Raw genomic sequence first — 56320 nt, 5'->3', positions numbered from 1 at the left:
AGGGCTATCTTGCCACTGGCGATCAACACGATCGCGCCGATGTTGAGTGCTACCGTCAACCAGAACATGAACTGGAAGCTCTGCTTGCTGGTCTTGTGCCGGAACAACCCTTGGCCGATCAGCGCACCGGGCCAGCCGCCGAGCAGGGAGAGCAGGTGCAAGGTGTTTTCCGGCACCCGCTGTTCCCCACGCGCTGCTGCGCCTTTGTCGTGCAGGTAGAAGCCCAGCGCGACGACACTCATGCCGAGCACGGCAAACAGCGTCCAGTCCGGAACCAGCTTTACGATCCATAGCCCGGACAGGCCAAGCAGGGCGCCTACGCCCAGGCTGACATGCGGCAGGCGCGCAGTGGCTGCAGCGCGTTTCGGTGCAACGGCGGCCTTGCTGGCGGTGGCCGAGCGTACCGCGATGGCGTTGAGGCGGCCGCGCTCATCGGTGCGCAATTGGTAATTGATCAGCATGCCGTTGCTGGGCCGCTGCGAGCGTTGCTCAAAGGCTTTGATATGGACAAAGGCCCGCTCGCCACCACCATTGGGCAGGACAAAACCGTAGCCCTTGTCATCGTTCCAGTCCTGCAGCCTGCCTTGGTAGCGCATCGGATTCCACCCTGTTCGTTGGCGCCATTGCAACGTAAATGTGGGGAGGTTGGAAGTGCCAGGCGTGCATAGCTGCTCGGGTCGCCGTCGCGCGGCATGTGTAGCGACAGATGCTTCAATCTCGCGGGGCTCTCCAAACATCCCCGGCTGGGCGCGGTGCACTTGTAGGAGCGGCGTAAGCCGCGAAGCTGATGGCGCTGAAGACCTGGGCATCTCTGGATCTGATGGTGCAGTTGCTTCGCGGCTTATGCCGCTCCCACAAAAGCCCGGTTGAACCGCATCATCCACCAGACCGTTCCTACCCGAGCCGTACGCGCAATATTCAGCCGCAGGCAAGCAGGTTTTTTTTGTGGGAGCGGCATAAGCCGCGAAGCTGGTGGTGCTGAAGATCTAGGCATCTGTGAAGCCGATGGTGTATTTGCTTCGCGGCTTATGCCGCTCCTACAGCTCCTGGCCTATCCCGCTGCAGTTCTTTGCGGCTGCTTCAACAAGCAGTCGAGGGCTGCTCAGGGTTCGTCGCGCACGCGCAGGAAGCGCGGAAAGCGTGGCAGGCCGTGTACGGTCAGGCCGTTGTATCGATAGGTGACCTGGCTGCCGATGGCCGGTGGATCAATGCGTTGTGCGTCGCTCAGGCCGCTGCCTATGCGGAATTGTGCGCCGCTATCGCTGCGCATCAGCAGCGCACCGACCATGCCGCTGTATTTGCCTTTGCCGGGGGCGTAGCCGATCACCCGGGCTTCGGCGTCGTCGTAAAGCTTGAGTTTGAGTAGTCGGGGGCTGCGGCCGTCGCTGTACGGGTTGTCCTGGTGGTGCAGCATCAGGCCTTCCGCACCTGCCGCGACCACGGCGCGCAGCTGCCGGTGCAGGCCTTCGCTGTCAGGCAGACGCTGTTGTTCTATGGCCAGCAGGTGAGGGCTGCGCTGTGCGGCGATCATCCGCTTCAGTTGCGCATGACGGTCAGCAAAACCTCCGGCGGCATCGGGCAGGTCGAAGGTCATGAAGCGGAGCCTGCGCCATTGCGCCTCGTCGCCGGGGCTGCTGCGGATCAACGCGCTGGTCGCTTCGAACTGGCCGCGTGCCATCCATAGTTCACCGTCCATTGCCTGACCGGGCCAGCCTTGCGTGAACCAGACAGGTGCGGCGATGCGGTGGCCGGCGCGTGTCCACAGCGCCTGCCCATCCCAGCGGGCGCGCACGCCATCGAGTTTTTCGCTGACCAGATAGAGTGATACATCCGGGCCGTCCTGCCATGTGCCGGCCAGCATCAATGGCGGCGGAGCGGCATGTGCGTGGCCGAGCACGCTGCCCAGGCAACACAACAGAAGCAGGAGTAGGCGCATCATGGCTGGCCTCCGGTTGTCGGAGGTTCCAGCGTGGGGCACGGCCAATACCGGTGCCCATTGGCGGGCGCCGGTATCGGTTGTCGGCGCGCGGTTTATGCGGCTGTCGGTAGTGTCTGCAGGAACTGCGCTACAGCGGGGCCGAAGCGGTCGTAATCGACCAGGAAGGCGTCATGGCCCTGCGGCGAATCCATGCCGATGAACTGGGTGTCGGCACCGCCTGCGCGCAGGCCATCGGCGATCTGCTGCTGCTGTTCCACCGGGAACAGGATGTCGGTATTGGCGCCGATGGCGAGCGCGCGTTCGACGCGGATCCTGGCCAGGCCCGCCAGCACATCGCCGTTTGCGTATTCGGCCAGATCGAACCAATCCATGGAACGGCCCAGATAGAGATAGCAGTTGGGATCGAAGCGGCGGACGAAACGGCGTGCGTGCCCTTCCAGATAGCTTTCCACCTGGAACTCGAGGCCGAACGGGTCTTCGTCGGTCTGGTCCGAGTCCAGCCTTACACGGCCGAAGCGGCCATCCCACTCCAGCGCCGAGCGATAGGTGATGACGCCGAGCTTGCGTGCCATGCGCATGCCCGATTCCGGGTAGCGCAGTTCATCGTAGTCGCCGTTGTTCCAGGCCGGATCCAGGCGGATGGCTTCGCGCTGCAGGGAGCGGATGGCGATGGAGAACGGCAGGGCGCGGGCACTGCCGGAAATATTGATATGGGTACGGGCGATGCCGGGGTGCTGCAGCAGCACGGCCAGCGCGGTCATGCCGCCCATCGAGTTGCCGATCAGGCAGGCCAGCTGTTTGATGCCCAGTGCGTGCACGACTTCGGCGGCGGCGTTGGCCACGTCTTCGATCGACAACTCGGGGAAGGACAGCCGGTAGGTCTTGCCGGTGGCGAGGTCCAGCGAGGCCGGCCCGGTGGAGCCCTTGCAGCTGCCCAGCGAATTGACGCAGATGACGAACCAACGGTCGGTATCGATCGGTTTGCCAGGGCCGAGCATGGGTTCCCACCAGCCCGTGGCGGGATTGTCGGCGTTGCTGGCGGCGTGCGCATCCGGCGACAGGCCAGTGACGATCAGGATGGCGTTGCTGGCGTCCGCTGCCAGCGTGCCCCAGGTTTCGTAGGCGACGCGGGCGCCGATCAGGCTGCCGCCGCGCTTCATCGGGAACGGGGACGACAGCGCGTGGAAACGGCTGCCCTCGGGAATGAATTCAGTCATCTGCCAATTTTAGCGGGGATGCCGGACGCATCGTCGCATGGATGATAACCGCTGGTTATCTGGGTATTTCCTCGGGGCGATGCTGTGGCCATATCGCGTGGGACGGGCCCCAGTTTTTTGTGGGGGCGGCGTGAGCCGCGAAGCAAGAGGGCCAGTCAGGTGGCACTGTGCCGTGGGCTTCAGCATGGTTAGCTTCGCGGCTTATGCCGCTCCCACAACGCTGCCTGCGGGGCGTTGTCTGTGGCGTCGAGTTCCCCGGGTGCGCTGCGCTTACCCGGGCTACGGGGCACGGCGATATCGCGCAGGGCGAGGCCCAGCTTTTGTAGGAGCGGCGTAAGCCGCGAAGCAGGTGCGCCAGTCAGGTGGCACGGGTGCCGTGCGCTTCAGCATGGCCAGCTTCGCGGCTTATGCCGCTCCTACAAACGCCGCTCCCGCGAAGCTGGCTACCGGGCTTTATTGACCCAGGGTGATCGTCAAGGGCTTGTCGGCAGGCAGCTTGATCTTGATCGGTGCCGATTCGACGTCGCCTTCGCCGCGCATCGCGGTGCCACTGGCGGAGAGGCGGGCGAAGACTTCCACTTCCTGCAGGGCTGACAGTTTCTGTGTCGGCATCGGGCTGTCGGCATCGTCCAGGGTGACCGTCAGCGGCTCGCTTTGCGCCGGGTGGCGTTCGACTGCCACCGGCATCGGCGGACCACCGGGGATGCGGGCGATGACGAACACGGTGTCCTTGCCGGAGGCGGCGCGGGCGGCCAGCGCCGGCGCCAGGCTTACGGTTACGGTGAGGCTGTTGCCGGCGCCACTGGCAGGCGTGCTTGCCGCGTTGGCGCCGTGGGCGGTGCTCGGGGTCTTGCCACGGGCGATGTCGATCTGTTCCTGCAATGCGCTGGCGGCAGCGGGCTCCAGCCGCGACAGCAGGCTTTCCCAGGTCTGTGCGGCCTGTTCGTTCTGGCCTTGCTGGCGTTGCACGATGCCGGTCAGCCAGATCGCGCGTTCGTTGTCCGGCGCGATCTGCCGCGCATGGGCAAGCCACTGCTGTGCGGTGGCGTCGAACAGCAGCTTGGGGTCGGCCTGGGCGCGGGTCTGTGCAGCTTCAATCAGCAGCGTCGGCTCATCCGGTGCCAGCTGCGCGGCGCGCTGATAGGAGGCGGCGGCGTCGGCAACCTTGCCGATCTCCAGCTGCGAGCGTGCCAGCAGTACCCAGCCGTCGACGCGCTCGGGGTTCTGCTGCAAGGCTGCCTGCAACTGGCTGATGCCTTCTTCGATGGTCTGCGGTGCCGCGGCGGCTTCAGCGTGCGGCTGCAGGGCTGCCGGTGTGCCCAGCCACTGGTACAGGCCCAGCGTGGCGACCAGCGCCAGCGCAACCAGGCTGCCCCAGATGCGTCGCTTGCCGGCGCGCCACAGCGGCCACAAGGTGATGCCGGTGGCAAGCACGGCCAGCAGTCCCGCACCTGCCAGGAATCCAGCATTCACCATTCGCGTTCTTCCTGACTGGCATCGTCATTGGTGGCAACAGGCACCGCGCGGCCGCGGCGGCGCACGTGCATGATCAACAGCACCGCCCCGGCCAGCAACAGCAGGCCCGGGCCGAACCAGAGCAGGGCGGTGCCGGGCTCCAGTTGGGGCCGGTACAACACGAACTCGCCGTAGCGCTCGACCAGGAACTGCTTGATCTGTGCGTCACTGCGGCCTTCCTGCATCAGCTTGAGCACTTCGCGGCGCAGGTCGTGGGCGATCTGCGCATTGGAATCGGCCAGCGACTGGTTCTGGCATTGCACGCAACGCAGCTCCGCGGTCAGTGCGTGGAAACGCACTTCCTCGGCACGGTCGCGGTAGTGCAGCGGGCTGGGGTCGCCGGCCGGTTGTGCGCTGGCGGTGAACGCCAGGCACAGCCATAGCAACACGCCAGCCCAGGTTTTCATCGGGTGGCTCCAAGGTCAGGTGCACCGTGCGCACCGCCAGCTGCGGCTTCGACTTTTTCCAACGCCGGGATCAGCTGCTGGTCCATGACCTCCTGGGTGATGGCGCCGCTGTACTTCCAGCGGACGATGCCACTGCCATCAACCAGGAAGGTTTCCGGCGCGGCGGCGATGCCCCAGTCCAGCGCTGTGCGGCCATCCTCGTCGGCCAGCACCACCATGTAGGGATTGCCCAGCTGTTCAAGCCAGCGCAGTGCTTCGCTGGGCTCGTCCTTCCAGTTGTAGCCGATCACGCGCACGCGCTTGGTTTCGGCAAAGCGGGTCAGGATGGGGTGTTCATCGCGGCAGGTCGGGCACCAGCTGCCCCAGACGTTGAGCAGATAGGGCGCGCCGCGCAGTTGTTTATCAGTGACATGCACGCTGGGGTCATGCAGCACCGGCAATGAGAAGGCAGGCGCTGGCTTGTTGAGCAGGGCCGAGGGCAGGCTGTCGCGGTCCGGTTTGCCGGAGCGGCTGACGCCATACAGCATCAGGCCCATCAGGCCGACGAAGAACAACACGCCCAGGGCGATGGCGACTGGCGGCAGCCGATGTGGGGCTTTGGGTGAGGGACTATTCATTTCGATTTCTCAGGCATCCGGCGGAAACGGCGGTCGACGGCGGTGATGAAACCGCCCAGCGCCATCAGCGCCGCGCCCAGCCAGATCCAGCGGACAAAAGGTTTGATCTGTACGCGCACGGCCCACGAGCCGTCGCCCAGTGATTCTCCCAGTGCAACGTAGATATCGCCACCCAGGGCGGGATGGATGCCGGCTTCGGTCATCGGTTGCCCGCCACTGGCGTACATGCGTTTTTCAGGATGCAGGCGGGTGATCAAGGTGTCGCCGCGCAGCACCTGCAGGTGGCCGCGGTCGGAGTGGTAATTGGGTCCGTCGGTGGCGTCCACGCCCTCGAACAGCAGCGTATAGCCGCCGGCCTCGACGCTCTTGCCCGGCGCCAGGGCGACTTCATGCTGCACATGCAGCGCCTCCACCAGCAAGGCGCCGACCAGGAACACGGCAACGCCGAAGTGGGCGATCAGCATGCCCCAGGTCTCGGCATTGAGGCGGCCACCCTTGCGCAGCCGCGTCCACAGGTAATAGCCGGTACCGCCGGCCACCCATGCGGCACCGGCGATGCCGACGGCGGTCTTGAACTTGCCCTGCGGCGCCATCCACCAGCCGATGATGCCCAGCAGCAGCGCCAGCCCGGCCCAGGGTGCGAGCAGCGCCAGCGTGCGCAGGCCCTGCTCGCGCTGCCAGCGGCTGAGTGGGCCGAACGGCAGCAAGACGATCATCGGCGCCATCAACACCAGGAACAGCGTGCCGAAATACGGCGGGCCCACTGATACTTTGCCCAGATCCAGGGCGTCGGCCAGCAGCGGATACAAGGTGCCCAGCAGCACCATGGCACAGGCGCAGCTGAGCAGCAGGTTGTTGACCAGCAGCAGGCTTTCGCGCGAGTTGAGGGCGAAGGCACGACGCGGATCGTCGCTGTTGCCGCCAATGCCGGGCGCGCGCAGCGCATACAGCAGCAGCGAGCCGCCGACGACGATGCCCAGGAAAATCAGGATGAACAGGCCGCGCGAGGGATCGGCGGCAAACGAATGCACGCTGGTCAGCACGCCCGAGCGCACCAGGAAGGTGCCCAGCAGCGACAGCGCGAACGCGGCGATGGCCAGCAGCAGGGTCCAGCCGACAAACACGCCGCGTTTTTCAGTGGCCGCTTGCGAGTGCAGCAGGGCCGCGCCCACCAGCCATGGCATGAAGCTGGCGTTCTCCACCGGGTCCCAGAACCACCAGCCACCCCAACCCAGCTCGTAGTAGGCCCACCAGCTGCCCAGGGCGATGCCGATGGTCAAAAAGCCCCATGCCGCATTGGTCCACGGCCGGGTCCAGCGCAGCCAGCGCACATCAATGCGGCCATCGATCAATGCGGCAATGGCGAAGGCAAACGGCACCGCGAAGCCGACATAACCCAGATACAGCAGCGGTGGGTGGATGATCAGCCCCGGGTCCTGCAGCAGCGGGTTGAGGTCGTGGCCCTCAGCCGGCGCCGGCAGCAGGCGCGCAAACGGGTTGGAGGTGAACAGCAGGAAGGCGAGGAAGCCAACGCTGATCATGCCCATTACCGCCAATACCCGCGCCACCACTTCCGCCGGCAGCTGCCGCGAGAACTCGGCAACGGCGGCGGTCCATAGCGCCAACACCAGCGACCACATCAGCAGCGAGCCTTCGTGCGCGCCCCACACCGCCGAATAGCGGTAGATCATCGGCAGCAGCGAGTTGGAGTTGTCGGCGACGTAGCGCAGCGAGAAATCCTGGCGCACGAAGGCGATGGTCAGCACCACGAAGGCGGCCAGCACCATGGTCAGCTGCAGCATCGCTGCCGGTCGTGCGATCGCGGTGAGCGCGGGAATGCCGCGCTGGGCGCCGATCAGTGGCAGGACGCTTTGCAGCAGCGCTGCCAGCAGGGCGAGTATCAGTAGTACCTGTCCGATTTCACCAAGCACTCAGGGTGTTCCCGTCGTTGGGGTGGTGGCCGGGACCTGGTGCTTGTCGTGCGCCACGCCCATCTTGTCGGCCAGCTCCTTGGGCATGTAGGTCTCGTCGTGCTTGGCCAGCACATCCTCGGCAACGAACACGCCGTTGGCCATGCGCCCGGTGGCGACCACGGCCTGACCTTCGCGGAACAGATCCGGCAGGATGCGGTCATAGGATACCGGCAGCACCGCGTCGCCATCGCTGACCTCGAAGCGTGCCAGCAGGGCGCCGGGTTCGCGCTTGAACGAGCCTTTGGCGACCATGCCGCCGAGCCGGAAGCGGGCATCGGGCGCGACCTTGCCGGCTTTGACCTCGGCCGGGGTGTACAGGTAGGCGATATTGCGTTGCAGGGCGGTGCTGACCAGGGCGACGGCGGCGGCGGCCACCAGCACCACCAGCAATACCCACAGCAGGCGGCGGCGTTGGGTCGGGCTCATCGGCTCAGTTCCTCGTCAACGACTGCGCTGCTGGTACGGTTGGCGCGCTGGATACGCGCGCGTGCTTGACGCAGCTGCTGGCGGATCTGCAGGCGCGGCACGATGAAGTCCCAGGCCAGCACGATGAAGAACACCGCGTAGGCCAGCGCCACGTATTTGAAATAGCTCATGCCGATTTCTCCAGCCGTTCGCGCAGCCAGGCCTTGCCAACCTCACGGCGCAGGTTGTCGGCGCGTGCACGCGAGAGCAGCGAGCCGGCGAACCAGAACTTGGTGGCCAGCACCATGATCCACAGCGGCAGGATCATGCTGCTGTCCATGCTGGATTCGCCGAATACGCGGATGGTCTGGCCCTGGTGCAGTGAGTTCCACCACACCACCGAGTAACGGATGATGGGCAACATCACCACGCCGACGATGGCCAACAGGCCGGCCGCGCGCGCGGCGGCGCGGCGGTCATCGATGGCGCCGTACAGGCCCATCACCCCCAGGTACATGAACAGCAGGATCAGTTCGGTGGTCAGGCGCGGGTCCCAGTCCCACCAGGTGCCCCACATGGGTTTACCCCAGATGCTGCCGGTGAGCAGGGTGATCAGGGTGAATGCGGCACCGATGGGCGCGCAGGCCATGGCCAGGATTTCGCAGAGTTTGATCCGCCAGATTAGTGCGATGGCGCTGTACAAGGCCATCAGCCCGAATACGAACAGGCTCATCCATGCCGACGGCACGTGGATGTAGAGGATGCGGAAGCTATCGCCTTGCTGGTAGTCGGCCGGCACCACCGCCAGTGCCTGCCACAGGCCGAAGCCGAACAGAGGCAGGGCGGCGATGTAACACCAGGTGGACCAACGGGCGGCGAAGGTATCGAAGTAAGGCGGGGAGCCCAGCTTGTGAAACCAACCTGCTAAACCTTTGAACATCCGCTCGCTCGCTGAGGAAGACGATGGCCGGGCCGCGATCTGCGGCCTGGCCGGCTGGGCGGTGCGGGCTGCACCACCGTTGCTGTTTTCAGACTAGCGCAAGATACCGCAAATCCGGATATCGGCGGTGCGGGATGGCCTACTTGAGGGTCACCGTGCCCTTCATCATCGTCGCGTGGCCGGGGAAGCTGCAGAAGAACGACAGCGGCGCGGCAGCGGCGGTGAGGCGGGCGACCGGGATCGAGAGGGAGGTGGTTTCGCCACCACCGACCACCTTGCTGTGGGCGATCACGCGGGTGTCGCCGGCCTTGATGTAGTCCGCCGCCAGCCCGGCCTTCATTCCGTCGCTGTCGATGCCGGCCATGTCCGCGGTTTTTGCCACCACCACGTTGTGGCCCATGATGTTCTTGGCCATCTTGCCGGCGTGCTTCAGGTTGATGGTGAAGTTCGTACAGCTCTTGGGTACATCGATATTGGTGGCATTGAACTTCATCGCATCGTTGCCTTCCAGGCTGACCGAACAGGTATCGGAAGCGTGCGCGGCGGATGCGCCGCCGATCAGCAGCAGGGCAAGGAAAATACGGGACTTCATGGGTGACTCCTTATCGGTGACTTCTTGAACAGGACAGCGGGAACACACCGCGCGGTGGCGGGTGGGGTGGTTATTGCTTGAGCGATGAAAGCCAGGTGGACACCGCCTTGATGCTGTCCGCGTCCAGCCGCTGGCCGATGCCGTGCATGACCCGGCTGTTGCTGGAGGCATCGATGGCATCGTCGTGGAACTGCTGCAGACGGGTTTGCAGGTAGTCGTTCTGTTGCCCACGCAGGGCCGGGTAGGCGGCGTACGGCATGCGCCCGCTGCGGTCGACAAAACCGGCCTGTGGGTTGCCGCGGCCGTCAACGCCGTGACAGCCCTGGCAGGGCGGTATGCCCTTGCTGGGGTCACCGTCCCTGTAGATCGCCTGGCCTTGGCTGAGCAGCGCCGGATCCAGTTCAACAGGCGGTGCATCGGCGGCCGGTGGCGGTACCGGCAGGCTGGCGTAGTAGGCCGACAGGTCGCGGATGTCCTGTTCTTCCAGCGATGCGGCCATCGCGGTCATCGGTGACTCGGGCATGCGCCCGCTCTTGTAGGCATGCAGCGCCCAGTACAGATAGGCGGCTTTCTGCCCGGCAAGGTTCGGAAAGGCCGGGGTGATGGCGATGCCGTCGCCGCCATGGCAGGCCGCGCAGACCTCGGACTTGCCCTTGCCGGCCAGCGCATCGCCGCTTGCGGCATGTGCGCTGCGCAGGTCGTAGCGTGCAGGCGGTGCTGGCGTGGCCGTGGCGGCGCTGTCGGCAGCAGGCGTGGCCGCGGCCGCATCGGTGCTCGCCGGTGGATCGGCTTGTGGGGTGGCCGCAAGTGCGGCGATCAACCAGAGCGCCTTCATAAGGCCACCTCGAACAGCATGCCGACCAGGTTGACGTTGTAGCTGGACGGCCCGCCATCGGTATACACCCGATGGTCATAGACCAGGGTGTCCTCGAAGCCGAAGTAATGCCAGTCCGACAGATTGCCGCGCTCATAGGTATCAAACAGCCGCAGACGCATGCGCTTGTTCAGCGGCAGCGACAGGCCGGCAGTCACCGAATTGACCCGGTACACCATCACCGGATAGCTGCCGCTGGCTAGTGCTGCATTGGCCGGCGTGGTCAGGGCGTCTGGCGAGTTCATCCGGTAGCTGGTCTTGCCGCGCGAATAGGTCCAGTTCCAGGCCAGGTCCAGGGTGGCGCGGCCCAGCCGGCGGGTGAAGTTCAAACCGGCGTAGTGGTTGCGTTGGGCATCGTCCATCCACCAGCGATTGGCTTCCGGATAGGTCGGGCCGCCCAACGCCGGGTCCGAGCCGGTGGCGTCGTTGACGTTGGCAAACACCAGGGTGGAACGGTCCAGTCCATACCAGGCGCTGGCAGTGGTGTTGGGGTTGGGCTGCCATTCCCACTGCACGCTGCCGGCATAGGTGTCAAAACGTTGCCGGCCAATCTGCGCGTCATAGCGGTTGCGGTCACCGCGCACCGAGGCGTAGATCGTCATGTCATGCGGCAGGATGAAGGTGGCCATCAGGTCCAGCTTCTGCTGCGTACGCGAGGCGATGTCGTATTTGCGCAGGTTGGACACCGTATGCGGGCTCAGCCCACCTGCGGGCTCGACAAAGCCGGGCAGGGAGCTGGAGAAGGTGAACTCGTAGGGGTCGTAGTAGTACCTGCTGCCGCTGCGGTCGAGGTAGGAATAGTTGGCGCGGAAGCTCAGCCAGTCGAGCGCGCGGTTGTTCCAGCCCAGTTTGAGCAGGTTGTCGTGGGTGGTGGCTACTTCGCGGTGGGCGCGTTCGATCGCGGTATAGGTGTAGCTGGCCGACAAGGTGTTCTTGTTGCTGCTGCGGAAGTCGGCGCCGGTCGAGACCTCGCGCGTTTCCTTATCCAGCGGCAGGTTGCGGATGCGGGTGAGCACCGAGGCGTTCGGGCCGCGATCCCAGACCCCCATTTCGCCCGGTACCACGCTGCCCTGCGCGCCGTTTTCGGCGATGTAGCCGTACTGGTCGGTGAGCGGGTTGTAGGCCCAGTAGCTGCCGCTATAGTCCTCGCGCAGATAGCGTGCGGTGTTGCGCCAGGTGACATCGTCGTTGGGCATCAGCACCAGGCGTGCATCCACCTTCTGGTTGTTGATGGCCAGGCCGGCGCGCTTGCGCGACAGTGCATCGGTGGTGTTCCAGTTGGCGCAGTCGTAGATGAAGGGCGGCGCCAGCGCCTGCCCGAACTGTCCCTGGCAATCCATTGGTGCCAACAGCTTTTCGTTCTGGCGCATGGTGGTCAGCGCCAGATTCACCGAGAAATCGCCATTCCAGGACGGAAGCTTGCGGCCGAAGGTGAGGCCCAGGCGGTGGTAGTCATTCTCCGGTTCATAGGCGAACGAGCCCTGGGTCAGCGGCGGCGTATAGGCGCCGGCCACCGAGTACAGGCCGTAGGGCACCTGGTAGTCATAGGAGCTGTGCGCGTTGCGGAAGAACGAGCCGGTGTAGTTGAAATCAGTGCGCCAGACATTGCCCACAAAACGGAAGCCGCCCATGAAGTTGAGCGTGCTGTCTTCGATGGGGCGGGGGATCTCATAGACGCCGCCATTGGCGGGGAACGGGTAGTTGAAGAAGAATGGCCCGCCGAAGGGACGCGCGCCGCTGCGTTCTTCGTGGCTGAGGCTGGCATAGCCGGTCCAGCGCGGATTGAGCAGGTAGTTGACGCTCACCCCGACCTTGTCGCGCACCACGCTCAAGCTGCTGAGCGGCTGTGCGGCCGAGATCGCCGCCACCTGCGCGGCGCTGCTGCCGGCTGCAGCGACGCCGGGTTTCAGTGTCAGGTGTGCGCTGCCGACGCCATCCCAGATCGAGCGCGCATTGCCGCTGAGTACATTCGGCGTGCTGCGCGCGAAGGCCTGCACCTTGTAACGGCCCGCCTGCCCGAACACCGCGCGCAGGTACTGGTTGTCGCGGTCAAGGTGGCTCATGCGAACATCGACGTAGCGGCCATCCTCGGCGCGCGCCAGGCTGAAGTTGGCCTGCAGAACGACGCCATCGTCAGGGTCGCGGAAGCGGCGCCAGTTGGTGTTGCGCTCATCGCCACTGAGGTGCAGGAAGCCAAGGGCGACATTGCCCGACCAGGTCCAGCCGTTATCGCCGAAAGGCTTGGCAGTGGCCAGCTGCGGCGCGCAACCGTACAGGAAGCCGGTCGGGGTGCGCTTGTTTTCCGCGCTCAACCAGCTTTCACCGTCCGGATCACAGCCATCCCAGCCAATGCGACCGCTGGGGTCCAGCCAGTTGCCGAACTGCAGGTCGACGCCGCCACCGCTGTCCTGGGCCTGTGCAAGGCCGGCAATCAAGGCCAGGGACAACAATGAGCAGCGGCAGTTCCTTGAACGATTCCGTGTGCACATGTCGTTCTCCCTTTACTTGTGCAGACGTGGGCCGGAAGGATGGTTGGAGCCGTGTACCTGGGCGTGGCAGGTGATGCAGCCGCGTCCCATCAGGCGTTCATCAGCGGTCAGTCCGTTGCCGAGCGAGGTCTCGGTCTGCAGGTCGTTGGGGTGACGGGTATGCGAATGGCATTGCTGGCACAGCATCGGAATCGGCGCCACCAGCAGCGCGTGCTGGTTGGAGCCATGCACCTGGTGGCAGTTCAGGCAGCTCTCGCGCACCGGTGCGTGTTCGAACAGGAACGGGCCGCGTTTCTCGGCGTGGCACTGGTAGCAGGTCTCGTTGACCGTATCGGTCTTGAGCAGGGTGGGGTTGAGCGTGCCATGCGGGTTGTGGCAATCCACGCAGCTGATTGCGCCCTCCGGCAGCGGCATGTGCGAGCGCCGGTTGAACTGCTGGCGGATGTCCTTGTGGCAGGTGGCGCAGGTTTCGCTGACCGACTGTTTGGCGGTCAGGCCTTCGGCGGAAAACTTGACCATCGGATTGTGGCAGTCGCTGCACGACAGATCATTGCGTTGGTGCACCGAGCCCAGCCAGGCATCGCGTGGGCCGCCGGAATGGCAGCCCAGGCAGCTCTCGGTCTGGTTCGACACCGGCGTACCGCCATCGTGGGTATAGGCAATGATCGAACCCTTCTGGGTCGGGTTGGCGGCATGCACCGAGCCGGGCCCGTGGCAGGCTTCGCAGGTGGCGGTATTGGGATTGGCCGCCAACGCAACCTGCATGCCGGCGGCGTGCGCGGTATGTGCGAAGTTGTCGTTTTCCTTGCTGTGGCAGGCCGTGCATACCTGCTGGCCGACCGCCTTGGCCTGCGGGTGGGCCTTGTTGCGCGCCGGCACGGCATCGGCAAAGCCGGGCGGGGCGTTGAAGCCGTGCCTGGATTGGGTGGAGGCGAAGTGGGTTTCGGGGAGTTTGACCGCCTGCCCACTGGCATCGGCTTTCACCGGGGCCAGCCATGCGGCGGATATCAGGATCGCGGTTGCAAGCAACGCCAGTAATGCGAGATAGAACCGCACGATCCCCTCCTTTGGGTTGTCCCTGCCGATGGGTGGGAGACAACTGGGCAATCAGAACGTAATGACGATTACGTCACGATTCTGTGAGGCGCCCGGGTACAGTTCAAGCTGCGCTGCAGCAAGCTGCGGTTCAGTTTCGCGGCAGGGCGCCGGCCATGAATAGACGTACTGCCGCGCGCGCCTGCTGCTGCGCGCGTGGCAGATCACTGCTGTCGATGCGGCCGTTGACCGAACGCAGGATCAAGCCGCCGATGACCACCATGTAGAAAAAATGCGCGGCCTGGTCGGGGTCTTCGATATGCATGCGGCCGGCGGCGGTTTCGCGGGCGAAATAGTGGCTGAGCAGGATTTCCATCGGCGCCACGCCATGCGCATGGAACCAGTCGCGCAGGGCGGGCTGGTTCATGCCTTCGGAGATGACCACCCGGTGGCAGGCCAGGCGGGTAGGCGAGAGGATTTCCTCGGCCATCTGGCTGGCGGCTTCTTCCAGGGCCTCGGCCGGCGGCAGCGGCGATTGCAGCAAGGTGTCCAGGCTGCGCCCGAAGTCATTGATGCTCTGCTCCATCAAGGCATGGATCAGGCCTTCCTTGTCGCCAAAGGCGCGGTACAGCGTGGCCATCGAGCCACCTGCGCGTTTGACGATGTCGGCCAGCCTGGCAGCCTGGTAGCCCTTCTCGTTGAAGACTTCGGTAGCGGCGGCCAGGAACTTCTCCACCCGCAGCTCACCACGCCGCTGCAGTTCCACCACCGGACGGGGCGGCAAGGTGGGCTTGGCTACGCTCGGGACTTCAGTGGGGGACCGCTCAGCCATGGGCTTGGTTTGCTTTGTGAAGTCAACGTCAAGAATAGCGCTGTTTTGATCTTCAGGAGTTGGCGATGCGGATGGCCGCCGCCGCGGTCATGGGCGCCAGCACTGCGCTGACCAATAATCCGGCCGCAAGCATCAGCAGCGCGCCGCTGGCATCGAAGCCCTGCGCCGCTGCCGCCACCGCGCCGGCACCGAATACCAGCACCGGCACGTATAGCGGCAGGACCAGCAGCGCCAGCAGGATGCCGGCCCGGCGCATGCCCACGGTCAAGGCCGCAACCACCGCGCCGAGCAGGCTCAGCAGGGGCGTGCCCAGTGCCAGCGCGGTGACCAGCACCGGCAGCTGCGCACGCGGCAGGTGCATCAGCTCGGCCAGCAGCGGGCTGACCAGCACCAGCGGGAAGGCGGTGGTCAGCCAGTGCGAGAACACCCGCACCGCCACCAGCCAGGCCAAAGGCACCGGCGACAACAGCCATTGTTCAAGCGAGCCATCCTCGGCGTCGCTGCGGAACAAGGTGTCCAGCGACAGCAGGCCGGCCAGCAGGATCGCCAGCCACAGCACCGCCGAGGCCACGCTCTGCAGCAGCTTGGGGGCGCCGCCCAGCGCCAGCGCGAACAAGGCCACCACCAGCACGGCGAACAGGATTGGTTGTGCGGCGTCGCCACGGCGGCGCCACAGCAGTTTCAGGTCACGTGCCAGCAGTGCGCGTGCGGCCGAGAACAGCGTGGGCTGTGGACCGGGCAGGCTCATGCGGCATCCTCCTGCTCGGCGGCGCTGCGCAGGGTCAGGGTGCGGTTGCGGACCGGCGGTGCGGCATAGGCACCATGGGTGGTCACCAAGGCGCCACCGCCACTGCGCAGGTGCGCCGAGATCATCCGGTTGACCAGGTTGATCCCTTCCAGATCGAGGTTGGCATAGGGTTCGTCCAGCAGCCAGATCGGCGCCGGCGACAGCCAGATGCGGGCCAGCGACAAACGCTTCTTCTGGCCGGCGGACAATTGCCGCACCAAGGTGTCTTCATAACCGGCCAGGCCGACGATGGCCAGGGCGTTGCCCGGCATCTGCCGTGCCCGCCGGCCCTGCAGTCCACACAGGAAGTGCAGGTTCTCCAGCGTGCCCAGGTCCTGCTTGAGCGCGGTAAGATGGCTCAGGTAAGCGATATAGCGCGAGCGGTCGGTACTGCTGGCCGGGCGCGCGTCGATTTCGATCTGGCCTTCATCCGGGCGCAGCAGGCCGGCCAGCACGCGCAGCAAGGTGGTCTTGCCGGCGCCATTGCTCCCTTGCACCAGCAGTGCTTCGCCTGCATCCACGTGCAGGTCCAGTGGCCCGAATACCGGATCGTCATTGCGGCTGAAGCGCAGGCCGCGGGCCTTGAGCAGCGGCGGGATGTTTGCAGTTTCAATCATCGGATCGGGCGCTTCCGTCCATGGCAGGTGGCGCAGGCTGGGCAGCGCATCGGGGCGCGCAGTATAGCGCCGGGCCGACGCTGTCCCGCGCTGTGCGGATACGCAGAGGCAGGCCGGCAGTGCCGGCTTTGCGTACACTCGGGGTTTTCTCCCCCGGTGTGTACGTACCCATGCATCCGCAGACCAAGTTGCCCAAGGTGGGCACCACTATTTTTACCGTGATGTCACAGCTGGCCGCCGAGCACGGCGCGGTCAATCTTGGCCAGGGCTTTCCGGATTTTTCCGCCCCGCAGCGTCTGATCGATGAAACCGCCAAGGCCATGCGCGATGGTTTGAACCAGTACGCGCCAATGACCGGTGTGGCGCCGTTGCGCCAGGCCATCGCGCAGAAGGCGCTGGATTGCTATGGCGCGCAGGTTGATCCGGACACCGAGATCACCGTTACCTCCGGCGGTACCGAGGCGATCTTCAATGCCATCCACGCCGTGGTCCGTGCCGGTGAGGAAGTCATCGTGCTGGACCCGGCCTATGACTGCTATGAGCCGGCAATTGATCTGGCCGGCGCGCGCGCCGTGCATGTGCCGCTGGACCCGCAGACCTTTGCGGTGGATTGGGACCGCGTGCGCGCGGCGATCACCCCGAAGACGCGCATGTTGATGGTCAACACGCCACACAACCCGTCAGGGGCGATGTTGAATGCCGATGACATGCAGGCGCTGGCCGATGTGCTGCGTGGCACCGACATCTACCTGATCTCCGATGAAGTGTACGAACACATCATCTACGACGGTGCGCGGCATGAGTCGGCCTTGCGCTACCCGGAGCTGCGCGAGCGCGCCTTCGTGATCTCGAGCTTTGGCAAGACCTATCACTGCACCGGCTGGAAGATCGGCTACGCGATCGCGCCGCCGACAATGACGGCCGAGTTCCGCAAGGTCCACCAGTACAACACCTTCACCACCTACAGCCCGGCGCAATATGGCTTTGCCGCGATGATCCGCGATGAGCCCGAGCACCATCTGGAACTGGGCGCGTTCTACCAGTCCAAGCGTGATCGTTTCCGCGAACAGTTGCTGACCACGCGCTTGAAGCCGCTGCCGGTGCCGGGTGGTTATTTCCAACTGGTGGACTACTCGGCGATCAGCGACCTGCCGGACCATGAGTTCGTGCGCTGGTTGACCATCGAGAAGGGCGTCACCGCCATTCCGCTGTCGCCGTTCTACGAGACCCCGCCTGCCGGGCAGCGGCTGGTGCGGCTGTGCTTTGCCAAGAACGATGCGACGCTGGATGCGGCGATCGAGCGCCTGCGGGCGCTTTGACAGCAGGCGCGCCGATGGACGCCGGTCTGCTCGTTTTCGGTTTGGCGTTTGCCGCGTTTGTGCTTGCGGCAATGCTGAAAGGGTATTTGTTCCTTGCCGTGGTCCAGCCTGGCCTGCAGGCGCGCGGGGTGCCGGTGGACGAGGGTCGGTTGGCGTTTCGCGGCAGCTTTGGCCGCTACACCCGCGACTATCTGGTGCTGCTCGATGAGGTCGAGCGGCGCCAGCCGGTCAATCGCTGGATTGCACGGCTGCAGTGGTGGGTGCCGGTGCTGGGTGTGCTCATGGCTGCCAGCGCGCTTTTCTCTTCATGGCTTACAGGACGATGACGACAATGCAGGACCTGCGTATTTCCCTGGTGCAGGGCGACACCCGCTGGCACGACCCGGCGGGGAATCGTGCCTATTACGGTGCCTTGTTGGCGCCACTCGCAGGCAATACCGATCTGGTGATTCTGCCGGAGACCTTTACCAGCGGCTTTTCCAATGATGCGATCGACCAGGCCGAGGACATGGACGGCCCCACCGTTGCATGGATTATCGAGCAGGCGCGCGCGCTGGGTGCGGTAGTCACCGGCAGCGTGCAGCTGCGGGTGGATGGCAGCGTCTACAACCGACTGCTGTGGGCCACGCCTGACGGTGAGCTGCACTATTACGACAAGCGCCATCTGTTCCGTTATGGCGGCGAGCACAAGCGCTATGCCGCCGGCAACGCGCGTCTGTGCGTGGAGTGGAAGGGCTGGCGGATCAATCCGCAGATCTGTTACGACCTGCGCTTCCCTGTGTTCTGCCGCAACCGCTTCGATGTCGAGCGGGCAGGGCAGATGGATTTCGACCTGCAGATCTTCGTGGCCAACTGGCCGTCGGCACGCGCCTATGCGTGGCAGACCCTGGCGCGAGCGCGGGCGATTGAAAACCTGTGCTATGTGGCGGTGGTGAACCGTATTGGTGTGGACGGCAACGGTCTGCACTATTCCGGCGACAGCGCGGTGATCGATTTCCTGGGGCAGCCGCAGCTGGAAATCCGCGAGCGTGAGCAGGTGGTCACCACCACGATCTCGGCCCAGGCGCTGGCTGCGCATCGCGAGCGTTTCCCGGCCATGCTCGATGCCGATGCGTTTACCCTGGGCGGCGCGGTCGTCGTTCGCTGAATGCCGACCGCGCGCCGCGACCGGCAGCTCTTTGCAATGCGCAAAGGGGCTGTCAGTCTCGGTGCCGGCCCCAACCAAGCAGAGGATGTGCGATGAAAAAGATGATGGCAGCGGCTGTCGTACTGGCGCTGGGCATTGCGCCGGCCGCACAGGCGGCAGGCAATATCGACTGTGAGTTGCACTACAACCTGTCGGGTTGGTCGGCGTTCTACAAGACGTCCAGTGGTACCGGCACGATCACCTGTGACAATGGTGCCAGCATTCCGGTCAAGATCACCGCCAAGGGTGGTGGCTTGACCGTGGGCCGCACCACTATCACCGATGGCCGCGGCCGGTTCACCGGCGCCTATACGCTCGACGACCTGTTGGGCACGTATGCCGCTGCCGAAGTGCATGCCAGCGCCTCGCGCGCTACTGATGCGCAGGCGATGACCAAGGGCGATATTTCCCTGGCGTTGGCAGGCACCGGGCGTGGCTGGAGCCTGGGGATCGGCTTCGGCAAGTTCGTGATCGAGCGCCGCTGATTTTGCGGCGGCGAGGTCGGGCGTAAAAGCGCGCCGCTCCCTTCTCCTGCGTGCGGGAGAGGGGCCCCCGCAAGGGGGAATGAAGGGAGCTTTCGCCCCCACCTCGGGTTTCACTCGTCAGCCGCCACCGGGAACGCCTTGAGCGCGGCCCACACCAGAGGTTTGGCCCATTCGGGCACCTGTCCGAACTCTTCCTGGCTGACCGGGCACAGGATCCGGCCACGGTCCACTTCCAGTACCAGCAGCGGCTCGACCGCGCCGTCGGCATCCGGTGGGCGGCTGTTGTCGTAAACGTGCAGCGTGGTCAGATGCGGCAGCAGCTCGATCAGATTCAGGCGTGAGCTGTCGTAGCGCTGGCGGATCTTGTCTTCCGGAATATCGTGGCCGCCGGCCGCCACGCGTTCGGCAACACGCTGCAGGTGCAGCTCGATGCTGTCCAGGCCGCAGAACCATATTGTGACTTCGTGCTGCGCACAGGCCTCATGCAACAGCTTGGGAATGGTGTTGGCGCCGAGCGTGGTTTCGAATGCGTAGTCACGGTTGGATTGCATCGCCTCACGCAGGCGGCGGGTGCCTTCCTGCCAGGCGGTGGCATTGGCCTCGGCCAGCGGCCAGCCCTGTTCCACCAGTTGCCGGGTGAAGGCGTCAGGATTGAACCAGGTCGCGCCGTCGTGCTGCAGCATCATGCCCAGCAACGAACTCTTGCCGGCGCCATTGACGCCGGCCAATACCAGGATCCGTGCCACCGGTCAGAGCGACTTGCCCGGGATGATTTTCAACCCGCGCCGGGCAGGGCGATCCAATGCCTTGGCCAGGGTCTTGCCGCCATCGAGCACCGCGAGGTGGGCGTCGAACTCAGCCTGCAGTTGCTTGAGCGACTGCGCGCGCTGCGCTGCGGCCGAGGCACCTGAGGCCTGCGCGACCAGGCGCTGGTATTCCTCGGCAGACACCACCACCGCCTGCGGGTGGTTGTGGTTGGTGACCACCACCGCGCCGAGCCTGGCGACCTTGCGCATCAGCTCAGGCCAGCCCTTGGCCTTGACGTCGCTGGCGGGCGTCTTTTCCAGATCCAGCAGATTCAGGGACAGGTCCATGGTGCGCTCCGCGAGGGGGTATTGGGAAAATATACCTAATTTCCCTAAATGGGAAATTTGTGCGTTGATCGATTCAGTCGGGCTTGCGGTTTGGTCCCTGCCCGGGCCTTCTGCTGAACGGGGCTTTCTCCGTAGCCGTCTCCGCTAAAGAGCGCCCTCTCCCAGCCCCTCTCCCGTAAAGGGAGAGGGGCTGGCAGCAAAGTCGGGTTATGAGTAGGGGGGCCATAACGCAAACGCCCGGCGCGATGCGCCGGGCGTTTGTTGCAATCATGTCGAGCCGTTTGCGGCTCGACGCATTGCCAATCAGGCGCCGCGCGGGCCGCGGTTGCCACCGCCGCCGGGACGACCACCACCCGGACGACCTGCACCGCCGGGGCGGTTGCCACCCGGGCGCGGGCCGCCGGAGGGACGGCCGCCGGGGCCACCCGGGCCACGGTTGCCGCCGCTCGGGCGATTGCCGACCGGACGCGCGCCGTACGGGCTGAAACCCGGATTGGCGTGGTCGGACGGGAAGCTCGGGGCATTGCCCGGGTGACCGTAGGGGTGCTTGCGCTGGCCCTGGCCTTGACCCTGGCTTGCGCCCTGGCCGCCGGCGCCCTGCGGGCGACCTTGGCCGGGACCGCCACGGCTGGCGCCGGGTGCGCCGCCCGGACGTGGCTTGCCGTACGGACGGGCCTGGCCGTCAGCGGCCGGGCCACGGCCCGGACCACGGTTGCCGCCCGGGCCGCGTGCTGCGCCCGGACCCGCATTGCGGTGGCCGCTCGGGCCGGTGCTGACGCCGTCCGGCACGTACCAGGTGCGGAATGCGGCCGGATTGCCATCCGGCAAGCTGCGGTCGCCGGCCGGCTTGCGCTGCTTGAACGGCTTCTGCGACTGCTTGGCTGCAGCTTCGCCGCTGACCGTCAGGCCGCCCTTGAAGCCACCGCCGCTCTTGCCGCCACGGCCACGGCCGCCGCGGTCTTCGCGCAGGTTGTCGAAGCGACGCAGTTCGCGGCCTTCGTCGGCGCTGTTGTGGCCGTTGACGTAAGCATTGCCACGGCCGCCTTCGCGCGACACGCGCAGGGTGGTCTTGACCGCCTTGCGCTGGCCGATCACCGGCTGCAGGGTCAGTGCCGACGGGGTGCCTTCTTCCAGCTTCAGCTGGGCGCGCAGCGCGTCGACCTGCTGGGTGGTCAGTTCCACCGACTTGCCACGCATCAGTTCACGCGGCAGCTCGATCTTGCCGTAGCGGGTGCGCTTCAGGCGGCTGACCTGGCAGCCCTGCGATTCCCACAGGCGGCGCACTTCGCGGTTGCGGCCTTCCTTGACGACCACGCGGAACCAGTCGTGCGAATCGGTGCCGCCAATGCGCTCGACTTCGTCGAACTTGGCGCCGCCGTCTTCCAGCAGCACGCCGCGGCCGAGGCGCTCGATGATTTCGTCGGAGACCTTCTCTTCGCCTTCCGGGGCGCGCACGCGCACCACGTACTCGCGCTCGACTTCAAACGACGGGTGCATCATCGCGTTGGCGAGCTCACCGTCGGTGGTAGCCAGCAGCAGGCCGGTGGTGTTGATGTCAAGGCGGCCGATCGCGATCCAGCGTGCGCCCTTCAACGGCGGCAGCGCTTCGAATACGGTCGGCCGGCCTTCGGGATCGTCACGCGTGGTGACTTCGCCTTCGGGCTTGTTGTAGATCAGGACGCGCGACGGGTCGGTCAGGGCGCTGGCGACAAAGCTGCGACCGTCGAGGTCGATCTTGTCGCCGCTCTTGACCGACATGCCGGTCTGCGCGACTTCGCCGTTGACCTTGACCAGGCCGTCGGCGATGCGCTGCTCCAGCGCGCGGCGCGAGCCCAGGCCGGCTTGTGCCAGGACCTTGTGCAGGCGCTCTTCGAGCTTGGGCTGCTGTTCGGTGTCGGCTTCGCGCTTGAGCGAGAGCTTGTTCAACGAAGGTTTACGGGGGGTGTCACTCATCTGTTTGGCTCCGGCCGGCGTTTTCCGCGTCGGCCTCTGGTTCGGAATCGGCTACGTCAACAGCCACGGTCGTCGTCGCGACGGCGTTGTTTTCAGTTTGTTCCACTTCCGCCGCGCGCTCTCCCGGCGCGGCGTCGGGTTCGCCGGTGAAGGCGGTGTCGGATGCGGCCGCGTTCGAATCCGGGGATTCTGGCGTGGCTGCGGTTGTCGTGTCGCTATCGTTGGCGGCGTCCAGGCCCGGGGGCGAGGCGGCGCCAGCGGCAAGCGGGGCGGCTGGCTGGCCGTCGCCATCCAGCGGTAATTGCGGTTCAAGCTCGCCGATATCGCGCAGTTCGGACAGCGGCGGCAGTTGGTCCAGGCGCTTGAGCCCGAAATAATCCAGGAAGCCCTTGGTGGTGCCGAACAGGGCCGGCTTGCCGGGCACGTCGCGGTGGCCGATGACCCGGATCCACTCGCGCTCTTCCAGCGCCTGGATGATGTTGCTGCTTACCGCCACGCCGCGGACCTGCTCGATCTCGCCGCGGGTAATCGGCTGCCGGTAGGCAATCAGCGCCAGGGTTTCCAGGGTGGCGCGGGTGTAGCGGGTCTTGCGTTCGGTCCACAGTCGGGACACCCAGCCGTGCACTTCGCTGGTGATCTGGTAACGATAGCCAGAGGCTACTTCGACCAGTTCGACGCCGCGCCCGGCGCAGCCTTCGCGCAGCAGTTCAAGTGCCCGTTCGATGCTGCCCGGCGGTGCCGGTGCATCCTCGGGAAACAGGCCCTGCAGTTGCGTCAGGGTTACCGGCTGGCTGGAGGCCAACAGGGTACCTTCGACAATACGGTTGATCAGCGGTTGATCCATGCGTTGGGTCGGTTGCTCAGGCGGGGGTGTCAGCGTCATCGAACTCGCTGGAAAACTGCAGCGGTGCGTTGGTGTTGCCGGTGGCCAGGGACTTCACATAAATCGGTGCAAGTGGTGCTTCCTGCACCAGGTCGAGCAGTTGCTCCTTGGCCAGTTCCAATACCGCAAGGAAGGTGACCAGAACGCCGAGCTTGCCTTCTTCGGCGGTGAACAGACTTTCAAAGCGGTAGAACCTGTCGCCTTCCAGCAGGCTGAGCACATCGCCCATGCGCTGCCGGACACTCAGGGCCTCGCGTTTGATCGCGTGGCCGCTGAACAGCTCGGCGCGCTTGAGTACGTCGTGCAGCGCCAGCAGCATTTCCTTCAGTTCCACCGGCGGTGGGGTCTTGACCAACACCCGCTCGGGCACGAAGGCGTGCGCCATGCTGGTGTCGCGGTCCTGCCGGGGCAGGCTGTCGATATCCTCGGCGGCCTGCTTGAAACGTTCGTATTCCTGCAGACGGCGTACCAGCTCGGCGCGCGGATCTGCTTCTTCGCCTTCGATGCTGGGTGGGCGCGGCAACAGCATGCGCGACTTCACTTCAGCAAGAATGGCTGCCATCACCAGATACTCGGCTGCCAGTTCAAAGCGCAGCTCCTGCATCACGTTGATGTATTCCACGTACTGCTTGGTGATCTCGGCGACCGGGATATCAAGGATGTCCAGGTTCTGCCGGCGGATCAGGTAAAGCAGTAGATCCAGCGGACCCTCGAAGGCGTCGAGAATAACTTCCAGTGCGTCCGGCGGTATGTACAGATCCTGTGGGATCTGCAGCACCGGCTGACCATGCACCATCGCCAGCGGCATTTCCTGCTGCTGAGGTAGGGATTGCTGCGCTGGCGGGTTCGCGTCGTGCGCGAGTTCGGAAGTCATCAGGTCGACATTCGGGGGTATTGCGGGCTGTACACACCCCAGGTTCCCGCCCGGGAGGGTGCCAGCCCCTGTATTACGAGCTACTCGCGCTTGTTTGGCGCGCTTCCACACATAAACAACAAGGCGCGCCGCAGGATCAGCGGCAACGTCATTACGAGGAGGTCGTCTACGCGGCCCGGGAAGTGATGTGCTGCGGTGGTTGGGTGGCAGGTCTGGGCCTGTCACCGCACCGAGCGGCTACTGGCCGGCTGCGTGCAATGGACTAAAGAGTAATCGCCCGAGCAGGGCGGTGTCCAGCCTTGTGACGCTAGACTTGGCACCGTTCCATTCAGCAGACAAGCGGAGAAAGGCCAGTGTGGTACGTAATCGAGGGCTATGACGGTGAAGATGTGCTTGCGGCGCGGCTGCAGGCACGGGCGGCGCATCTGCAACGATTGCAGACATTACTTGACCAGGGGCGGCTGCTTTTGGCTGGTCCCTGTCCTGCGGTTGACGCGGAAGATCCGGGTCCGGCCGGTTTCAGCGGCAGCGTGGTGATTGCCAGTTTCGAGGACCTGGGCGCCGCAAGGGCCTGGGCCGAGGCCGACCCCTATGTGGCGGCAGGCGTCTATATGCGCGTGGATGTGCGGCCGTTCCGCAAGGTGCTGCCATGAACCGGGTCGAGCGGATCCGCAGCGCCCTGCAGGCGGCGTTCACCCCGCAGCTGGTGGAGGTGCGCGACGACAGCCATCGCCACGCCGGTCATGCAGGGGCCAGTGATGGGCGGGGCCATTTCAAGGTCATCGTGGTCAGCGAGGCCTTTGCGGGCAAGGCGCCACTGGCCCGCCACCGGGCGGTCTACGCCGCGCTCGGCGAGATGATGGAAACGGACATCCATGCGCTCTCGATCAAGGCGCTGACCCCGCAGGAGCAGAGGGCGCCGGGCTGAACGGGCAAACTGAGCGCAATGCGCCTGCCCCGCTGGGCAGGACAGTACTTGTCCGCATGGGACAAGGATGCCTAACGAACTGTTTACAATCGCAATTGGAAACGTTTACAGTCCGCCTCACCCTGTATTGCGGAGGGTAGGGCGGTGGCGAAGTCGGCAATCACGATCAAGGATGTCGCCCGTGAGGCGAATGTTTCCGTCGCCACGGTGTCACGCGCCCTCAATGGCCACGACAATGTCGCCGCGCCGGTGCGCGCGCTGGTCCTTGAGGTCGCCAAGCGGCTGCGCTACAGCCCGCATGCGGCTGCGCGCAGCCTCAGCAGCCGCAGTACCCAGACTGTTGGCCTGGTACTTCCTGACCTTTACGGCGAGTTCTTTTCCGAGTTGATGCGCGGCATCGACGGCGTGGCCAGTGCCCATCGCCGGCACTTGCTGGTGTCCAGCTACCACGGTGAACAGAAACAGCAGGGCGCCGTGCTGCAGGCCATGCGCGGCCGGGTGGATGGCCTGCTTGTCCTGTCGCCCTTTGCTGGCGACCCCGATTTTCTGATCGACAACCTGCCGCCTGCGCTGCCTACGGTACTGATCAATACGCCATTGGCGGAAGAGCATTACCCGGTTTTCAGCATCGATGACCATGCCGGCGCGCTGGCCATGACCCGGCATCTGCTTGATGCCGGGCATCGCCGCATCGCCTTCATTGCCGGGCCGGTGCACAACCACGATGCGCAGCAACGCCTGCACGGTTTCCGCGCGGCGATGGCGGCGTTCGACGGCAAGGTGGAAGCGATCGAGCTGCCGGGCAATTTTGACGAAGCCTCTGGCCATCAGGCTGGATTGGCGCTGTTGGCGCGCCCGAGCTTGCCGGATGCGGTGTTTGCCGCCAACGACATGATGGCCCTGGGCTGCCTGTATGCGTTCTCGCAGGCAGGCGTGAAAGTACCCGCGCAAGTTGCACTGGCCGGCTATGACGACATCCCTCTGGCGCGTTTTGTTCACCCCGCGTTGACAACGATGCAGGTCAGCATCGCCGAGTTGGGCGAGCGCGCGATGCTGCAGCTGGTGCAGATGATCGATAGCGCGCAGGCGCAGACAGCGCCTGCGGTAACGCTGGTTCCAACTCTGGTGGTACGCGACTCCACAGCCGCTTGCGACCTTCCTGCACCCGGCGATAGACCGGGGTAGTTCACACACACAACCCTTGCGGCTTCCCTGTCGCTGCCTTGGGAGAGGTAAAACATGAATAAAAAATTGAACAACGCGATGCCCCCACGCAAGCTGCTCAGTGGTGCGCTTGCCGCGTGCCTGTTGCTGGGCGCCGCGCCCGCATTCGCACAGAGCACCGGTGCGACCATCCGTGGCCAGGTGATGACTGACTCGGCCCCCGCCGCGCAGGCCCAGGTCACCGCCACCAATATCGCCACCGGCCTTGCACGCAGCGTGCAGAGCACCGGCAATGGCAGCTATTCGCTGGCTGGCCTGCCGCCGGGCACCTACAAGGTCGATGTCACCGCCGGTGGCAAGAGCAGCAGCCAGAACATCACCGTGGCCGTCGGCCAGACCGCCACAGTGAACCTGGGTGTGGGTGGCGTGGCTGAAACTGGCGGCGGCTCGGCAACCACGCTGGATGCGGTGCAGGTGACGGCGCAGGCGCCGATCGAGACCAAGACCTCGGAGATTGCCACCTACATCACCCCGCAGCAGATCCAGGCCTTGCCGCAGGGCACGCGCAACTTCCTGGCCTTCGCCGACACCGTGCCCGGCATGGTGTTCGAGCAGAACCCGTCCAACGGTTCGACCAAGTTGCGTGGCGGCGTGCAGAGCGCCAACAACGTCAACGTCTACATCGATGGCGTGGGCCAGAAAAACTATGTCACCCAGGGTGGCATCACCGGCCAGGATGCCAGTCGCGGTAATCCGTTCCCGCAGCTGGCCATTGGTGAGTACAAGGTCATCACCTCCAACTACAAGGCCGAGTACGACCAGATCAGTTCGGCCGCGGTGACCGCGGTGACCAAGTCCGGTACCAACGAATTCAAGGGTTCGTTCTTCTGGGATTACACCAACCAGGATTGGCGTGAGCCGCGCGAGAGCGAGAAGAACGGCGTTGGCAAGACTCGCTCCGGCGAGAAGCAGTACGGCGGCAGCTTCGGTGGCCCGATCGTGCAGGACCGCGCGCATTTCTTCGTCACCTACGAGGGCAAGGAATACAACGCACCGCAGGACCTCAAGCCGGGCGAGGGGCGCTTGCCCAGCGACCTGCCGCAGGCCTGGCGTGACCAGCTCGGTGCCACCGCGACGCCGTTCAAGGAAGACCTGTACTTCGGCAAGCTGGATTGGTCGGTGAACGATTCCAACCTGCTTGAGTTCACCTACAAGCGCCGCGAAGAGAGCGAGATCGGCAATGTCGGCGGGCAGAGTGCACGCAGCTACGGCACCGATACCGGCGTGATCGAGGACCGCTACGACCTGCGTTGGCAGTACTCCAACACCAATTGGCTCAGCGATTCCCATCTGACCTACGAGAAGGCGTTCTGGACCAAAGCGCCGGTCAATTACGGCAACGGCAACGTGCTGACCGATGGCAGCGGCGATGACGGCAAGCAGATCTATCGCATCGGCGCTGGCGACGGCGGCCTGCAGGACAAGGGCCAGAAGGGCTGGTCGTTCCAGAACGACACTACCTTCTTTGGTTGGGAAGGGCATACGCTCAAGTTCGGCGTCAAATACAAGCAGGTGGACCTGGACACGATCGAACAGCAGCCCTACAACCCGCAGTTCTATTACGACATCAACCAGGGCGGCGACGTGCCGTACTTCGTGCGCTTCGGCAGCCCGGCGGTCGGTACCGGTGGTGGCGCGGTCACCTCCAAGAACAAGCAGTTCGGCATCTACATCCAGGACGATTGGGAGGTCAACGAGCGCCTGACCTTGAACCTGGGCCTGCGCTGGGATTACGAAAAGACCCCGTCCTATCTGGATTACGCCACCGCACCGGACGTACTGGCCTCACTCGCCAGCCAGGACCCGAACGCCGGGCCGGGCCAGACCTATGCGCAGACGCTGGCGCTGGGCGGCATCGACATCAACCGCTACATCAGCACCGGCAACAACCGCAAACCGTTCAAGGATGCGATCCAGCCGCGGCTGGGCTTCTCCTACGACCTGAGCGGCGATGAGCGGCTGGTGCTGTTCGGCGGTGTCGGCCGTTCCTACGACCGCAACCTGTTCGACTACCTGCAGCTGGAGCGCAGCAAGGCCTCCTTCCCGACCCGTCGTTTCAAGATCAACTCGCCCGGGCACGCTTGTGCCGTGGGTGGCGACTGCCTGGACTGGACCCCGCAGCTGTTGGATCGCGACTACCTGATGTCGCTGGTGGATGCGACCGAAGCCGGCCGCGAAGTGTGGATGTTCGACAACAAGCTGAAGACGCCGTATTCGGACCAGTTCAGCCTGGGCATCCGCAGCAGCTTCAACATGGGCGGGCATGACTGGAACAGTTCGGCCACCGTGCAGCACACCCGTTACAAGGACGGCCTGCTGATCTCGCGCGGCAACCGCTATGCCGATGGCGGCGTTTTTGCCCCCAACGGCAGCCCGTGGAACGCGCCGGGCCTGCCCGATCTGGGCGCGCTGATCGTTGCCACCAATGGCTTCGAGTCCAAGAACACCGCCTTGCTGCTGAGCTTGGACAAGCCGTATACCGCCGAAAGCCCGTGGAACATCAACGTGGCCTATACGCTGACCGACGCCAAGCAGAACATCCATGAAAAGGATCCGGTATTCGGCTGGTACTTCCAGCAGGGTGGCTGGTTCGACGGTGCCTGGGCGCCGAAGCACCGTCTGGTTGTCAGTGGTTTCACCGATCTGCCCTGGGGCATCAGCGCGTCCGGCAAGCTGACCCTGGCCAGCAAGATCAAGCGCTGGGATATCGACGGTACCGACGCCTACGGTGGCTATGAGCGTCCGCATAGCTGGGAGCCGAGTGGTAGTGCCTTCAAGCAGTTCGACATGTCGCTGACCAAGACCTGGGACACCGGCACCGACCTCAAGCTCAAGGTCCGCGCCGACGTCATCAATGTCTTCAACTGGACCAACTGGGGTGGTTACGGCATCAATTGGAACTCGGGTGTGGTCAGCACTTGGGACCAGTACGCCACCCGTACTTTCAAGCTGTCATTTGGTCTGGATTGGTAAGTGCCAGCGCCCCGGCCGCCGTATGCTTGGCGGCCGGGACGTTTCCTATATGCGTTACGCCTTCGCCACGTGAATGTGGTGCTATGTTTTCAAGATGGATGTCGCCTTGAGCAAGTCACGTACCCCGCAGTTGTTGGCCTGTGTTCTCGCCGGTATCGGGCTGGCGTTGTTGGGGGGCTGTGGCAAGGCGCCGGAGCCGCCGATGCCGAAGGTATTGCCGCAGGTGATCCTGATCGAGGCGGACCTGCCGCCACGGCCAATGAAACCGGATCTGCCGCCGCTGTTTGACGACATCGAGCGGCGCACCTTCCAGTTCTTCTGGGACACCACCAACGAGCAGAATGGGCTCACCCCGGATCGCTACCCGTCGCGGCCGTTTGCCAGCATCGCCTCGGTCGGCTTCGCGCTGACCTCCTATCCGATTGGCATCGAGAACGGCTGGGTCAGCCGCAACCAGGCGGTGGAGCGCACCCTGGTCACGTTGAAGTTCTTCCGCGACCTGCCCAGCGGGCCGCAGCGCACCGGCAAGGGTGCCTACAAGGGCTTCTACTACCACTTCCTGGACATGCAACAGGGGCGCCGCTATGACAGCTGGGTGGAGCTGTCCAGCGTGGATACCGCGCTTTTGTTGATGGGCGTGTTGTTTGCGCAGAGCTACTACGACCAGGACGACCCGCGCGAGAAGGAGATCCGGCAGATTGCCGATACGATCTACAAGCGCGTGGATTGGCAATGGCTGCAACGCAACAAGCCGTTGGTCTCGATGGGCTGGTTCCCGGAAAGCGGCTTCATCCAGCACGACTGGATGGGCTACAACGAGGCGATGATGCTGTACGTGCTGGCGCTGGGTTCACCAACGCATCCGGTCGAGCCCGACGCGTGGACGGTGTGGTCGCGTACCTACGACAACGACTGGGGTGTCTACCAAGGCCAGGAGTATCTGTCGTTCGGGCCCTTGTTTGGCCATCAGTACAGCCATGTCTGGATCGACTTCCGCGATATCCAGGACCCGTACATGCGCGAGCGCGGCATCGATTACTTCCTCAACAGCCGCCGCGCCACGCTCGCCCAACGCGAGTACGCGATTGAAAACCCGATGCAGTGGAAGGACTACAGCGCCAACGTCTGGGGCCTGACCGCCGGCGACGGGCCGCAGAACACCACCCAGGAATACAAGGGCGAGCAGCGTCAGTTCCGTCACTATTCGGCACGCGGCGCGGGCCTGCGCGAGAACTTCGACGACGGCACCATCGTGCCCTCGGCGGCGATCTCGTCGTTGCCGTTCGCACCGGAAGTGGTGATCCCGGCCACGGTGGAGATGCACAAGCGCTACGGCGACTACCTGTATTCGAGCTACGGCTTCCTGGATTCGTTCAACCCCAGCTTCGGCTACGACATTCCGCTCAAGACCGGGCGTTTGATTCCCGATCGCGGCTGGGTTGCCAGTGACTACATTGCCATCGACCAGGGCCCGATCCTGGCCGGCATCGCCAACTACCGCGACGAATTCGTGTGGGAGGTGATGAAAAAGAACCCCTATATCCGCAAGGGCCTGGAGCGGGCGGGGTTCACCGGTGGCTGGTTGGCGCCGGAAGACAGCTTCCAGCCACTGCAGAAGGACGAGCAGGCGGCATCGGCGCGGGCATCGGGCATTGCCGAGTCGCGCGCTGCGGCGGCCGCCGAGCAGAAGGCGGCCAGCCAGCAGCCCGCTCCGCCAGCGGCAAAGAAACAGTGAAGCGCGGCCAATGATGCGCGCGCTGGCAGTGCTGTTGTTGCTGCTCGCAGGCTGCAGCAAACCGGAGCAGGGCACCACCTTGCGGTTCTGGGCGATGGGCCGTGAGGCCGAAGTGGTCGGCGAACTGGTGCGCGAGTTCGAGGCCGAAAACCCCGGCATCCATGTTGATGTGCAGAACATTCCCTGGACGGCCGCGCACGAAAAACTGCTGACCGCCTATGCTGCCGATGGCCTGCCGGATGTCTGCCAGCTCGGCAATACCTGGATCGCCGAATTCGCCACCCTGCAGGCGCTGACCCCGCTGCAGCCACTGGTGGATGCCTCCACCGGTATCGATCAACAGGATTATTTCGCCGGTATCTGGGATACCAATGTCGTCGACGGTGAGCTGGTCGGAATTCCCTGGTACGTGGATACGCGGCTGCTGTTCTACCGCAAGGATCTGCTGCGCAAGGCCGGCTACACGCAGCCGCCGCGGACCTGGGCCGAATGGGAGCAGATGAACGCGGCACTGAAGAAGATCATGGGCGCGCGCGGCTATCCGGTGCTGATGCCCTTGAACGAGTTCGAGCCACAGCTCTCGTTCGCGCTGCAGCAGCAAGACAGCCTGCTGCGCGACGGCGATACCCGTGGCAACTTCCGCAGCCCCGGTTTCCGGCGCACGCTGGCCTTCTACGACAACATGTTCGAGCAGGGCTGGGCGCCGAAGATGTCCGAGACCCAGATCTCCAATGTCTGGGATGAGTTCTTCCGCGGCTTCACCGCCTTCTATCTGTCCGGGCCGTGGAATATCCGTGAATTCCGCCAACGCCAGCCGCCCGGTCTGGAAGGCGAGTGGGGCACGACGCCGCTACCCGGTCCCGATGGTCCCGGCGCAGGTATTGCCGGCGGCACCAGTCTGGTGGTGTTCCGTTCCTCGCAAAAGAAAGAGGCGGCCTGGAAGCTGATCGAGTTCCTGTCGCGGCCCGAGATCCAGCAGCGCTTCTACACCATCATCGGTGACCTGCCGCCGCGTCGCAGTGCCTGGCAGTCGCCGGAATTGCAGAATGATCCCTTGACCGCCGCCTTCGCCGACCAGCTCGAACGCGTCAAACCCACGCCCAAGGTGCTGGAGTGGGAGCGTATCGCGCAGCAGATGCGGGTGGTGACCGAACAGGTAGTGCGCGGCGGCTTGCCGCAGGACAAGGCGGTGGAGCAGTTGGACCAGCAGGTGGATGACATCCTCGCCAAGCGCCGCTGGATCGTCGAACAGCAGGCTGACGCAGCTGCGAAGGCGGCGCCATGAAGCGCGGTTCGCTGGCCGGCTGGATCTTCGCCGCACCGGCGCTGATCGTGATCGGCGTGTTCTTTGGTCTGCCGGTGTTGTCGGCGCTGGCCTTGAGCCTGACCGACTTCGATCTCTACGCGCTGGCCGATCCGCACAACTTGCGTTTCAACGGCCTGGGCAATTACATCGACCTGCTGCAGACGCCGATGTTCTGGAAATCGCTCGGCAATACCGCCTACTTCGTGGTGGCTGGTGTGCCCTTGTCGATCGCGGTTTCGCTGGGTGCTGCATTGTTGCTCAACGCCCCGGCGGCGCGCTTCAAGGCGCTGTTCCGCACCGCGCTGTTTGCGCCGGTGGTGACCACGTTGGTGGCGGTGGCGGTGATCTGGCGCTATCTGTTCCATACCCGCTACGGCATGGTGAACTGGGGGCTGGGCCAGATCGGCATCAATCCCATTGATTGGCTGGGTGATCCGAACTGGGCGATGCCGACCATCATTGGTTTCGCGGTGTGGAAGAACTTCGGCTACAACATGGTGATCTTCCTGGCCGGGCTGCAGGCCATTCCCAAAGACCTTTACGAGGCGGCACGTATTGACGGCGCCTCGCGTTGGCAGCAGTTCCTGCATATCACCTTGCCGATGCTGGGGCCGGTGCTGCTGGTGGTCGGCGTGATTACCGTGTCCGGTTATTTCCAGCTGTTCGCCGAGCCTTACGTCATGACCCGTGGCGATCCGCTGCAGAGCACGGTGAGCGTGCTGTATTTCATGTTCGAGGAAGGCTTCAAGTGGTGGAACCTGGGGCGCGCCTCGGCCGTGGCCTTCCTGCTGTTCCTGATCATCCTGGCGGTGACTACGTTGATGTTGCGCTTCGGCAAACGCAGGGAGCTGGTATGAGTGATCTTGCGGGCAGTCGTGAAATCGGCCAATCGCGTTGGCATGCGTGGTGGGTGAACGGCGGCTTGTTGCTGCTGGCGCTGGTCAGCCTGGCACCGTTGGCGTGGATGCTGTCTGTGTCGTTCATGCCCAGCGGGCAGGCATCGCAGTTTCCGCCACCACTGTTGCCGGCACATACCACGCTGGCCAACTACCAGGCCTTGTTCGCGCGTACCGGTATGGGCAACAACTTCGTCAACAGCCTGCTGGTATCGGTTGCGATCACCTTGGGCTCGCTGCTGTTCAACACCCTGGCCGGCTATGCCTTTGCCAAGCTGCGTTTTGCCGGCCGTGAGCGCCTGTTCCAGATGCTGCTGGCTGCGCTGGTGATCCCCGCGCAGGTGGCGATGCTGCCGCTGTTCCTGCTGATGAAGCAGATGGGCCTGGTGAACACCTTTGGTGGCGTGGTGATCCCGGCGCTGGCCAGCGTGTTTGGCATTTTCCTGGTGCGCCAGTACGCGCGCTCGATTCCGGATGAGTTGCTGGAAGCGGCGCGTATCGACGGCGCCAGCGAGGCGCGCATCTTCTTCCAGATCGTGCTGCCGATGCTCAAGCCGGTGCTGGTGACATTGGCGATCTTCACCTTCATGGGCGCATGGAACGATTTCATGTGGCCCTTGATCGTACTCACCGACCAGGAGCACTACACCTTGCCGGTGGCACTGGCCAGCCTGTCGCGCGAGCACATCATGGACGTGGAAATGATGATGGCCGGTGCGGTGGTCACGGTATTGCCGGTGCTGTTGTTGTTCCTGGTGCTGCAGCGCTACTACATCCAGGGCCTGCTGCTGGGCAGCGTCAAGGGCTGAGGCCGCAGCAAACGAAAGGCGGCTGCGGTGCTGTCTTTCCATACGTAACATACCGCCGCGAATGGCGGTGATCTTTGCGAAAATCCGGCGGCTGCTGCCGGTGATGAATCAGGATTCTGGTGATGAAAATGCGTACTGTGATCGGCCTGTTGTTCTTGCTGCTGGCGTGGGTGCAGCCGGCCAGCGCAGCCGTGCTGGCCAAGTTTGACGATATCGCCGCTTGGCAGCTGATCACCTCGCCGCAGGTCAGTGGTTCCCTGCGTCCGGTTGCCGGCAACAATGGCCGCGCGCTGTGCCTGGATTACGACTTCCACGAAGTGTCCGGTTATGTCGGTATCCGCCGGCCGCTGGATGTGACCTGGCCGGAGAACTACCAGCTGTCCTTCGACCTGCGTGGCGATTCGCCGGCCAATGATCTGCAGTTCAAGCTGGTTGATGCCAGCGGCGACAATGTCTGGTGGGTCAACCGCCCGGGTTTCAACTTTCCCAAGAACTGGACCCGCATCAGCTACCGCAAGCGGCATATCGAAAAGGCCTGGGGCCCGGACCAGGACAAGACCCTGCGGCGCAGCGCGGCGGTGGAGTTCACCATCTACAGCAAAGTGGGCGGCCGCGGCACGGTTTGCTTCGATCAGTTGAACCTGCAGCCACTGCCCAAGGAAGACAACTCGGCGCTGACCACCACGGTGATCGCCGATACCGCAACCGCGCTGCAGCAGCGTATTGCCGACGGCAAGGCCGATACCTTGTGGATCAGCGGCGGCGTCAAGCAGCAGACCGTGAGCCTGGACCTGGGCAAGGTGCGCGAGTTCGGCGGTGCCGTGGTGCAGTGGGCGCCGGGGCTGGAAGCCTCGCGCTACGTCGTGCGTTCGTCCACCGATGGCCGTGACTGGAAGACCCTGCGTGAAGTGACCAGCGGTTCGGGCGGCAAGGATTGGCTGGCATTGCCGGAGACCGAGGCACGCTACCTGCGCTTTGATCTGGTTGACGGCCCCAACTGGCGCTACGGCATCCGCGATATCAGCCTCAAGCCATTGTCGTTCGCAAGCACGCCGAATGATTTCGTGCGCTCGGTTGCCGCCGATCTGCCGCGTGGCGCCTTGCCGCGTGGCTTCAGTGGCGAGCAGCCGTACTGGACGATCCTTGGCCTGGATGGTGGTCGGGAACAGGCCTTGATCAGCGAGGACGGTGCGCTGGAAGCGGTGAAGGCCGGTTTCAGCATCGAGCCGTTCGTCGTGCTCGACGGCAAGGTGATTGGCTGGGCCGAGGTGAAAACCACCCAGGCCCTGCTCGACGGCTACCTGCCGATGCCGACGGTGGGCTGGCAGCACGAGCGCTTCGGCTTGAATGTCGGCGGCTTCGTGCAGGGCCGGCCGGAGCAGGCGCAGCTGGTGGCACGTTACGAGCTGCGCAATACCGACAAGGTTGCGCATGAGTACCGTCTGGCGCTGGCGGTACGGCCGTTCCAGGTCAACCCGCCCAGCCAGTTCCTCAATACCGTCGGTGGTGTCAGCCGCATCGACAACCTGGCAGTGCAGCCGGCGCAGGTCAGCGTCAACGGTCAGCCGCGGGTGTATGCAACGGCGCCGGCCGATGCGGTTTTCGCCAGCAGCTTCGACAGCAAGCTGGACGTCACCCACCTGGCTGACAAGAGCTTGCCGGGCACGCACGAAGTTCGCGACACCACCGGTCTGGCCTCCGGTGCGCTGGTCTACAACTGGAAGCTGGAACCGGGCCAACGCCGCGAGGTGGTGCTGGTGCTGCCACAGACCGGCAACTGGCAGATGCCGGCCAAGTTCGACGTCGACAAGGCACAGCAGCAGGTGGCCGCGATGTGGCGGCAGAAGCTGGACCAGCTCAAGTTGCGCGTGCCGGAAGCGGGCCAGCCGCTGGCCAATACGCTGCGCACGGCGCTGGCGCATATGTTGATTTCACGTGTGGGGCCGAGCCTGCAGCCGGGCACGCGTTCCTATGCGCGCAGCTGGATCCGCGATGGCGCGATGATCTCCGAAGGTCTGCTGCGGATGGGCCGGGCCGATGCGGTGCGCCAGTACGTGGACTGGTATGCGCCGTACCAGTTTGAAAGCGGCATGGTGCCGTGCTGCGTGGATGCGCGTGGCAGCGATCCGGTGCCGGAGAACGACAGCCACGGCGAGCTGATCTACACCATCGCCGAATACTGGCGGCATACCGGTGACAACGCGTTCCTGCAGCAGATGTGGCCGCATGTGCAGAAAGCCTGGAGCTATATGGAGCAACTGCGGCTGAGCGAGCGCACCGAGGAGAACCGCGCACGCAATGCCGGCTTCTACGGCATGATGCCGGCCTCGATCAGCCACGAAGGTTATTCGGCCAAGCCGGTGCATTCGTACTGGGATGATTTCTGGGCGTTGCGTGGCTACAAGGACGCGGCCGATATGGCGGCGGCGTTGGGGCTGGAAGTGGAAGCGGCAAGCATGGCCGCCTCGCGCGACCAGTTCCGCCAGGATCTGGATGATTCGCTGCACGCCGCAATGGCCGCGCACGCCATCGACTATCTGCCGGGTTCGGTGGAACTGGGCGACTTCGATGCCACTTCGACCACCATTGCGCTGGCGCCGGGTGGCGAGCAGGGCAGGTTGCCGCAGCCGGCGCTGGACAATACGTTTGAGCGCTACTGGCAGAACTTCGTGGAGCGGCGCGACGGCAAGCGGCAATGGAAGGATTACACGCCGTACGAGTGGCGCAACGTAGGCGCATTCGTGCGCCTGGGCTGGCGCGCGCGGGCCTGGGAGGCCACCGAGTTCTTCTTCAAGGACCGCGCGCCGCCGGCATGGAATCAATGGGCCGAGGTGGTCTCATCGACGCCGCGGCAACCGTTCTTTGTCGGCGACCTGCCGCATGCCTGGGTGGCATCGGATTTCGTCCGCTCGGCGCTGGACATGTTCGCCTATGAGCGCGATGTGGATGGACCGATCGTGCTGGCCGCGGGCGTGCCCAGTGCCTGGCTGACCGGCAAGGGCATCGCCATCGAGGACTTGAATACCTCGCACGGCAGCTTGAGCTATTCGCTGCAGCGCAGTGACAAACAGCTCACCCTGCAGGTCTCCGAGGGGATGCAATTGCCGGGCGCGGGACTGTTGTTGCCCTGGCCTTATGAGGGCACGCCCGGCGCGGCGACCATCAATGGCGAGCCGGCGCAATGGCTGGGCAATGAGCTGCATATCAGCAGCTTGCCGGCGAAAGTGGAGATCGAGATTCCAGCCGAGCTGCGCCGCAGTGAGCGCGGCAAGCGCTGAGTGATAAAAACTGCGCCTCGAATACCGAGGCGCAGGCCAGTCGACGAGAGGGAGAGGAAGAACTTCCGTCGGATCTGAAAAAACCAAACCACCAGCCTTCCGTTGGCCTATTGCCAAAGGCTGGGAACAAAGCTGTAGTGCCGAGCCATGCTCGGCAGGGGCATTCCCGGGAATGCGCGTAGGAGCGGCGTAAGCCGCGAAGCAGATGGCTGGTGCGGTCTACGCATCACCAGCACGAACTTCCACATCACTGCGTTGGCAAGCGGATGCCGGCGGTTTGATTGCTGCCAGCTTCGCGGCTTACGCCGCTCCCACAACTCCCATAACAAAAAAGCGCGATAGGTCAGCCGGCGCGGGCCTGCTTGACGATGGCCGCGGCGGCGGCAGCGGACTTCTTCACTTCGTCCCACTGGCCGTTGCGGATCCAGCTGTCCTGCACCATCCATGAGCCACCAATGCAGACCACGTTCTTCTGCGCCAGGTAGTCGCCTGCGGTGGCTTCGGTGATGCCGCCGGTGGGGCAGAGCTTGAGCTCCGGAATGGGACCGGCAACGCCCTTGATCATCGCCAGCCCGCCAACGGCGGTGGCCGGGAACAGCTTGCAGATGCGGAAACCGCGGGCAACCAGCGCCAGCAGCTCGGTCGGCGACGCGGCACCGGGCACAACCGGCAGCGGCGCTGCGGCCAATGCATCGGCCATATGCGCCGGCGTGCCCGGGGTAACAATGAAGTCGGCACCGGCATCGATCGAGCGCTGCATCTGCTCGACGGTCAGCACGGTGCCGGCACCCACCACCACATCGGGCAATTCGCGCTTGAGCATGGCCAGCGCTTCCATCGCCACCGGCGTGCGCAGGGTCAGTTCTATCGCCGGCAAGCCACCTTCGAGCAGCGCTGCGCTGACGGCGCGCGCCTGCTCAAGGGTGTGCACGGTAACTACCGGCAGGATGCCGGCGGCAGTCAACAGCTGCTCGGCGCGGTCCTGATATTGGGCAATGCTCATGGTGTCCTCATCAATGATCTGTTGCAGGTGCAGGACGCCTCAGGCGTCCTTGGCTTCGTGCGGTGCGGCGGCTGCGGCATGGTCGTGACCAAGCTCGTACTCGGCGTCGTATTCCCACAGGCTGCCGTCCGGTCGTGCGGGGCCGCAGGAGATCGATATAGCGCCCTGGTCGGCCGGCCCAACAATGCGGCGGTTCATCGCGAACAGGTTGCGGCCCATGTCCGAGCCGGCCGGTGCGGTGTTGGCGGCAATGCCACGGCTCGCCCATTCGGCGGCGTCAACCAGCACTTCCAGCGTGCCGGCTTCGCCGTCCAGGCGGATGATGTCGCCTTCGCGGATGCGCGCGATGGGGCCGCCGCGTGCCGCTTCCGGGGTGACGTGGATGGCGGCCGGGATCTTGCCGGAGGCGCCGGACAGGCGGCCATCGGTGACCAGGGCAACGCGCCGGCCCTGGTTTTGCAGCAGGCCCAGCAGCGGCGCCAGTGAATGCAGTTCCGGCATGCCATTGGAACGCGGGCCCTGGTAGCGGACCACCGCAACGAAGTCCTGCGGCAGTGCGCCGGCGGCGTGCAGCTTGTTGAGGATCTGCGGTGCGTCGACCACCACCGCTGGCGCTTCGATAGTGCGGTATTGCGGCTTCACTGCCGACAGCTTGATCAGCGAGCGACCGATATTGCCGCGCAGCAAGCGCAGGCCACCCTGGGCCTCGAACGGGTTGGCGGCCGGGCGTACCACTTCTTCATCGCCGCTGACCGCAGCGGCCGGCACATAGCTGACCTTGCCGTCGGTGAGACGCGGCTCCTGCGCAAAGGCGCGCATGCCGCCCTCGACAATAGTGGTGGCATCGGCGTGCATCAGGCCGGCGTCCATCAGTTCGCGGAACACGAAGCCGGGGCCGCCGGCAGCGGCAAACCGGTTCACGTCGGCTTCGCCATTGGGATAGACACGTGCCAGCAGCGGCACGATCTGCGACAGCTCATCCATATCGTCCCAGGTCAGCACGACGCCGGCGGCTCGTGCCACTGCGATCCAGTGGATGGTGTGGTTGGTGGAGCCGCCGGTGGCCATCAAGGCGACCACGGCATTGACGATGGCGCGCTCGTCGATCAGGTGGCCGAGCGGGCGGAAGTCGCTGCCCAGCGCGCTGATTTCCAGTGCGCGTGCGGTGGCGGCGCGGGTCAATGCATCGCGCAGCGGCAGCTCCGGGTTGACGAAGGAGGCGCCTGGCAGCTGCACGCCCATCGCTTCCAGCAATACCTGGTTGGAGTTGGCGGTGCCATAGAAGGTGCAGGTGCCTGCGCCGTGATAGGACGCCGATTCGGCTTCCAGCAGTTCTTCGCGGGTGGCTTCGCCAGCGGCGTAGCGCTCGCGGACCTCGGCCTTCTTCTTGTTCGGAATGCCCGGGGTCATCGGCCCAGCCGGCACGAATACCGCCGGCAGATGGCCAAAGGCCAACGCACCAATCAGCAGGCCCGGCACGATCTTGTCGCAGACACCCAGATAGATGGTGGCGTCGAACATGTCATGGCTGAGGCCGATCGCGGTGGCCTGGGCAATGATGTCGCGCGAGAACAGCGACAGCTCCATGCCGCCACGGCCCTGGGTGACGCCATCGCACATGGCCGGCACCGCACCTGCCACCTGGGCGGTGGCGCCGAGCTCGCGCGCGGCATTGCGGATCAGCTCCGGGTAATGCTCGAACGGCTGGTGGGCCGAGAGCATGTCGTTGTACGAGGTGATGATGCCCAGGTTGGGCGTCACGTCGCCGCGCAGGCGGTCCTTGTCGGTCGGGCCACAAGCAGCAAAGGCGTGGGCCAGATTGCCGCAGCTCAGGCGCGTGCGGAACGGTCCTGCGCGCAATGCGGCATCGATACCCGCCAGATAGGCCGCGCGCGACGGGGCGCTGCGCTGGCGGATGCGTTCGGTGATGGCGTGGATTTTCGGATGCATGGCTTTATGGCTGGAAAGGAGGTGGGGGCGGCAGGACGGGTTTCTTGCAGGCGTCGGTTGGGTGCATCAAAGGTGGATTGGCCTGCAGGTGCCGGGCAGCTGCGCGGGGTGGTCTGTTGTCTTTTCCTATGGCCGGCTCAAGGGCACCAATGCACGCGCAACGGATTGCCGGGTGCATTGATCGCAGCAAGGATCGGGTAGGCAAGCACGTCGCCGGAAGCAAGCGCGGCGTCGAGCACTTCCAGTTTCTGGTTACCGCGCAGCAGCAACAGACGCTGGCCAGCCAGCGCCAGACCATGTGGGGTCAGGGTGATGCGCAGCGGCCAGTTCTTGGCGACCGGGCAGCCGGTGGCGTCCAGTGCGGCGTACGGGTGTTTGCTCTGCAGTGCCTGCGGCAGATCGGCCGAGCCCGGGAACAGCGAGGCGGTATGGCCGTCATTGCCCATGCCCAGCACCACCAGGCAGGCCGGCTGCGAATGGGTGGCGAGCAGGTTGGCGGTATGCACGCACTCGGCGATCGGCAGTCCAACCCGCACCAGCGGATCGAAATGCGCACCTTCGGCATGGCGCAGGAAACTGTCGCGTACCAGCCAGGCGTTGCTGTCCTTGTCCTGCGGCGACAGCCAACGTTCGTCGGCTAGGCCGACTTCAACCCGTGCCCACTCCAGGCCCTGGTCAGACAGCATTTCGTAGATCGGTGCCGGCGTGGTGCCACCGGACAGCAGCATGCGGGCGCGCCCGCGCTGGGCGATTTCCGCACTCAACAGCGCTGCCATTTCCTTGGCGACACCTTCGGTCCATGCCTCTTCGTCGGCATGCCGGACAAGGGTGATGCGGTCGGAAACAGCGGCGTTCATGCGGTGACTCCAGAGTTGGCGCGCTGCATGTCGACCGCGTAGGCGGCGGCACCGAGCAGGCCGGGGCAAGGATGGGTGATGGCCATTGAGGGGATCTGCGACATGGTCGCGGCAAACCGGCCCTTGCTTTCAAAGCGCTGGCGGAAGCCGGAATGCTGCAGCTGCTGCAGCAGGCGCGGGACCAGCCCGCCGGTGAGGAATACGCCGTCCCAGGCGCCTTGCACCAGTACCGCGTCGCCGGCCACGGCGCCGAAAATTTCAAGAAATACTTCGACCGCACGGCTTGCCAGCACATCGCCTTCGGCGGCGCGGGCACTGACATCGGCCGGCTGCAGCAGGCCCGGGTCGGTACCGGCGATCTCGCATATGGCGCGGTGGATATTGACCAGGCCGGGTCCGCAGACCAGACGTTCGTTGGAAACGCGGCCGAACTGCGCCGAGAGGATCTCCAGGATGCGGATCTGCTCGGGCGAATTCGGGGCAAAACCGGCGTGCCCGCCTTCGGTGGCCAGCGGGTAGTTGCGGCCATCGCGTACCACCAGCCCACCTACACCCAGGCCGGTGCCGGGACCGAGCACGCAGTAATTGCGCGGTTCGCCTGCGGCTGCGGGTTGCCAGCCGGCGCCGCCGACCTGCACCACATCGTCCACCCCGAGCAGGGCGATCGACATGGCCTGGGCGACGAAATCGTTGATCAGGTAGAGCTGCTCGAAGCCGAGTTGTTCGGCGGTGCGCGAGCGCGAGATCACCCACGGATGATTGGTGATGCGCGCCTCGTCGCCGTCGACCCGGCCGGCTACCGCAAATACGCCACTGCCGGCATTGGCACCACGCTGCTGCAGGTAGTGTGCGGCGGCATCGGCCAGTGACGCGAACTGCGCCACCGGGTATTCATCGATGCTGGTTTGATCCAACGGGCTGCTGGTGGAACAGTCGGCCAGCGCGAAGCGTGCGTTGGTGCCACCAATATCCGCTACCAGTACCAGCTCCGCGCTGGGGCTCACAGCCCCTGCTCCGGGCCTGCGTCGGCGGCGATCGATTCGGGCAGGAAGTCATGCGCCAGCTGCGGGCCCCAGCCACCGGCCGGGTAGGGCTCCATCGGCAGGTCGGCAGCCTTCCAGGCATCGCTGATGCTGTCGATCCAGGCCCAGGCGGCGCGCACTTCGTCATCGCGTACAAACAGCGCGTGGTTGCCGTTGAAGGCATCCAGGAACAGGCGTTCGTAGGCAATGCGGCGATGCAGGCCGGTGGGTACCGACAGTTCCAGTTCCAGCGGCTGCAGCTCCAGCGCGCCCCATTCCGGGCCGGCCAGGGAGCTCATCAGGCCCAGCTGGATGTTTTCCTGCGGCTGCAACTGGAAGGTCAGGCGATTGGGCGTGGCGCTCTTGCGGTCCGGGCGCTCGAACAGCCAATGCGTCACCGGCTTGAGGTTGACCTCGATGCGGGTGGTGCGCTCAGGCAGACGCTTGCCGGTGACCAGGTGGAACGGCACGCCGGCCCAACGCCAGTTGTCGATATGCGCGGTGACGCCGACAAAGGTTTCCGCTTCGCTGCCTTCCGGCGGCTGGTAGGCCTGCGCCGGTTGGCCATTGATGGTGCCGGCGGTGTAGCGGCCGCGCACGCTGTCCTTGGCCGCATGCTTGGCGTCGAGCGGGCGCAGGGCGCGCAGCACCTTGACCTTCTCGTCGCGGATGCGGTCCGCTTCCAGCGACGCCGGTGGTTCCATCGCCACCAGGCACAGCAGCTGCAGGATATGGCTCTGCACCATGTCGCGCAGTGCGCCGGAGCGCGAGTAATAGGAGTCGCGGCCATCCACGCCATCGCTTTCAGCGACCAAGATGTGCACCGAGGCGATGTAGTTACGGTTCCACACCGCTTCAAGCAGGGTGTTGCCAAAGCGCAGGGCCATCAGGTTCTGTACGGCGGCCTTGCCCAGGTAGTGATCCAGACGGAACACCCGGTCTTCGTCGATCCACTTGCCGATCGACTGCAGGATTTCCTCGGCGCTGTCGCTGTCCGAGCCGATCGGCTTCTCCAGCATCAGCCGGTGTGGTGCGGCCAACGCGCCGCCCAGGGCCAGGCCTTCGCAGGTGGAGATGTACAGGCCCGGCGGAATCGCCAGGTAGCTGACACAGGTGCGGTGCACCAGATTCTTGACCGATTCGGCCACCGACTCGGCATTGCGCAGGTCCACCGAGCGGTAGTCGATGCGGCTGAGCAGGTTGCCGATGTCCTCCTGGCTGGCATGGGGCATTGCTGCTTCCAGGCGCGGGCGCAGGATGTCGCGGAATTTTTCGGTGTCATGCGGCGACAGGGCCAGCGCACGGACGCGGAAATCCTCGGGAAGTAGACCGTCGCCGAGCAGGCGCAGCAGGGACGGAAACAAATAACGCTGGGCCAGGTCGCCTGTGGCACCGAACAGGAAAAGGGTGTCGTGCATTGCGCGAGTTTCGGGTGCTGATGACATCGTTGTCAATTGTTCGTCTTCAAGGCCTGCGCCGCGATTGGGACGCCCGCGTCCTTCGGCGCGAGAGGGCGGGCGTGGGGCAACCTGGGCTTGTGCAATGCAGCATGTCGCGAGGGCGGAAGCAGGTCCGTGCAGCGCAGCGCAGGTGCCATGTAAGGGCAGTAGCGATGGTGCCATATGAATATGCTTACCGTGCACAATGTTTCGGATGTATACGATTGCAGGAAACTGTTCTCTTGTTGTAACGCAAGTGTTCCGCTGCTCCAGGTTTCGACTCGCAACGAGGTGGTGATGGCCAAGGTTCAATTCGACAGTGTGCGCAAGGTGTATGACAACGGGCAGGTCGCCGTTGCCGGGGCCAGTTTCGATATCGCCGATGGCGAGCTGATGGTGCTGGTGGGCCCGTCGGGTTGCGGCAAGTCCACACTGCTGCGAATGGTGGCGGGGCTGGAAGAGATCAGCGCCGGCAAGCTGTGGATCGGCGAACGCGTGGTCAACGACGTTGCCCCCAAGGACCGGGACATCGCCATGGTGTTCCAGAACTACGCGCTTTACCCGCACATGACCGTGGCCGAGAACCTGGGCTTCGGCTTGAAGCTGCGTGGCCATGACAAGGCGGAAGTGCAGCGCCGCGTGCAGGATGCGGCTGAGGCCTTGGGGTTGACGGAGATGCTGGGCAAGTTGCCGCGCGCCATGTCCGGTGGCCAGCGCCAGCGCGTGGCCCTTGGCAGGGCGCTGGTACGCGAGCCGGAGGTGTTCCTGCTGGATGAGCCGCTGTCCAACCTGGATGCGAAGCTGCGCCACTCGGTGCGCACCGAGATTGCCCAGCTGCATCGCAAGCTGGGTACGACGATGATCTATGTCACCCACGACCAGGTCGAGGCGATGACGCTGGGCCAGCGCATCGTGGTGCTCAATGAGGGTGTGATCCAGCAGATAGACACGCCGATGGCGCTGTACGACAAGCCGGTCAATCTGTTTGTCGCAGGCTTTCTAGGCAGCCCGGCGATGAACATGCTGCGCGGTCAATTACGTCGTGGTGCGGACGGTATGGCCGTGTTGCAGTTGGATGAGCCAGGTCAGGGCGGGGCTGCCGACGTAGTGTTGGGCGCTGTATCGCTGGCTGCGGACTGGTTTGGCAAGCCGCTGGTGGTGGGCGTGCGGCCTGAGCATCTGCAGCCTGGCGGCGGGGCTTCGGCGTTCAATGCGCGTATCGAAGGTCTGGAGCCGGTAGGCAACGAGATCTTCGTCAACCTGCGTTATGGCCAGCAGGCGCTGATCATGCGGGTCGCGCCACGGCAGCTGCCGGCGGTGGGGCAGGAGATATCGGTGGAAGTCACGCCGGCTGCGTTGCATTTCTTTGATGCGGGCAGTGGTGGGCGTATCGAGGGCTGAGCTGTTGTAGTGCCGAGCCATGCTCGGCAGTGGCCTTACCGGTGAAGCCCCTGCCGAGCATGGCTCGGCACTACATGCCCCTTCTCTTTGCCGCAGGCAACGTTTCTGCTCCCTCCCTTTGCCGCAGGCAAGGGGAGGGTTGGGGAGGGGTAAGTTCTTCGCTGATTGCTGCAGTCCTGGCTTCGTCAACGACGCCGCGCCGTCGTCGTGCCGAGCCATGCTCGGCAAGAGGCCTTACCGGTAAAGCCCCTGCCGAGCATGGCTCGGCACTACAGTGGAGCTGGGTCAGCGGGCCAGGCCGTCCAGCAGTGGCTGGATGTTGGCGATGCCGCTATTTACCTGCAGGGGGCCTTCCGGCAGTTCGAGCGGCAGCACGGCCAGTGCCAGCGTGCCTGCAGCGCAGGCGACAGTGCCGATGCTGGTCTCGGCCTGCTGGACGGCATCACCCGGGTTGGCGAATGAGACACATTCCAGCAGCGCAAGCGAGCGCTTGGCCTTGCCCAGGAAATGGGTGCGGGCCACGATTTCCTGGCCGGGATAGCAACCTTTCTTGACGCTATAGGCATTCAGCCGGTCCAGCCCCAGTTGCTGCGGCGTCCATTGCTCGCGCTGTGCATCGTCCAGGCGGGGCAGGCCGTAGCGCAGGTCGGTTTGGCGCCATGCCAATTCAGCCGCGCTGTCGCTGGTACTGGCGGTTTTGCTGATGCGCAGGGTGCGCGGCAGTGCCGGGCTGCCCACGTCGAGCTCGATCACCGCCTCGTCCAGTTGCGCCAATTCCGCGCAATGCGCCGCGCTGGGCGCTTCCAGAGCGGCATTCACCACCAGCTCGTTGGCATGCGTGATCACCACCTTGCGGCGGAATACAAAACGCCGCAGCTGCTCGGCCATGGCCTCGGCACCGCCGTCGTGGCAGACCAGCAACAGCTGCTGCGGGTCCACCCGCAACAGCTGAAAGATAGACAGCACGCGGCCCTTGGCGGTCAGCCAGGCATTCCATTGCCAGTGGCCATCGGCCAGCGAGGGCACGTCGTTGGCGAACTGGGCTTGGGCGAAAGCGACCGCATCAGCTCCGGCAAGGCTCAGGATTTGAGCCTTGGGAAGTGTGCGGAAACCGGTGAAAGCAGGGGCGAGGTTGTCAGACACGTGACTGAGGACTAAAATTTGTGCGTTGCGAGACCACTAATGATAGGCCAAACAACCCCCACTCCCGAGCCCGAAGCTGAAGCCCCGTTGGTCCCCGAGAAGCAGCCGCTTCCCGAGGCAGCACCGGTGCCGCAGGAAATAGGTGGCCGCGGCGGACTTGATCCGGTGCGGTATGGCGATTGGGAGAAAAACGGGCGCTGCATCGATTTCTGAGCAGCGTTGAGCCAACGCGGCATTGAGCCGCCCAGCCGAGATACGAGTCAGCGAATGGCGAACAGACCCCGCCCCCTTTCTCCGCACCTGCAGGTGTATCGCTGGCAGATCCAGATGGCCACCTCGATCCTGCATCGAGTAACCGGCATCATTCTGACTGTCGGTTCCCTGATCATCGCGGGCGGCTTGTTCGCCCTGATGATGGGCCCTGAGTCCTGGAACTGCTTCACCACCCACGCCAGCGCCTGGTACGGCAAGGTGATCCTGTTCGGTTGGACCTGGTGCTTCGCCTACCACCTGTGCAATGGCATCCGCCACATCGTGCAGGACTTCGCCATCGGCTATGCCAAGGCCACTTTCATCCGCAGCAGCTGGATGTCGGTGATCGCCTCGCTGGTGCTGACTGCGTTGATCTGGGCTTACGTCTGCATGGGAGCTGCCGCATGAGCAAGTACCGTACCCCGCTCAAGAATGCGCGTGGCCTGGGCAGTTCCAAGTCCGGTACCGAGCACTTCGTCCACCAGCGCCTGACCGCAACCGCGCTGGTTGCGCTCACCATCTGGTTCCTGTGCCTGGTGCTGAGCCTGATGGGTGCCGATTACGTCACCGCCGTGGAAACCATTTCCAAGCCGTGGAACGCGATCCTGCTGGGTGGCTTCCTGGTTGCCATGTTCTGGCATGCCCAGCTTGGCCTGCAGGTGGTCCTCGAGGACTACATCCACAATTCGCTGATGGCCCTGGCCCTGCAGACCACGGTCAAGTTCGTCGCCGTGCTCGGCGCCATCGTCAGCATCTTTGCGGTTGCCCGCATCGTGTTTGGGAACTGATACATGTCCGCTTACAACATCACTGAACACAAGGTCGACATGGTGGTCGTCGGCGCCGGTGGCGCTGGCCTGCGTGCGACCTTTGGTCTGGCCCAGAAGGGCCTGCAGACCGTCTGCATCACCAAGGTCTTCCCGACCCGCTCGCACACCGTGGCAGCGCAGGGTGGTATTTCCGCCGCGCTCGCCAACATGGGCGAAGACGATTGGCGCTACCACTTCTACGACACCATCAAGGGTTCGGATTGGCTGGGTGACCAGGACGCCATCGAATACATGTGCCGTGAGGCCATCCCGGCCATCATCGAGCTGGAACACTACGGCGTTCCGTTCTCGCGCACCGAAGAAGGCAAGATCTACCAGCGTCCGTTCGGTGGCATGACCACCAAGTACGGTGAAGGCCCGTCCGCGCAGCGTACCTGTGCCGCCGCCGACCGTACCGGCCACGCCATCCTGCACACCCTGTACCAGCAGTCGCTGGCGCACAACGCGCAGTTCATGATCGAGTACTTCGCACTCGACCTGATCTTCGACGACGAAGGCGTCTGCCGCGGCGTGCTCGCCCTGGATATGGCCGAAGGCACCCTGCACCTGTTCCGTTCGCAGGGCGTGGTACTGGCAACCGGCGGCTACGGCCGTGCCTACTTCAGCGCCACCTCGGCGCACACCTGTACCGGTGACGGCGGTGGCCTGGTGGCCCGTGCCGGCCTGCCGCTGCAGGACATGGAGTTCGTGCAGTTCCACCCGACCGGCATCTATGGCGCCGGCTGCCTGATCACCGAAGGTGTGCGAGGCGAGGGTGGCATCCTGCGCAACAGCAATGGCGAGCGTTTCATGGAACGCTACGCACCGCATTACAAGGATCTGGCATCGCGTGACGTGGTGTCGCGTTCGATGACCATCGAAATCCGCGAAGGCCGCGGCGTCGGCGAGCACAAGGATCACATCCTGCTCGACCTGACCCACCTCGGCCCGGGCGTGATCGACGACAAGCTGCCGGGTATCGCCGAAAGCGCGCGCATCTTCGCGGGCGTGGACGTGCACAAGCAGCCGATTCCGGTCATCCCGACCGTGCACTACAACATGGGCGGTATCCCGACCAACTACCACGGTGAAGTGGTGCGCAAGGTCGGCGACAACCCCGATGCAGTGGTGCCGGGCCTGTACGCCATCGGCGAAGCCGCCTGCGTGTCCGTGCACGGTGCCAACCGTCTGGGCTCCAACTCGCTGCTCGACCTGGTGGTGTTCGGCCGCGCCGTGGCCAACCGCTGCGCCGAGACGATCAAGCCGGGTGCATCGCACAAGACCCTGCCGTCCGATGCCTGCGACAAGGCCCTGGGCCTGCTCGACAAGCTGCGTCACGCCAATGGCGATACGCCGACCTCGGTCATCCGCGACAACATGCAGCGCACGATGCAGAACGACGCAGCCGTGTTCCGCACCAGCAAGACGCTGGAAGAAGGCTGCCAGAAGATGGCCGAAGTGTTCGACTCTTTCCAGGACGTCAAGGTTTCCGACCGTTCGCTGGTCTGGAACTCGGACCTGATCGAAACCTACGAGCTGAACAACCTGCTGCTCAATGCAGTGGCGACCATCAACTCGGCCGAGCAGCGCAAGGAAAGCCGCGGCGCCCACGCGCACGAGGACTTCCCGGACCGCGACGACGTCAACTGGCAGAAGCACACGCTGGTCACCGTCGACGACAAGGGCAAGTGCAGCTTCGATTACCGTCCGGTGCACATGTACACGCTCAGCGATGACGTGTCCGTGGTGCCGCCGAAGCCGCGCGTCTACTGATCCGGGGAACTTACGAACATGGCTGAATTTGCACTCCCGAAGAACTCCCGGTTGACCAAGGGCAAGCACTTCCCCGCCAAGAGCGGTGCGAAGAACACGCGTACCTTCAAGATCTACCGCTGGAGCCCGGACGACGACCAGAATCCGCGTACCGACACCTACGAGATCGATCTCGATGCGTGCGGCCCGATGGTTCTGGACGCGCTGATCAAGATCAAGAACGAGATTGATCCGACCCTGACCTTCCGCCGCTCCTGCCGCGAAGGTATCTGTGGTTCGTGCGCGATGAACATCGACGGCACCAACACCCTGGCCTGCACCCGCGCCATTGCCGATTGCGGCAAGGCCGAAGTGCCGATCTATCCGTTGCCGCATATGGACGTGGTCAAGGATCTGGTTCCGGATCTGACCCACTTCTACGCGCAGTACGCCTCGATCAAGCCGTGGATCCGCACGCAGACCCCGGCACCGCCGGACCGCGAGCGCCTGCAGTCGCCGGAAGACCGCAAGAAGCTCGATGGCCTGTACGAGTGCATCCTGTGCGCCTGCTGCTCGACCAGCTGCCCGAGCTACTGGTGGAACGGCGAGCGTTACCTGGGCCCGGCAATCCTGCTGCAGGCTTACCGCTGGATCATCGACTCGCGTGATGAAGACACCGGCGCACGCCTGGACGATCTGGAAGATCCGTTCAAGCTGTACCGCTGCCACACCATCATGAACTGCGCACGCACCTGCCCGAAGGGCTTGAACCCGGCACTGGCAATCGCCGAGATCAAGAAGCTGATGATGGCGCGCCGCGCTTGATGCGTTATGCCTTCTCCCTTCGGGAGAAGGTGCCCCGCAGGGGCGGATGAGGGTAGGGGCGCCGCCCGCTGCCATCGAGTTCGCGGGAGCTTCGCTCCAACCCTCACCCCAACCCCTCTCCCGGCGGGAGAGGGGCTTTGGTATCCGAAGCCATGCAGACCGAAGACGAAATCCTGTTGAAGAAGCTGCGCTGGCGCTGCCGGCGCGGGATGCGTGAGCTGGATCAGCTGTTCGGTCGCTATCTGGACCGTCGCTGGCTGGATGCACCTGCCGCCGAACGCGAGGTTTTCCTGCAGCTGCTGGACACCGAAGACGATAAGTTGTGGCGCTGGTCGATGGGCTACGAGGTCTGTCCGGATGCGTCGCAGGCGGCACTTATCAGCTACATCCGCTCCCTTCCGGTGTGAGTGGCGCCCCTCGCGCTGGCTGAGCTGCGCGTTGTCGGGCCTGGCGGTACTTGCCGCCATTTCCATAGTGAACTGTGATCTGGCGCCGGCCTTGGCCTGGCCGCTGGGCGCCTGCGTGCTTGTCTTGGGCCTGCTGCAGGCGCGGGCGGAATCGCGCAGGCCAGCGCGCAAGCTGTTGATACCGCCGCCACCGGGTGCACCTTGCGTGGATGGAAGCCCGGTGCAGCGGCTCGAGCTGCTCGAACGCGGCCCCTTGCTGGTGCTGCGCTGGCGGCTTGGCAGGCACCGCCAGCAGCTATTGTTCTGGCCGGATACCCTGCCGCGTGCGCAGCGACGTGAACTGCGACTGGCCGTGCGTGCCCATGGCGTTTCCCGCCAGCCGCCGGGAGTGGCACCATAGCCGCCAGTTCCCGGGCAGACACGCATGTTCAAACCCTTACCTGTTGCAATCGGATTGCGCTACCTGCGCGCCAAACGGCGCAATGGCTTCATTTCCTTCATCTCCATGGCCTCCATCCTCGGCATCGCGCTGGGTGTGATGGTGCTGATCACCACCCTGGCGGTGATGAGCGGCTTCCAGAAGGAGATCCGCGACCGCCTGCTGCAGATGTCGGCCCATGCCACGGTCAGCGCCGATGGCGAGCCGATGGCCAATTGGCAGCATGCCGTGGACGTGGCGACCAAGGACCCGCGTGTGGCCGGTGCCGCACCGTATATCGAGATCCAGGGCATGTTGAGTGGCCTGCGGGTGCAGGGCGCGATCATCCAGGGCATCGACCCGGCGCAGGAGTCCAAGGTCTCGGTGCTGGCCGACAAGATGACCAAGGGCAAGCTGGACAGCCTGCAGCCCGGTGAGTTCAACATGGTGGTTGGCAAGGAATTGGCGATCTGGTTGGGCGTGGATGTGGGCGACAGCGTGGTTGCCACCCTGGCCGAAGTGCAGGGCACGCCGATGGGCGCGATGCCGCGGGTCAAGCGCTTCAAGGTCAGCGGCATTTTTGAAGCCGGCTCCAATGAAGTGGACCGTGGCGTCGCCTTCACCAACATGCAGGACATGGAGCGGGTGCTGCGCATGGACGGCGTCACCGGCGTGCGCCTGAAGATGCATGACATGGACCAGGCCTACACGGTCGCCCGAGACCTTGCGGTCAACCTCAACGGCTATTACCGGGTCAGCGACTGGACGCAGGAAAACGCCAACCTCTACCACTCGCTGCGCATGGAAAAGACGGTGATGGGCATCCTGCTGTCGCTGATCGTGGCGATGGGCGCCTTCAACCTGGTGTCCTCGCAGGTGATGCTGGTCACCGACAAGCAGGCCGATATCGCCATCCTGCGCACGCTGGGTTTGACCCCTGGCGGGGTGATGCAGGTATTCATGGTGCAGGGCACCTTGATCGGCGTGTTCGGCACCATCGTGGGTGTGCTGGGTGGCATCACCCTGACCCTCAATCTTGAACGCATCCTCGGCCTGATCGAGACCGTGTTCAACATCAAGCTGCTGCCGGAGGATGTGTACTACATCACCGGCCTGCCGACCGACATGCAGACCGCCGACATCGTGGTGATCACCCTGGTGGCACTGCTGATGAGCTTTGCCGCAACCATCTACCCGGCGTGGCGCGCCGCCCGTACCCAGCCGGCAGAGGCGCTGCGCTATGAATGAGAACGCATTGATGGAATCGGTAATCCGCGCCGAAGGCCTGGGCAAAACCTATGCCGAAGGCAAGATGCATACGCCGGTATTCGACGGCCTGGATCTGAACGTGGCAGCGGGCGAAACCGTTGCCATCGTCGGCGCGTCCGGCGCCGGCAAGAGCACCTTGCTGCATCTGCTCGGTGGTCTGGATATCCCGACCGCAGGTGAGGTCTATGTTGCCGGCCAGCGCATGTCGGCCTTGTCCGATGCGGCGCGCGGCAACCTGCGCAACAGCTCGCTGGGCTTCGTCTATCAGTTCCATCACCTGCTGCCCGAGTTCACCGCGCTGGAGAACGTGATGATTCCGGTGATGCTCGGTGGCCGTGATGTGGCGGCCGCCAGCGCACAGGCCACCGCGCTGCTGGTGTCGGTCGGCCTTGGCCATCGGTTGGGTCACAAGCCCGGCGAGCTGTCCGGTGGCGAGCGTCAGCGCACCGCGGTGGCCCGTGCCCTGGTCAACAAGCCAGGCTGCGTTCTGGGCGACGAGCCTACCGGTAATCTTGACGACAAGACCGCAGCCAACGTTTTCGAGCTGATGCTGGAGTTGAACCGGGCGCACCGTACCAGCCTGGTGCTGGTCACGCATGACCGCAGCCTGGCGCGCAAGCTGGACCGCGTGCTGGAGTTGCGCGAAGGTCGGCTCCACGAGTTGGCTGGCAGCCGGGTCTAAGCCCGGCGCCAGCAAGCGCCGGCTCCAAACAGACATGGGGTTAACGCGCACAGGTGGATGGTTTCGCTGCAGTCACGCAGTCAGGTTGTTCCCTTCAATAAGGATTGCTGCCATGAAAACAGTGCTTGTTGCGATGATGCTGGCTGCCGTGGTTGGCGGCTGTGCGACCACCGGGAAGCTGAGCAGTGGTGAGCGGCTGGCGCTTTACCGCGCGCATGCCGGCGAGCCGGTGAAAAGCTTCCGCTATTTTGGCTCGCTCAATGGCTGGACCGAACTGGGCGACAGCGCGCTCGCGGTGTGGACCAAACCGGCCGAAGCCTGGCTGTTGAACCTGAGCGGGTCCTGCCCGGATCTGTCATTCGCGCCGGCCATTTCGATCACCAACATGATGGGGCAGGTGTCTGCCCGTTTTGATCGGGTGATCGTGCATGGTAGCGGCCCGATGGCGCATGTACCCTGCCGGATCGACACGATCCAGCCGCTGGATGTAAAGGCACTGCGCGCATCCGAGAAAGAGCTGCGCGAGGCCAAGATTTCCGAACGCGCCGCAGACCAGGGCACCGAGATGGATTGAAGCAATCTGTAGTGCCGAGCCATGCTCGGCAGGGGCATTACCGGTGAAGCCTCTGCCGAGCATGGCTCGGCACTACAGTTGAAACCTCTGCCGAGCATGGCTCGGCACTACAGTTGAAACCTCTGCCGAGCATGGCTCGGCACTACAGTCTTGCGTTAGTGAGCTTCCGGCGCCACATAGCCAGCCGGTTTTTCTGCGCCGCCGGAGAACAGGTACTTCACCAGCTCTTCCTCAAGGAAGGCGCGGTGCTTGGGGTCGCGCGGCGACAAGCGGTTCTCGTTGATCAGCATGGTCTGGTGCGCCAGCCATGCCGCCCAGGCCTGCTTGCCGATATTGGCGAAGATGCGCTGGCCCAGTTCGCCCGGATAGGGCACGAAATCCAGGCCCTCGGTTTCGCGTTGTTCGTATTGGCAGAAGACGGAGCGGGGCATGGTGGAATCCTGTCGAATCAATGCGCCGGATGACGTTCCAGCAGTTTGCGGATAGGCGCGGGCAGGCCAAGTGCGGCGAGCTCGCTGCGTGCCACCCAACGTAGATCGGCATTGTCACCGACCTTGGCCTTGAGTGCGACCTTGCGCAGGTGCAAGGGCTGCAGATGCAGGCGGTAATGGCTGAAGGTGTGCACGATCAGCGGCAGTTCTTCGGCGTTGTCGTAGTTGCCCTTGATGGTGCCGGCGAACCAGTCACGCAAGGCGCTGTCGGTGTCGGCCTGCGGCAGGGTCCACAGCGAGGCCCAGATGCCGGTCGGTGGGCGTTTGAGCAGCAGGATGCGGCCGTCGCTGTCCTCCAACAGCAAAGCGCTGGCCTCACGCTCGGGCAGCACCTTGCTCGGTTTCGGGGTTGGCAGTGAATCAACCAGACCCTGCGCGTGTGCGCTGCAGCTGCTCTGCAGCGGGCAGAGGATGCAGGCCGGTTTGGCGCGGGTGCACAGGGTTGCGCCGAAATCCATCTGCGCCTGGGTGTAATCGGCCATGCGACCGGCGGGCACCTGCGCGACATGGGTTTGAGCCTGCGCCCAGAGCTGCTTTTCGATCACCGGCAAACCGGGGAAGCCTGCAATGCCGTGATAACGCGTCAGCACGCGCTTGACGTTGCCATCGAGAATCGCGAACGGGTCATTCCAGGCCTGGCTGAGGATGGCGCCAGCGGTGCTGCGGCCGATGCCGGGCAGGGCTAGCAGCGCATCGAAATCACGCGGCAGTTCGCCACCATGCAGTTCAACGCATTGCTTGGCCGCGGCATGCAGGTTGCGGGCACGGGCGTAGTAGCCCAGCCCGGCCCAATGCGCCATCAACGTGTCGTTGTCGGTGGCTGCCAGATCCGCAAGCGTCGGGAAGGACTGCACGAAGCGCTGGAAGTACGGGATAACCGTAGCGACCTGGGTCTGCTGCAACATGATTTCCGACAGCCAGACGCGATACGGCGAGCGTGGATGCTGCCAGGGCAGATCATGGCGGCCGTGCTGGTCGAACCAGGTGAGGAGTTGGCTGGGGAAGTTGGGCATGGGCTCGCGAAGGCTTGCGATTGCGCGTTTCCCTTCTCCCGCTTGCGGGAGAAGGTGCCCCGAAAGGGGCGGATGAGGGGAGCTCTTGATTCTGCTCGTAGAGCGTACCCTCACCCCAACCCCTCTCCCGGTGGGAGAGGGGCTTTGGATCAGTTGCTGCCCAGCGCCTGCGGTAGCAGTGCGTCGACGAAGGCTTCGGCGTCGAATACGCGCAGGTCTTCCGGGCGTTCGCCGATGCCGGCAAAGCGGATCGGTATGCCGAACTCGCGGGCCAACGCGAATACCACGCCGCCCTTGGCGGTGCCGTCCAGCTTGGTCACGACCAGGCCGGTGACGCCGGCGGCAGCATGGAACTGACGCAGCTGCGACAGCGCGTTCTGGCCGGTGGTGCCGTCGATCACCATCAACACTTCGTGCGGAGCGGTTTCATCGATCTTGCCGAGTACGCGACGGATCTTGCTCAGCTCGTTCATCAGGCCGGTCTGGGTGTGCAGGCGGCCAGCGGTATCGGCGATCAATACGCTGGTGCCGCGCGCCTTGCCGGCCTGCAGCGCATCGAATGCAACCGAGGCGGCGTCGGCGTTCTGGCCCTGGGCCACCACGCTCACGCCGTTGCGTTCGCCCCAGATCTGCAACTGGGCGACAGCGGCGGCGCGGAAAGTGTCGCCGGCAGCCAGCATCAGGCTATGACCCTGATCCTTGAAGCGCTTGGCCAGCTTGCCGATGGTGGTGGTCTTGCCAACGCCGTTGACGCCGACGGTGAGGATCACGAATGGTTTGGCGTTGCTGTCGATCACCAGCGGTTTGGCGACCGGCTGCAGCATCGCGATCAGGTCGGCGCGCAGGGCGGCCAGCAAGGCATTGGCATCGGCGAACTCGCGCGACTTCATGCGCTTGCGCAGGTCTTCGACCAGGGCGGTGGTTGCCGGCATGCCGACGTCGGCGGTGATCAGTGCGGTTTCAATCTCGTCGAGCAGGTCGTCGTCGAGCTTGGGGTTGCGCGAGAACAGGCCGCCGAAGCTGCGGGCGAACGTGCTGTTGCGCAGACGGTCGCGCCAACCGAGCTTGCCAGCCTGTGCGGCAGGCGCCGCATTGGCGGGGATCAGTGCTGCGTCGGAATCGGCGGAGCTGGGTGCGCTGGTTTCGATTGCGACGGGAGCCGCAACTATGGGAGCAGCAGTTGCAGGGGCAGTCACTACAGGGGCAGCAACTACAGGAGCCGCAATTACAGGAGCAGCAGCAACAGGAGTAGCAGCAACAGGAGTAGCAGCAACAGGAGCAGCAGCAACAGGAGCAGCAGCAGGAGCAGCAGGAGCAGCAGGAGCAGCGGCAACAGCAGCAACAGCAGCAGCCATCGCAGGAGCCGCAACGGGTTTTATTGCCTGCGCCGCGATTTCGTCGGTTGCAGGCGAGGGGGTTTCGATGGCCGGTGCTGGGTGAGCGGGGACCGGCTCGGTTGCAGCCACGGCTTCCGCTGCGACAGCCTGTTCCACAACCGGCGCAGGCGTCGTTGCAACTTCAATCGTTGGCTCGACAATTGCTGCGGGGGCCTCGTTTGCCTGGATCGGCGCTTGCGCGGCTTCGGTCGGCTCAGGTTCCGCCGGCAGCGGCGCTTGCGCCGACGGTGCCTGCGGGAAGGCGGCGGCCAGTTCCTCAACGCTCAGCGTGGACGGCTTTGCGGGCTGTTGGGCGTCGTCGGTCTTTTTGCGGCGAAAAAAGCTGAACATGGAGGAAAAAGGCCTGAAATCAGATGTCTATGTTACCACCGGCGGTCAGGTGGCCGGCGGTACGGGCAGCATGCGGGTTGTTGTTTGAAGCCCCTCTCCCGTTC

The 56320-nt window shown here is 64.6% G+C and carries 54 protein-coding genes and 1 pseudogene (1 of these 55 cut by a window edge); 24 read left to right on the top strand and 31 right to left on the bottom strand.

Annotated elements, in window-relative coordinates:
• The 17 genes from ABB27_RS00320 to ccmA all read right to left on the bottom strand — a co-directional run.
• On the bottom strand, positions 1 to 596 hold the 5' portion of the coding sequence (locus tag ABB27_RS00320) for a DUF1294 domain-containing protein (RefSeq protein WP_057626120.1). The gene continues 10 nt to the left of window position 1, outside the view; the window shows 596 of its 606 coding nt (coding positions 1-596); its start codon is at positions 594 to 596; its stop codon lies beyond the left edge, outside the window.
• Between the two features lie 506 nt (positions 597 to 1102).
• Positions 1103 to 1939: a DNA ligase gene (locus ABB27_RS00315; RefSeq protein WP_083491065.1), complete on the bottom strand. Its 837-nt coding sequence runs from the start codon at positions 1937 to 1939 to the stop codon at positions 1103 to 1105.
• Between the two features lie 92 nt (positions 1940 to 2031).
• Positions 2032 to 3156: a homoserine O-acetyltransferase MetX gene (gene metX / locus ABB27_RS00310; RefSeq protein WP_057626118.1), complete on the bottom strand. Its 1125-nt coding sequence runs from the start codon at positions 3154 to 3156 to the stop codon at positions 2032 to 2034.
• Between the two features lie 453 nt (positions 3157 to 3609).
• Positions 3610 to 4632, bottom strand: coding sequence for a tetratricopeptide repeat protein (locus tag ABB27_RS00305; RefSeq protein ID WP_057626117.1), 1023 nt, complete (start codon positions 4630 to 4632; stop codon positions 3610 to 3612).
• Positions 4626 to 5078: a cytochrome c-type biogenesis protein gene (locus ABB27_RS00300; protein WP_057626115.1), complete on the bottom strand. Its 453-nt coding sequence runs from the start codon at positions 5076 to 5078 to the stop codon at positions 4626 to 4628. The genes ABB27_RS00305 and ABB27_RS00300 overlap by 7 nt, the downstream gene beginning before the upstream one ends.
• Positions 5075 to 5695, bottom strand: a complete 621-nt coding sequence (locus tag ABB27_RS00295; RefSeq protein ID WP_057626113.1) for a DsbE family thiol:disulfide interchange protein — start codon at positions 5693 to 5695, stop codon at positions 5075 to 5077. Before ABB27_RS00295 ends, ABB27_RS00300 begins: the two co-directional genes overlap by 4 nt.
• The gene (locus ABB27_RS00290) at positions 5692 to 7626 is read right to left on the bottom strand and encodes a heme lyase CcmF/NrfE family subunit (RefSeq protein ID WP_057626111.1); all 1935 of its coding nucleotides are present in this window, start codon (positions 7624 to 7626) and stop codon (positions 5692 to 5694) included. Before ABB27_RS00290 ends, ABB27_RS00295 begins: the two co-directional genes overlap by 4 nt.
• Positions 7627 to 8094 carry a cytochrome c maturation protein CcmE gene (gene ccmE, locus ABB27_RS00285; RefSeq protein WP_057626109.1) on the bottom strand — a complete coding sequence of 156 codons (468 nt, stop codon included), beginning with the start codon at positions 8092 to 8094 and terminating at the stop codon, positions 7627 to 7629.
• The gene (ccmD, locus tag ABB27_RS00280) at positions 8091 to 8264 is read right to left on the bottom strand and encodes a heme exporter protein CcmD (RefSeq protein WP_057626107.1); all 174 of its coding nucleotides are present in this window, start codon (positions 8262 to 8264) and stop codon (positions 8091 to 8093) included. The genes ccmE and ccmD overlap by 4 nt, the downstream gene beginning before the upstream one ends.
• Positions 8261 to 9013 (bottom strand): heme ABC transporter permease CcmC, encoded by a 753-nt coding sequence (gene ccmC / locus ABB27_RS00275; protein WP_057626105.1) that lies wholly within the window; start codon positions 9011 to 9013, stop codon positions 8261 to 8263. Before ccmC ends, ccmD begins: the two co-directional genes overlap by 4 nt.
• Positions 9014 to 9152: 139 nt before the next feature.
• A complete protein-coding gene (gene azu, locus ABB27_RS00270; RefSeq protein WP_057626104.1) occupies positions 9153 to 9605 on the bottom strand; it encodes an azurin in 453 nt (150 codons plus the stop codon).
• 70 nt (positions 9606 to 9675) lie between these two features.
• Positions 9676 to 10440 carry a c-type cytochrome gene (locus ABB27_RS00265; protein ID WP_057626102.1) on the bottom strand — a complete coding sequence of 255 codons (765 nt, stop codon included), beginning with the start codon at positions 10438 to 10440 and terminating at the stop codon, positions 9676 to 9678.
• On the bottom strand, positions 10437 to 12926 hold the full coding sequence (locus ABB27_RS00260; protein ID WP_161809586.1) for an MtrB/PioB family outer membrane beta-barrel protein: 2490 nt from the start codon (positions 12924 to 12926) through the stop codon (positions 10437 to 10439). Before ABB27_RS00260 ends, ABB27_RS00265 begins: the two co-directional genes overlap by 4 nt.
• 54 nt (positions 12927 to 12980) lie before the next feature.
• The gene (locus ABB27_RS00255; RefSeq protein ID WP_244479087.1) at positions 12981 to 14024 is read right to left on the bottom strand and encodes a DmsE family decaheme c-type cytochrome; all 1044 of its coding nucleotides are present in this window, start codon (positions 14022 to 14024) and stop codon (positions 12981 to 12983) included.
• Positions 14025 to 14154: 130 nt separating this feature from the next.
• Positions 14155 to 14835 (bottom strand): TetR/AcrR family transcriptional regulator, encoded by a 681-nt coding sequence (locus tag ABB27_RS00250; RefSeq protein ID WP_083491063.1) that lies wholly within the window; start codon positions 14833 to 14835, stop codon positions 14155 to 14157.
• A 52-nt stretch (positions 14836 to 14887) separates the two neighbouring features.
• Positions 14888 to 15583 carry a heme exporter protein CcmB gene (ccmB, locus tag ABB27_RS00245; RefSeq protein ID WP_057626097.1) on the bottom strand — a complete coding sequence of 232 codons (696 nt, stop codon included), beginning with the start codon at positions 15581 to 15583 and terminating at the stop codon, positions 14888 to 14890.
• A complete protein-coding gene (gene ccmA / locus ABB27_RS00240; RefSeq protein ID WP_057626209.1) occupies positions 15580 to 16239 on the bottom strand; it encodes a heme ABC exporter ATP-binding protein CcmA in 660 nt (219 codons plus the stop codon). Before ccmA ends, ccmB begins: the two co-directional genes overlap by 4 nt.
• A 170-nt stretch (positions 16240 to 16409) precedes the next feature.
• Here ccmA and ABB27_RS00235 point away from each other — a divergent pair, with 170 nt between their 5' ends.
• From ABB27_RS00235 to ABB27_RS00220, 4 genes are all read left to right on the top strand, one after another.
• Entirely contained in the window at positions 16410 to 17558 is a 1149-nt protein-coding gene (locus tag ABB27_RS00235; RefSeq protein WP_057626208.1) for a pyridoxal phosphate-dependent aminotransferase, read from the top strand.
• Between the two features lie 14 nt (positions 17559 to 17572).
• Positions 17573 to 17884, top strand: coding sequence for a hypothetical protein (locus ABB27_RS00230; RefSeq protein ID WP_057626095.1), 312 nt, complete (start codon positions 17573 to 17575; stop codon positions 17882 to 17884).
• A 5-nt stretch (positions 17885 to 17889) separates the two neighbouring features.
• Positions 17890 to 18705, top strand: a complete 816-nt coding sequence (locus ABB27_RS00225; protein WP_057626093.1) for an amidohydrolase — start codon at positions 17890 to 17892, stop codon at positions 18703 to 18705.
• A 92-nt stretch (positions 18706 to 18797) separates the two neighbouring features.
• Positions 18798 to 19229 (top strand): peptidase associated/transthyretin-like domain-containing protein, encoded by a 432-nt coding sequence (locus ABB27_RS00220; RefSeq protein WP_057626091.1) that lies wholly within the window; start codon positions 18798 to 18800, stop codon positions 19227 to 19229.
• A gap of 110 nt (positions 19230 to 19339) precedes the next feature.
• On the opposite strand, the gene ABB27_RS00215 is transcribed toward ABB27_RS00220, so the two are convergent.
• From ABB27_RS00215 to ABB27_RS00195, 5 genes are all read right to left on the bottom strand, one after another.
• Entirely contained in the window at positions 19340 to 19975 is a 636-nt protein-coding gene (locus tag ABB27_RS00215) for an ATPase (RefSeq protein ID WP_152984356.1), read from the bottom strand.
• Positions 19976 to 19978: 3 nt separating this feature from the next.
• Entirely contained in the window at positions 19979 to 20323 is a 345-nt protein-coding gene (locus tag ABB27_RS00210) for a type II toxin-antitoxin system prevent-host-death family antitoxin (protein ID WP_057626089.1), read from the bottom strand.
• 303 nt (positions 20324 to 20626) lie between these two features.
• Entirely contained in the window at positions 20627 to 22276 is a 1650-nt protein-coding gene (locus ABB27_RS00205) for a pseudouridine synthase (RefSeq protein WP_057626087.1), read from the bottom strand.
• Positions 22269 to 23120, bottom strand: coding sequence for an SMC-Scp complex subunit ScpB (gene scpB, locus ABB27_RS00200; protein WP_057626084.1), 852 nt, complete (start codon positions 23118 to 23120; stop codon positions 22269 to 22271). The genes ABB27_RS00205 and scpB overlap by 8 nt, the downstream gene beginning before the upstream one ends.
• 16 nt (positions 23121 to 23136) lie before the next feature.
• Positions 23137 to 24033: a segregation and condensation protein A gene (locus tag ABB27_RS00195; protein WP_057626082.1), complete on the bottom strand. Its 897-nt coding sequence runs from the start codon at positions 24031 to 24033 to the stop codon at positions 23137 to 23139.
• 353 nt (positions 24034 to 24386) lie between these two features.
• Between ABB27_RS00195 and ABB27_RS00190 the strand changes: the two genes are divergently transcribed.
• The 9 genes from ABB27_RS00190 to ABB27_RS00150 all read left to right on the top strand — a co-directional run bounded on the left by ABB27_RS00190 (position 24387) and on the right by ABB27_RS00150 (position 37182).
• The gene (locus tag ABB27_RS00190) at positions 24387 to 24686 is read left to right on the top strand and encodes a YciI family protein (RefSeq protein ID WP_057626080.1); all 300 of its coding nucleotides are present in this window, start codon (positions 24387 to 24389) and stop codon (positions 24684 to 24686) included.
• Entirely contained in the window at positions 24683 to 24961 is a 279-nt protein-coding gene (locus ABB27_RS00185) for a BolA family protein (RefSeq protein ID WP_057626078.1), read from the top strand. Before ABB27_RS00190 ends, ABB27_RS00185 begins: the two co-directional genes overlap by 4 nt.
• Positions 24962 to 25105: 144 nt before the next feature.
• Complete coding sequence (locus ABB27_RS00180; RefSeq protein WP_057626076.1) at positions 25106 to 26146, top strand: LacI family DNA-binding transcriptional regulator; 1041 nt, start codon at positions 25106 to 25108, stop codon at positions 26144 to 26146.
• 54 nt (positions 26147 to 26200) lie between these two features.
• Positions 26201 to 29158: a TonB-dependent receptor gene (locus ABB27_RS00175; protein ID WP_057626074.1), complete on the top strand. Its 2958-nt coding sequence runs from the start codon at positions 26201 to 26203 to the stop codon at positions 29156 to 29158.
• Between the two features lie 160 nt (positions 29159 to 29318).
• Positions 29319 to 30893: a glucoamylase family protein gene (locus tag ABB27_RS00170; RefSeq protein ID WP_425477455.1), complete on the top strand. Its 1575-nt coding sequence runs from the start codon at positions 29319 to 29321 to the stop codon at positions 30891 to 30893.
• A 13-nt stretch (positions 30894 to 30906) separates the two neighbouring features.
• Complete coding sequence (locus tag ABB27_RS00165) at positions 30907 to 32178, top strand: sugar ABC transporter substrate-binding protein (RefSeq protein WP_425477454.1); 1272 nt, start codon at positions 30907 to 30909, stop codon at positions 32176 to 32178.
• Positions 32175 to 33056 carry a carbohydrate ABC transporter permease gene (locus ABB27_RS00160; RefSeq protein ID WP_057626068.1) on the top strand — a complete coding sequence of 294 codons (882 nt, stop codon included), beginning with the start codon at positions 32175 to 32177 and terminating at the stop codon, positions 33054 to 33056. The genes ABB27_RS00165 and ABB27_RS00160 overlap by 4 nt, the downstream gene beginning before the upstream one ends.
• Positions 33053 to 33904: a carbohydrate ABC transporter permease gene (locus ABB27_RS00155; RefSeq protein WP_057626066.1), complete on the top strand. Its 852-nt coding sequence runs from the start codon at positions 33053 to 33055 to the stop codon at positions 33902 to 33904. Before ABB27_RS00160 ends, ABB27_RS00155 begins: the two co-directional genes overlap by 4 nt.
• Positions 33905 to 34032: 128 nt before the next feature.
• Positions 34033 to 37182 (top strand): discoidin domain-containing protein, encoded by a 3150-nt coding sequence (locus ABB27_RS00150; protein ID WP_083491071.1) that lies wholly within the window; start codon positions 34033 to 34035, stop codon positions 37180 to 37182.
• A 343-nt stretch (positions 37183 to 37525) separates the two neighbouring features.
• Here ABB27_RS00150 and eda read toward each other — a convergent pair whose 3' ends face one another.
• The 5 genes from eda to zwf all read right to left on the bottom strand — a co-directional run bounded on the left by eda (position 37526) and on the right by zwf (position 43432).
• A complete protein-coding gene (gene eda, locus ABB27_RS00145) occupies positions 37526 to 38185 on the bottom strand; it encodes a bifunctional 4-hydroxy-2-oxoglutarate aldolase/2-dehydro-3-deoxy-phosphogluconate aldolase (RefSeq protein WP_057626064.1) in 660 nt (219 codons plus the stop codon).
• A 39-nt stretch (positions 38186 to 38224) separates the two neighbouring features.
• On the bottom strand, positions 38225 to 40135 hold the full coding sequence (gene edd / locus ABB27_RS00140; protein ID WP_057626062.1) for a phosphogluconate dehydratase: 1911 nt from the start codon (positions 40133 to 40135) through the stop codon (positions 38225 to 38227).
• 137 nt (positions 40136 to 40272) lie between these two features.
• Positions 40273 to 40992 carry a 6-phosphogluconolactonase gene (pgl, locus tag ABB27_RS00135; protein WP_057626060.1) on the bottom strand — a complete coding sequence of 240 codons (720 nt, stop codon included), beginning with the start codon at positions 40990 to 40992 and terminating at the stop codon, positions 40273 to 40275.
• Positions 40989 to 41996, bottom strand: coding sequence for a glucokinase (gene glk / locus ABB27_RS00130; protein WP_057626059.1), 1008 nt, complete (start codon positions 41994 to 41996; stop codon positions 40989 to 40991). Before glk ends, pgl begins: the two co-directional genes overlap by 4 nt.
• Positions 41993 to 43432 (bottom strand): glucose-6-phosphate dehydrogenase, encoded by a 1440-nt coding sequence (gene zwf, locus ABB27_RS00125; RefSeq protein ID WP_057626057.1) that lies wholly within the window; start codon positions 43430 to 43432, stop codon positions 41993 to 41995. The genes glk and zwf overlap by 4 nt, the downstream gene beginning before the upstream one ends.
• A 318-nt stretch (positions 43433 to 43750) precedes the next feature.
• On the opposite strand from zwf, the gene ABB27_RS00120 reads away from it, so the two are divergent.
• The gene (locus ABB27_RS00120) at positions 43751 to 44854 is read left to right on the top strand and encodes an ABC transporter ATP-binding protein (RefSeq protein ID WP_057626055.1); all 1104 of its coding nucleotides are present in this window, start codon (positions 43751 to 43753) and stop codon (positions 44852 to 44854) included.
• Positions 44855 to 45139: 285 nt separating this feature from the next.
• Here the strand turns inward: ABB27_RS00120 and ygfZ are convergent, their stop codons facing one another.
• Positions 45140 to 45997, bottom strand: a complete 858-nt coding sequence (gene ygfZ, locus ABB27_RS00115; RefSeq protein ID WP_057626053.1) for a CAF17-like 4Fe-4S cluster assembly/insertion protein YgfZ — start codon at positions 45995 to 45997, stop codon at positions 45140 to 45142.
• Between the two features lie 39 nt (positions 45998 to 46036).
• Between ygfZ and ABB27_RS19140 the strand changes: the two genes are divergently transcribed.
• From ABB27_RS19140 to ABB27_RS00070, 10 genes are all read left to right on the top strand, one after another.
• Entirely contained in the window at positions 46037 to 46210 is a 174-nt protein-coding gene (locus ABB27_RS19140; RefSeq protein WP_082746459.1) for a DUF1674 domain-containing protein, read from the top strand.
• A gap of 54 nt (positions 46211 to 46264) precedes the next feature.
• Positions 46265 to 46657, top strand: coding sequence for a succinate dehydrogenase, cytochrome b556 subunit (gene sdhC / locus ABB27_RS00110; protein WP_057626052.1), 393 nt, complete (start codon positions 46265 to 46267; stop codon positions 46655 to 46657).
• Complete coding sequence (gene sdhD / locus ABB27_RS00105; protein WP_057626050.1) at positions 46654 to 47037, top strand: succinate dehydrogenase, hydrophobic membrane anchor protein; 384 nt, start codon at positions 46654 to 46656, stop codon at positions 47035 to 47037. The genes sdhC and sdhD overlap by 4 nt, the downstream gene beginning before the upstream one ends.
• Before the next feature lie 3 nt (positions 47038 to 47040).
• Complete coding sequence (gene sdhA / locus ABB27_RS00100; protein ID WP_057626048.1) at positions 47041 to 48831, top strand: succinate dehydrogenase flavoprotein subunit; 1791 nt, start codon at positions 47041 to 47043, stop codon at positions 48829 to 48831.
• Positions 48832 to 48849: 18 nt separating this feature from the next.
• Positions 48850 to 49635 carry a succinate dehydrogenase iron-sulfur subunit gene (locus ABB27_RS00095; RefSeq protein ID WP_054657940.1) on the top strand — a complete coding sequence of 262 codons (786 nt, stop codon included), beginning with the start codon at positions 48850 to 48852 and terminating at the stop codon, positions 49633 to 49635.
• A 152-nt stretch (positions 49636 to 49787) separates the two neighbouring features.
• Positions 49788 to 50042, top strand: coding sequence for an FAD assembly factor SdhE (locus ABB27_RS00090; protein WP_057626046.1), 255 nt, complete (start codon positions 49788 to 49790; stop codon positions 50040 to 50042).
• 67 nt (positions 50043 to 50109) lie between these two features.
• Positions 50110 to 50442, top strand: coding sequence for a hypothetical protein (locus tag ABB27_RS00085; protein ID WP_057626044.1), 333 nt, complete (start codon positions 50110 to 50112; stop codon positions 50440 to 50442).
• A 24-nt stretch (positions 50443 to 50466) separates the two neighbouring features.
• Positions 50467 to 51708, top strand: coding sequence for a lipoprotein-releasing ABC transporter permease subunit (locus ABB27_RS00080; RefSeq protein ID WP_057626042.1), 1242 nt, complete (start codon positions 50467 to 50469; stop codon positions 51706 to 51708).
• Entirely contained in the window at positions 51701 to 52411 is a 711-nt protein-coding gene (gene lolD, locus ABB27_RS00075; RefSeq protein ID WP_057626040.1) for a lipoprotein-releasing ABC transporter ATP-binding protein LolD, read from the top strand. Before ABB27_RS00080 ends, lolD begins: the two co-directional genes overlap by 8 nt.
• Before the next feature lie 112 nt (positions 52412 to 52523).
• On the top strand, positions 52524 to 52985 hold the full coding sequence (locus tag ABB27_RS00070) for a DUF6491 family protein (RefSeq protein ID WP_057626038.1): 462 nt from the start codon (positions 52524 to 52526) through the stop codon (positions 52983 to 52985).
• A 155-nt stretch (positions 52986 to 53140) separates the two neighbouring features.
• On the opposite strand, the gene ABB27_RS00065 is transcribed toward ABB27_RS00070, so the two are convergent.
• From ABB27_RS00065 to ftsY, 3 genes and pseudogenes are all read right to left on the bottom strand, one after another.
• Entirely contained in the window at positions 53141 to 53416 is a 276-nt protein-coding gene (locus ABB27_RS00065) for an oxidative damage protection protein (protein WP_057626035.1), read from the bottom strand.
• A 17-nt stretch (positions 53417 to 53433) separates the two neighbouring features.
• On the bottom strand, positions 53434 to 54489 hold the full coding sequence (gene mutY / locus ABB27_RS00060) for an A/G-specific adenine glycosylase (protein WP_057626033.1): 1056 nt from the start codon (positions 54487 to 54489) through the stop codon (positions 53434 to 53436).
• Positions 54490 to 54638: 149 nt separating this feature from the next.
• A pseudogene (ftsY, locus tag ABB27_RS00055) lies at positions 54639 to 56236 on the bottom strand (signal recognition particle-docking protein FtsY).
• Positions 56237 to 56320: the final 84 nt, after the last annotated feature.

This window comes from Stenotrophomonas terrae (genome assembly GCF_001431465.1).
GTDB lineage: Bacteria > Pseudomonadota > Gammaproteobacteria > Xanthomonadales > Xanthomonadaceae > Stenotrophomonas > Stenotrophomonas terrae.
This window is presented reverse-complemented; position numbering and strand designations above follow the sequence as displayed.

Excerpts from the sequence above, each read along its gene's own strand:
- ABB27_RS00315 (WP_083491065.1), bottom strand. The coding sequence starts at position 1,939 with ATGATGCGCCTACTCCTGCTTCTGTTGTGTTGCCTGGGCAGCGTGCTC.
- metX (WP_057626118.1), bottom strand. The coding sequence starts at position 3,156 with ATGACTGAATTCATTCCCGAGGGCAGCCGTTTCCACGCGCTGTCGTCC.
- ABB27_RS00305 (WP_057626117.1), bottom strand. The coding sequence starts at position 4,632 with ATGGTGAATGCTGGATTCCTGGCAGGTGCGGGACTGCTGGCCGTGCTT.
- ABB27_RS00300 (WP_057626115.1), bottom strand. The coding sequence starts at position 5,078 with ATGAAAACCTGGGCTGGCGTGTTGCTATGGCTGTGCCTGGCGTTCACC.
- ABB27_RS00295 (WP_057626113.1), bottom strand. The coding sequence starts at position 5,695 with ATGAATAGTCCCTCACCCAAAGCCCCACATCGGCTGCCGCCAGTCGCC.
- ccmE (WP_057626109.1), bottom strand. The coding sequence starts at position 8,094 with ATGAGCCCGACCCAACGCCGCCGCCTGCTGTGGGTATTGCTGGTGGTG.
- ccmD (WP_057626107.1), bottom strand. The coding sequence starts at position 8,264 with ATGAGCTATTTCAAATACGTGGCGCTGGCCTACGCGGTGTTCTTCATC.
- ccmC (WP_057626105.1), bottom strand. The coding sequence starts at position 9,013 with ATGTTCAAAGGTTTAGCAGGTTGGTTTCACAAGCTGGGCTCCCCGCCT.
- azu (WP_057626104.1), bottom strand. The coding sequence starts at position 9,605 with ATGAAGTCCCGTATTTTCCTTGCCCTGCTGCTGATCGGCGGCGCATCC.
- ABB27_RS00265 (WP_057626102.1), bottom strand. The coding sequence starts at position 10,440 with ATGAAGGCGCTCTGGTTGATCGCCGCACTTGCGGCCACCCCACAAGCC.
- ABB27_RS00250 (WP_083491063.1), bottom strand. The coding sequence starts at position 14,835 with ATGGCTGAGCGGTCCCCCACTGAAGTCCCGAGCGTAGCCAAGCCCACC.
- ccmB (WP_057626097.1), bottom strand. The coding sequence starts at position 15,583 with ATGAGCCTGCCCGGTCCACAGCCCACGCTGTTCTCGGCCGCACGCGCA.
- ccmA (WP_057626209.1), bottom strand. The coding sequence starts at position 16,239 with ATGATTGAAACTGCAAACATCCCGCCGCTGCTCAAGGCCCGCGGCCTG.
- ABB27_RS00235 (WP_057626208.1), top strand. The coding sequence starts at position 16,410 with ATGCATCCGCAGACCAAGTTGCCCAAGGTGGGCACCACTATTTTTACC.
- ABB27_RS00230 (WP_057626095.1), top strand. The coding sequence starts at position 17,573 with ATGGACGCCGGTCTGCTCGTTTTCGGTTTGGCGTTTGCCGCGTTTGTG.
- ABB27_RS00225 (WP_057626093.1), top strand. The coding sequence starts at position 17,890 with ATGCAGGACCTGCGTATTTCCCTGGTGCAGGGCGACACCCGCTGGCAC.
- ABB27_RS00220 (WP_057626091.1), top strand. The coding sequence starts at position 18,798 with ATGAAAAAGATGATGGCAGCGGCTGTCGTACTGGCGCTGGGCATTGCG.
- ABB27_RS00210 (WP_057626089.1), bottom strand. The coding sequence starts at position 20,323 with ATGGACCTGTCCCTGAATCTGCTGGATCTGGAAAAGACGCCCGCCAGC.
- ABB27_RS00205 (WP_057626087.1), bottom strand. The coding sequence starts at position 22,276 with ATGAGTGACACCCCCCGTAAACCTTCGTTGAACAAGCTCTCGCTCAAG.
- scpB (WP_057626084.1), bottom strand. The coding sequence starts at position 23,120 with ATGGATCAACCGCTGATCAACCGTATTGTCGAAGGTACCCTGTTGGCC.
- ABB27_RS00195 (WP_057626082.1), bottom strand. The coding sequence starts at position 24,033 with ATGACTTCCGAACTCGCGCACGACGCGAACCCGCCAGCGCAGCAATCC.
- ABB27_RS00185 (WP_057626078.1), top strand. The coding sequence starts at position 24,683 with ATGAACCGGGTCGAGCGGATCCGCAGCGCCCTGCAGGCGGCGTTCACC.
- ABB27_RS00175 (WP_057626074.1), top strand. The coding sequence starts at position 26,201 with ATGAATAAAAAATTGAACAACGCGATGCCCCCACGCAAGCTGCTCAGT.
- ABB27_RS00165 (WP_425477454.1), top strand. The coding sequence starts at position 30,907 with ATGCGCGCGCTGGCAGTGCTGTTGTTGCTGCTCGCAGGCTGCAGCAAA.
- ABB27_RS00160 (WP_057626068.1), top strand. The coding sequence starts at position 32,175 with ATGAAGCGCGGTTCGCTGGCCGGCTGGATCTTCGCCGCACCGGCGCTG.
- ABB27_RS00155 (WP_057626066.1), top strand. The coding sequence starts at position 33,053 with ATGAGTGATCTTGCGGGCAGTCGTGAAATCGGCCAATCGCGTTGGCAT.
- ABB27_RS00150 (WP_083491071.1), top strand. The coding sequence starts at position 34,033 with ATGCGTACTGTGATCGGCCTGTTGTTCTTGCTGCTGGCGTGGGTGCAG.
- eda (WP_057626064.1), bottom strand. The coding sequence starts at position 38,185 with ATGAGCATTGCCCAATATCAGGACCGCGCCGAGCAGCTGTTGACTGCC.
- edd (WP_057626062.1), bottom strand. The coding sequence starts at position 40,135 with ATGCATCCGAAAATCCACGCCATCACCGAACGCATCCGCCAGCGCAGC.
- pgl (WP_057626060.1), bottom strand. The coding sequence starts at position 40,992 with ATGAACGCCGCTGTTTCCGACCGCATCACCCTTGTCCGGCATGCCGAC.
- zwf (WP_057626057.1), bottom strand. The coding sequence starts at position 43,432 with ATGCACGACACCCTTTTCCTGTTCGGTGCCACAGGCGACCTGGCCCAG.
- ABB27_RS00120 (WP_057626055.1), top strand. The coding sequence starts at position 43,751 with ATGGCCAAGGTTCAATTCGACAGTGTGCGCAAGGTGTATGACAACGGG.
- ABB27_RS19140 (WP_082746459.1), top strand. The coding sequence starts at position 46,037 with ATGATAGGCCAAACAACCCCCACTCCCGAGCCCGAAGCTGAAGCCCCG.
- sdhC (WP_057626052.1), top strand. The coding sequence starts at position 46,265 with ATGGCGAACAGACCCCGCCCCCTTTCTCCGCACCTGCAGGTGTATCGC.
- sdhD (WP_057626050.1), top strand. The coding sequence starts at position 46,654 with ATGAGCAAGTACCGTACCCCGCTCAAGAATGCGCGTGGCCTGGGCAGT.
- sdhA (WP_057626048.1), top strand. The coding sequence starts at position 47,041 with ATGTCCGCTTACAACATCACTGAACACAAGGTCGACATGGTGGTCGTC.
- ABB27_RS00095 (WP_054657940.1), top strand. The coding sequence starts at position 48,850 with ATGGCTGAATTTGCACTCCCGAAGAACTCCCGGTTGACCAAGGGCAAG.
- ABB27_RS00090 (WP_057626046.1), top strand. The coding sequence starts at position 49,788 with ATGCAGACCGAAGACGAAATCCTGTTGAAGAAGCTGCGCTGGCGCTGC.
- ABB27_RS00080 (WP_057626042.1), top strand. The coding sequence starts at position 50,467 with ATGTTCAAACCCTTACCTGTTGCAATCGGATTGCGCTACCTGCGCGCC.
- lolD (WP_057626040.1), top strand. The coding sequence starts at position 51,701 with ATGAATGAGAACGCATTGATGGAATCGGTAATCCGCGCCGAAGGCCTG.
- ABB27_RS00070 (WP_057626038.1), top strand. The coding sequence starts at position 52,524 with ATGAAAACAGTGCTTGTTGCGATGATGCTGGCTGCCGTGGTTGGCGGC.
- ABB27_RS00065 (WP_057626035.1), bottom strand. The coding sequence starts at position 53,416 with ATGCCCCGCTCCGTCTTCTGCCAATACGAACAACGCGAAACCGAGGGC.
- mutY (WP_057626033.1), bottom strand. The coding sequence starts at position 54,489 with ATGCCCAACTTCCCCAGCCAACTCCTCACCTGGTTCGACCAGCACGGC.